The organism is Leisingera sp. NJS201 (genome assembly GCF_004535885.1).
GTDB lineage: Bacteria > Pseudomonadota > Alphaproteobacteria > Rhodobacterales > Rhodobacteraceae > Leisingera.
Genome location: NZ_CP038234.1, coordinates 4,117,373 through 4,174,273 on the forward strand (window position 1 = coordinate 4,117,373; position 56,901 = coordinate 4,174,273).

At 59.2% G+C, this 56,901-nt stretch carries 46 protein-coding genes, 1 tRNA gene and 7 pseudogenes (2 of these 54 only partly in view); 31 read left to right on the forward strand and 23 right to left on the reverse strand.

Going from position 1 to position 56,901, the window contains the following annotated elements; genetic code table 11:
* A protein-coding gene (gene hemH, locus ETW23_RS20375) for a ferrochelatase (protein ID WP_134831086.1) crosses the window boundary here: on the reverse strand, nt 1-1,025 show its 5' portion. Its footprint begins 37 nt before the window's first position; 1,025 of the gene's 1,062 nt are visible here — the first part of the coding sequence; its start codon is at nt 1,023-1,025; its stop codon lies off the left edge, out of view.
* A 105-nt stretch (nt 1,026-1,130) separates the two neighbouring features.
* Nucleotides 1,131-1,952, reverse strand: coding sequence for a methyltransferase domain-containing protein (locus ETW23_RS20380; RefSeq protein WP_134831087.1), 822 nt, complete (start codon nt 1,950-1,952; stop codon nt 1,131-1,133).
* Between the two features lie 13 nt (nt 1,953-1,965).
* On the opposite strand from ETW23_RS20380, the gene ETW23_RS20385 reads away from it, so the two are divergent.
* The 4 genes and pseudogenes from ETW23_RS20385 (at nt 1,966) to ETW23_RS20400 (ending at nt 4,319) form a co-directional block, all read left to right on the forward strand.
* Nucleotides 1,966-2,694: a ComF family protein gene (locus ETW23_RS20385; protein WP_134831088.1), complete on the forward strand. Its 729-nt coding sequence runs from the start codon at nt 1,966-1,968 to the stop codon at nt 2,692-2,694.
* An 82-nt stretch (nt 2,695-2,776) separates the two neighbouring features.
* Entirely contained in the window at nt 2,777-3,034 is a 258-nt protein-coding gene (grxC, locus tag ETW23_RS20390) for a glutaredoxin 3 (protein WP_129372625.1), read from the forward strand.
* A gap of 15 nt (nt 3,035-3,049) precedes the next feature.
* Nucleotides 3,050-3,879 (forward strand): annotated as a pseudogene (locus ETW23_RS20395) (carbon-nitrogen hydrolase family protein).
* A complete protein-coding gene (locus tag ETW23_RS20400) occupies nt 3,879-4,319 on the forward strand; it encodes a MarR family winged helix-turn-helix transcriptional regulator (RefSeq protein WP_129372623.1) in 441 nt (146 codons plus the stop codon). Before ETW23_RS20395 ends, ETW23_RS20400 begins: the two are co-directional and overlap by 1 nt.
* A 303-nt stretch (nt 4,320-4,622) precedes the next feature.
* On the opposite strand, the gene ubiG is transcribed toward ETW23_RS20400, so the two are convergent.
* Entirely contained in the window at nt 4,623-5,369 is a 747-nt protein-coding gene (ubiG, locus tag ETW23_RS20405; protein WP_134831089.1) for a bifunctional 2-polyprenyl-6-hydroxyphenol methylase/3-demethylubiquinol 3-O-methyltransferase UbiG, read from the reverse strand.
* A 50-nt stretch (nt 5,370-5,419) separates the two neighbouring features.
* Between ubiG and pip the strand changes: the two genes are divergently transcribed.
* Complete coding sequence (pip, locus tag ETW23_RS20410) at nt 5,420-6,400, forward strand: prolyl aminopeptidase (protein ID WP_134831090.1); 981 nt, start codon at nt 5,420-5,422, stop codon at nt 6,398-6,400.
* Entirely contained in the window at nt 6,397-7,242 is an 846-nt protein-coding gene (locus ETW23_RS20415; RefSeq protein ID WP_134831091.1) for an ABC transporter substrate-binding protein, read from the forward strand. The genes pip and ETW23_RS20415 overlap by 4 nt, the downstream gene beginning before the upstream one ends.
* Before the next feature lie 24 nt (nt 7,243-7,266).
* Here ETW23_RS20415 and ETW23_RS20420 read toward each other — a convergent pair whose 3' ends face one another.
* Nucleotides 7,267-8,205 (reverse strand): c-type cytochrome, encoded by a 939-nt coding sequence (locus ETW23_RS20420; RefSeq protein ID WP_129372619.1) that lies wholly within the window; start codon nt 8,203-8,205, stop codon nt 7,267-7,269.
* A 131-nt stretch (nt 8,206-8,336) separates the two neighbouring features.
* Here ETW23_RS20420 and ETW23_RS20425 point away from each other — a divergent pair, with 131 nt between their 5' ends.
* From ETW23_RS20425 to infB, 6 genes are all read left to right on the forward strand, one after another.
* Nucleotides 8,337-8,813: an RNA polymerase sigma factor gene (locus tag ETW23_RS20425; RefSeq protein ID WP_129372618.1), complete on the forward strand. Its 477-nt coding sequence runs from the start codon at nt 8,337-8,339 to the stop codon at nt 8,811-8,813.
* Nucleotides 8,810-9,559, forward strand: coding sequence for an anti-sigma factor (locus ETW23_RS20430; RefSeq protein WP_129372617.1), 750 nt, complete (start codon nt 8,810-8,812; stop codon nt 9,557-9,559). Before ETW23_RS20425 ends, ETW23_RS20430 begins: the two co-directional genes overlap by 4 nt.
* A gap of 190 nt (nt 9,560-9,749) precedes the next feature.
* Complete coding sequence (gene rimP / locus ETW23_RS20435) at nt 9,750-10,340, forward strand: ribosome maturation factor RimP (protein WP_134831092.1); 591 nt, start codon at nt 9,750-9,752, stop codon at nt 10,338-10,340.
* Entirely contained in the window at nt 10,340-11,956 is a 1,617-nt protein-coding gene (gene nusA / locus ETW23_RS20440) for a transcription termination factor NusA (RefSeq protein WP_129372615.1), read from the forward strand. The genes rimP and nusA overlap by 1 nt, the downstream gene beginning before the upstream one ends.
* 26 nt (nt 11,957-11,982) lie before the next feature.
* Nucleotides 11,983-12,603 (forward strand): RNA-binding protein, encoded by a 621-nt coding sequence (locus ETW23_RS20445; protein ID WP_129372614.1) that lies wholly within the window; start codon nt 11,983-11,985, stop codon nt 12,601-12,603.
* Nucleotides 12,604-12,611: 8 nt separating this feature from the next.
* Nucleotides 12,612-15,104 (forward strand): translation initiation factor IF-2, encoded by a 2,493-nt coding sequence (gene infB, locus ETW23_RS20450; protein ID WP_134831093.1) that lies wholly within the window; start codon nt 12,612-12,614, stop codon nt 15,102-15,104.
* A gap of 642 nt (nt 15,105-15,746) precedes the next feature.
* Here infB and mutT read toward each other — a convergent pair.
* From mutT to ETW23_RS20465, 3 genes and pseudogenes are all read right to left on the reverse strand, one after another.
* Entirely contained in the window at nt 15,747-16,145 is a 399-nt protein-coding gene (gene mutT / locus ETW23_RS20455; RefSeq protein WP_129372612.1) for an 8-oxo-dGTP diphosphatase MutT, read from the reverse strand.
* Nucleotides 16,142-17,368, reverse strand: coding sequence for a bifunctional glutamate N-acetyltransferase/amino-acid acetyltransferase ArgJ (gene argJ, locus ETW23_RS20460; RefSeq protein ID WP_134831094.1), 1,227 nt, complete (start codon nt 17,366-17,368; stop codon nt 16,142-16,144). The genes mutT and argJ overlap by 4 nt, the downstream gene beginning before the upstream one ends.
* 2 nt (nt 17,369-17,370) lie before the next feature.
* Nucleotides 17,371-18,221 (reverse strand): annotated as a pseudogene (locus ETW23_RS20465) (peptidylprolyl isomerase).
* A 177-nt stretch (nt 18,222-18,398) separates the two neighbouring features.
* Between ETW23_RS20465 and secA the strand changes: the two are divergent.
* The 3 genes from secA to ETW23_RS20480 all read left to right on the forward strand — a co-directional run bounded on the left by secA (nt 18,399) and on the right by ETW23_RS20480 (nt 23,892).
* Nucleotides 18,399-21,101: a preprotein translocase subunit SecA gene (secA, locus tag ETW23_RS20470; protein WP_134831095.1), complete on the forward strand. Its 2,703-nt coding sequence runs from the start codon at nt 18,399-18,401 to the stop codon at nt 21,099-21,101.
* 310 nt (nt 21,102-21,411) lie between these two features.
* Nucleotides 21,412-22,314, forward strand: a complete 903-nt coding sequence (locus ETW23_RS20475; protein ID WP_134831096.1) for a hypothetical protein — start codon at nt 21,412-21,414, stop codon at nt 22,312-22,314.
* A gap of 24 nt (nt 22,315-22,338) precedes the next feature.
* On the forward strand, nt 22,339-23,892 hold the full coding sequence (locus tag ETW23_RS20480; RefSeq protein WP_134831097.1) for a phosphate ABC transporter substrate-binding/OmpA family protein: 1,554 nt from the start codon (nt 22,339-22,341) through the stop codon (nt 23,890-23,892).
* 101 nt (nt 23,893-23,993) lie between these two features.
* Here ETW23_RS20480 and radC read toward each other — a convergent pair whose 3' ends face one another.
* From radC to dnaK, 3 genes are all read right to left on the reverse strand, one after another.
* Complete coding sequence (gene radC, locus ETW23_RS20485) at nt 23,994-24,758, reverse strand: DNA repair protein RadC (RefSeq protein WP_134831098.1); 765 nt, start codon at nt 24,756-24,758, stop codon at nt 23,994-23,996.
* Nucleotides 24,759-25,023: 265 nt separating this feature from the next.
* The gene (dnaJ, locus tag ETW23_RS20490) at nt 25,024-26,184 is read right to left on the reverse strand and encodes a molecular chaperone DnaJ (protein ID WP_027257040.1); all 1,161 of its coding nucleotides are present in this window, start codon (nt 26,182-26,184) and stop codon (nt 25,024-25,026) included.
* A gap of 78 nt (nt 26,185-26,262) precedes the next feature.
* Entirely contained in the window at nt 26,263-28,185 is a 1,923-nt protein-coding gene (dnaK, locus tag ETW23_RS20495; protein ID WP_129372605.1) for a molecular chaperone DnaK, read from the reverse strand.
* Nucleotides 28,186-28,398: 213 nt separating this feature from the next.
* Between dnaK and ETW23_RS20500 the strand changes: the two are divergent.
* Nucleotides 28,399-29,000, forward strand: a pseudogene (locus tag ETW23_RS20500) (alpha-ketoglutarate-dependent dioxygenase AlkB).
* Between the two features lie 75 nt (nt 29,001-29,075).
* Here ETW23_RS20500 and ETW23_RS20505 read toward each other — a convergent pair.
* Nucleotides 29,076-29,897 (reverse strand): ABC transporter permease, encoded by an 822-nt coding sequence (locus ETW23_RS20505; protein ID WP_129372603.1) that lies wholly within the window; start codon nt 29,895-29,897, stop codon nt 29,076-29,078.
* Nucleotides 29,898-30,009: 112 nt separating this feature from the next.
* Between ETW23_RS20505 and cysQ the strand changes: the two genes are divergently transcribed.
* From cysQ to ETW23_RS20545, 8 genes and pseudogenes are all read left to right on the forward strand, one after another.
* A complete protein-coding gene (cysQ, locus tag ETW23_RS20510) occupies nt 30,010-30,807 on the forward strand; it encodes a 3'(2'),5'-bisphosphate nucleotidase CysQ (protein WP_134831099.1) in 798 nt (265 codons plus the stop codon).
* Complete coding sequence (locus ETW23_RS20515) at nt 30,807-31,607, forward strand: 3-deoxy-manno-octulosonate cytidylyltransferase (protein WP_134831100.1); 801 nt, start codon at nt 30,807-30,809, stop codon at nt 31,605-31,607. The genes cysQ and ETW23_RS20515 overlap by 1 nt, the downstream gene beginning before the upstream one ends.
* 177 nt (nt 31,608-31,784) lie before the next feature.
* On the forward strand, nt 31,785-32,678 hold the full coding sequence (galU, locus tag ETW23_RS20520; protein WP_024092080.1) for a UTP--glucose-1-phosphate uridylyltransferase GalU: 894 nt from the start codon (nt 31,785-31,787) through the stop codon (nt 32,676-32,678).
* 45 nt (nt 32,679-32,723) lie between these two features.
* Complete coding sequence (galE, locus tag ETW23_RS20525) at nt 32,724-33,707, forward strand: UDP-glucose 4-epimerase GalE (protein WP_134831101.1); 984 nt, start codon at nt 32,724-32,726, stop codon at nt 33,705-33,707.
* A gap of 7 nt (nt 33,708-33,714) precedes the next feature.
* Entirely contained in the window at nt 33,715-34,755 is a 1,041-nt protein-coding gene (locus ETW23_RS20530) for a glycosyltransferase family 2 protein (protein WP_134831102.1), read from the forward strand.
* A 193-nt stretch (nt 34,756-34,948) separates the two neighbouring features.
* Nucleotides 34,949-35,933: pseudogene (locus ETW23_RS20535) on the forward strand (glycosyltransferase family 2 protein).
* A pseudogene (locus ETW23_RS20540) lies at nt 35,930-37,629 on the forward strand (beta-1,6-N-acetylglucosaminyltransferase). Before ETW23_RS20535 ends, ETW23_RS20540 begins: the two co-directional pseudogenes overlap by 4 nt.
* A 6-nt stretch (nt 37,630-37,635) precedes the next feature.
* The gene (locus ETW23_RS20545) at nt 37,636-39,072 is read left to right on the forward strand and encodes a sulfotransferase family 2 domain-containing protein (protein WP_134831103.1); all 1,437 of its coding nucleotides are present in this window, start codon (nt 37,636-37,638) and stop codon (nt 39,070-39,072) included.
* A gap of 230 nt (nt 39,073-39,302) precedes the next feature.
* Here the strand turns inward: ETW23_RS20545 and ETW23_RS20550 are convergent, their stop codons facing one another.
* The 9 genes and pseudogenes from ETW23_RS20550 to ETW23_RS20595 form a co-directional block, all read right to left on the reverse strand.
* Nucleotides 39,303-39,767, reverse strand: a complete 465-nt coding sequence (locus ETW23_RS20550) for a PTS sugar transporter subunit IIA (RefSeq protein ID WP_129372596.1) — start codon at nt 39,765-39,767, stop codon at nt 39,303-39,305.
* A gap of 56 nt (nt 39,768-39,823) precedes the next feature.
* Nucleotides 39,824-40,384 carry a ribosome-associated translation inhibitor RaiA gene (raiA, locus tag ETW23_RS20555; RefSeq protein ID WP_129372595.1) on the reverse strand — a complete coding sequence of 187 codons (561 nt, stop codon included), beginning with the start codon at nt 40,382-40,384 and terminating at the stop codon, nt 39,824-39,826.
* A gap of 270 nt (nt 40,385-40,654) precedes the next feature.
* The gene (gene lptB / locus ETW23_RS20560) at nt 40,655-41,413 is read right to left on the reverse strand and encodes an LPS export ABC transporter ATP-binding protein (protein WP_129372594.1); all 759 of its coding nucleotides are present in this window, start codon (nt 41,411-41,413) and stop codon (nt 40,655-40,657) included.
* Nucleotides 41,413-41,925, reverse strand: coding sequence for a lipopolysaccharide transport periplasmic protein LptA (gene lptA / locus ETW23_RS20565; RefSeq protein WP_129372593.1), 513 nt, complete (start codon nt 41,923-41,925; stop codon nt 41,413-41,415). Before lptA ends, lptB begins: the two co-directional genes overlap by 1 nt.
* Before the next feature lie 3 nt (nt 41,926-41,928).
* Nucleotides 41,929-42,528 carry a hypothetical protein gene (locus tag ETW23_RS20570; protein WP_134831104.1) on the reverse strand — a complete coding sequence of 200 codons (600 nt, stop codon included), beginning with the start codon at nt 42,526-42,528 and terminating at the stop codon, nt 41,929-41,931.
* Between the two features lie 23 nt (nt 42,529-42,551).
* Nucleotides 42,552-43,520 carry an SIS domain-containing protein gene (locus ETW23_RS20575; protein WP_134831105.1) on the reverse strand — a complete coding sequence of 323 codons (969 nt, stop codon included), beginning with the start codon at nt 43,518-43,520 and terminating at the stop codon, nt 42,552-42,554.
* Nucleotides 43,517-44,131, reverse strand: a complete 615-nt coding sequence (locus ETW23_RS20580; RefSeq protein WP_129372590.1) for a ribonuclease D — start codon at nt 44,129-44,131, stop codon at nt 43,517-43,519. Before ETW23_RS20580 ends, ETW23_RS20575 begins: the two co-directional genes overlap by 4 nt.
* A 489-nt stretch (nt 44,132-44,620) precedes the next feature.
* Nucleotides 44,621-44,851, reverse strand: a pseudogene (locus ETW23_RS26285) (DDE-type integrase/transposase/recombinase); the annotation flags it as partial.
* Nucleotides 44,852-45,346: 495 nt separating this feature from the next.
* Nucleotides 45,347-45,433: transfer RNA gene (locus ETW23_RS20595), tRNA-Leu, on the reverse strand.
* A gap of 217 nt (nt 45,434-45,650) precedes the next feature.
* Between ETW23_RS20595 and hemN the strand changes: the two genes are divergently transcribed.
* Nucleotides 45,651-47,006, forward strand: a complete 1,356-nt coding sequence (gene hemN / locus ETW23_RS20600) for an oxygen-independent coproporphyrinogen III oxidase (protein ID WP_134831107.1) — start codon at nt 45,651-45,653, stop codon at nt 47,004-47,006.
* Between the two features lie 326 nt (nt 47,007-47,332).
* Here hemN and ETW23_RS20605 read toward each other — a convergent pair whose 3' ends face one another.
* Together ETW23_RS20605 and nirK are read right to left on the reverse strand one after the other, a co-directional pair.
* Nucleotides 47,333-48,124, reverse strand: a complete 792-nt coding sequence (locus ETW23_RS20605; protein ID WP_134831108.1) for an SUMF1/EgtB/PvdO family nonheme iron enzyme — start codon at nt 48,122-48,124, stop codon at nt 47,333-47,335.
* 77 nt (nt 48,125-48,201) lie between these two features.
* A complete protein-coding gene (gene nirK, locus ETW23_RS20610) occupies nt 48,202-49,326 on the reverse strand; it encodes a copper-containing nitrite reductase (RefSeq protein ID WP_129372706.1) in 1,125 nt (374 codons plus the stop codon).
* 305 nt (nt 49,327-49,631) lie between these two features.
* Between nirK and ETW23_RS20615 the strand changes: the two genes are divergently transcribed.
* The 6 genes and pseudogenes from ETW23_RS20615 to ETW23_RS20640 all read left to right on the forward strand — a co-directional run.
* On the forward strand, nt 49,632-50,468 hold the full coding sequence (locus ETW23_RS20615; RefSeq protein ID WP_134831109.1) for a flagellar motor protein MotB: 837 nt from the start codon (nt 49,632-49,634) through the stop codon (nt 50,466-50,468).
* A gap of 124 nt (nt 50,469-50,592) precedes the next feature.
* Entirely contained in the window at nt 50,593-51,900 is a 1,308-nt protein-coding gene (locus tag ETW23_RS20620) for a flagellar hook protein FlgE (protein WP_129372708.1), read from the forward strand.
* A gap of 46 nt (nt 51,901-51,946) precedes the next feature.
* On the forward strand, nt 51,947-53,395 hold the full coding sequence (gene flgK, locus ETW23_RS20625; protein ID WP_134831110.1) for a flagellar hook-associated protein FlgK: 1,449 nt from the start codon (nt 51,947-51,949) through the stop codon (nt 53,393-53,395).
* Nucleotides 53,396-53,398: 3 nt separating this feature from the next.
* Nucleotides 53,399-54,403, forward strand: a complete 1,005-nt coding sequence (locus ETW23_RS20630; RefSeq protein WP_134831111.1) for a flagellin — start codon at nt 53,399-53,401, stop codon at nt 54,401-54,403.
* Nucleotides 54,403-55,509, forward strand: coding sequence for a flagellar basal body P-ring protein FlgI (locus ETW23_RS20635; RefSeq protein ID WP_129372711.1), 1,107 nt, complete (start codon nt 54,403-54,405; stop codon nt 55,507-55,509). The genes ETW23_RS20630 and ETW23_RS20635 overlap by 1 nt, the downstream gene beginning before the upstream one ends.
* Nucleotides 55,510-55,815: 306 nt before the next feature.
* Nucleotides 55,816-56,338 (forward strand): annotated as a pseudogene (locus tag ETW23_RS20640) (transposase); the annotation flags it as partial.
* On the opposite strand, the gene fliP reads toward ETW23_RS20640, so the two are convergent.
* On the reverse strand, nt 56,338-56,901 hold the 3' portion of the coding sequence (fliP, locus tag ETW23_RS20645) for a flagellar type III secretion system pore protein FliP (protein WP_129372546.1). The gene runs 180 nt beyond the window's last position; the window shows 564 of its 744 coding nt (coding positions 181-744); its start codon lies off the right edge, out of view; the stop codon is at nt 56,338-56,340. The pseudogene ETW23_RS20640 and the gene fliP sit on opposite strands and share 1 nt — an antisense overlap.

Below are 56,901 nucleotides of genomic sequence, written 5' to 3' on the forward strand. Positions count from 1 at the left end.
CCGGCCAGTGCCGCAACGTGATCGTCATCATCGTTGAGGCAAGGGATATAAAGGAAGTCCTCGCCGCCCGCGTGCTCAAAACTCTCGCGGATCTCTTCGTTGATCTCTTCCAGCGTCTCGATGCAGTCGGCCGAGAAGGCCGGCGCGATCACCGCGATGTTCTTTTTGCCTTCCTTGGCAAGCGTTGCGACGTGATCCACCGTGTAAGGTTTCAGCCATTCCTCGGGTCCAAACACAGATTGGAAAGTGGTTGTGATCCGGGTGTCGTCCCAGCCCAGCCGCTCCTTCAGCAGCCGCGTCGTTTTCTGGCACTGGCAGTGATAGGGATCGCCTTGCATTAAGTAGCGTTTCGGCATGCCATGATAGGAGACCACCAGGATATCCGGGCGCTTTTCAGCTTTGGCATAGGCCTCTTCCACCGATCGCGCCAAAGCGTCGATATAGGCGGGCTGGTCAAAATAGGGTTCGATCGTGCGGGCGGCGGGCTGCCAGGGCTCATCCATCAGGGCGCGGAAGAACTGGTCGTTGGCAGTGCCGGAGGTAGCGCCGGCGTATTGCGGATACAGCGGCACAAACAGGATTTTCCGGCAGCCGGCCGCAACCATTTCCCGCACCTTGGATTTGGTCGAGGGATTGCCATAGCGCATGCAGAAATCGACCATCACCTGATCGCCATAGCGTGCCTTCATCGCAGTCGCCATCTTGGTTGTCTGGTCCTTGGTTATGGTCATCAAAGGGCTTTCACCCTTGTCGTGGTTCCAGATCGATTTGTAAGCGGTGCCCGAAGAGAACGGACGTTTGGTCAGGATGATCAACTGCAAGAGCGGCTGCCACTTCCACGATGGATAGTCGATCACCCGCTTGTCAGACAGGAATTCGTTCAAGTAGCGGCGCATCGGCCAGTACGAATAATCATCCGGCGTGCCGAGGTTGGCCAGCAGGATGCCGACTTTCTCTGCTGGGATCTTTGGGTGATCGGCAGGGGCGTGGGCAGGGCATTTGACGGTCCGGGCGGCGTCCAGCATGGGCAGGTCCTGTGGGGCTTGGAATTCAGTTGTCGGCGGGAAGTTACTGTCTTTGCGCGCAGAAGGCCAATTGGATCGCATTGGCCCAGCCATAACGGAAATTTATCAGGGCTTGAGCTTGGATTCCGGCACTTTCAACGCATCGGCCAGGCGCATCCGGGCAGAGCCGGGGCGCAAGGGTTTTTGCTGGCTGTCCGACGGCGACCAGCCGGTAAGGCAGACCAGCTCAAATGTCGCTGGCAGCCGGCCGTCAGCAGTTGCGAAATGCTCGCGGTAGATGTGGTCGGCCAGCTGGAACAGGGTTCGCGGAGCCGGGTGCTTCAGGCGCTGGGCGAGGGCGTTGGTCTCTCCCATACCGCGCAGATCGTGGATCAGGTGGGTCAGATCACGGTATTCGGCAGTCAGCGGTACCAGGTCCGCTACCGGCAGGGCAAAACCGGCCCGCTGCAGCAAACCGCCCAGATCCCGGATCTCTCCCATCGGGGCAACGCGGGGGGACAGTCCGCCCATCACAACGGTTTCGGCTTCTGCTATGGCGGCGCGCAGTTCGTGCAGGGTTTGGCCGCCCAGCAGGATGACCAGCAGCAGCCCGTCTTCCTTCAGGGCACGTCGGCATTGGATCAGCTGGCCAACCGGATCGTTGGCCCAATGCAGGCACATGGCATGGATCACCACATCATGCGCGCCTTGTTCCAGAGCCAGGACATCCGTGTCGGCCACAATCTTCGCGTCCGGCTGAAACCCTTCCCAGACCTCCGGAAAGGGGCAGACAATAGCGGGCGTGGTAAAGGTTCTGTTAACCAGGCTCAGGCGATCCTCGGCCTCATCCCGCGCCATTTGGTGCAGGAACAACGCATCCGCGCGCCGGCGTGCGCGGCGGGCTGCCAGGGTGCGGCGGTCGAATAGCTGTGCTGGTGCTTGTGTCATGAGGGCTATTTAGATGCTGCTGACCAGGATTCAAACCGCTGTTTCGCTGATCTATCCGCCGCAATGCATGGGCTGCGGGGGTCTGGTTGGCAGCGACTTTGGCCTGTGCGGTTCTTGCTGGGCCGATATGCATTTTATCAGCGGCACGGTCTGCGAGGGCTGCGGCGCTCCGCTGCCGGGGGAGGCGGACGGCTTTCGGCTGGAATGCGACAGCTGCCTGCGCCATCCGCGGCCTTGGAGCCAAGGGCGATCTGCGCTGCTGTATGAGGGGCGGGGCCGCAAGCTGATTCTGGCTTTGAAGCACGGGGACCGGACGGAAATTGCACATATGGCCGCTGGATGGCTGGAGCGGGCCGTGCAGCCGATGCTGGCGGAGAATCCCCTGATATGCCCGGTGCCGCTGCATTGGACCCGGCTGCTGAAGCGAAAGTATAATCAATCCGCTTTGCTTGCTGAAGCAGTGGCGGCCCGGATTGGCCTGGAGCATTGCCCGGATCTGCTGCGCAGGTTCCGGCGGACCCCTGCACTGGAAGGCAAGACACGCGACCAGCGATTTCAGCATTTGGGTGCAGCAATTGCACCCCACCCGGGCCGGGAGGGGCGGATCAAAGGGCGCACGGTTCTGATCGTGGATGACGTGATGACCTCCGGCGCCACTCTCAGCGCTTGCACTGATGCCTGCCTGCAGGCCGGTGCGGCGGAGGTACGGGTGGCGGTGCTGGCCCGGGTCACGCAAGCGTGAGGCTGCCCGCCGGCCTCTGGCAATTGTTGCATTGAATCCCCAATTCCTCCACAACCTTCGAAACCAGACTATGGGGTCCTGAATGAAAACCGTTGAAATCTACACCTCGCCTCTGTGCGGATATTGCCACGCCGCCAAGCGTCTGCTGAATCAGAAGGGTGTTACCTTTTCGGAAATCAACGTGCTGGCGCAGCCGGACCGCAAGGCAGAGATGATCCAGCGCGCCAATGGCGGCCGCACGGTACCGCAGATCTTTATCGGCGAAACCCATGTCGGCGGCTGTGACGATCTTTTTGCGCTGGAACAGGCGGGCAAACTGGACCCGCTGCTGGCAGCCTGAACCCGGAGAGATAAAATGCGCACAGCTCTGCTTCAGATGACATCCACCGACATCCCGGCTGAAAACCTGGAGACCGTGAAGGCGATGATGGCAGAGGCTGTGCGCGGCGGGCGGGCTTTGTGCTGACGCCCGAAGTTACCAATTGCCTCTCCGGCAGCCGGACCCATCAGACCGGTGTCCTGTGTCACGAAGAGGATGACCCGACGCTGGCCGCCCTGCGTGACGAGGCGGCAAAACATGGCATCTGGCTGCTGCTGGGGTCGCTGGGCATCAAGACCCACGACAATGACGGGCGCTTTGCCAACCGGCAGTTCCTGATCAGCCCGCAGGGTGAAATCAAGGCGCGCTACGACAAGATCCACATGTTCGATGTCGAGGTCACACCCGAGGAAACCTACCGCGAGTCCGACGGCTACCGCCCGGGCACCCAGGCGGTTGTGGCGGAGACGCCATTTGCCAATATCGGCATGACCATCTGTTATGACGTGCGCTTTCCGCATTTGCACCGGGCGCTGGCCAAAGGCGGGGCGCAGATCATCACTGCGCCGGCGGCGTTTTCTTATGTCACCGGCGCCGCACACTGGCATTCGCTGCTGCGCGCCCGTGCAATTGAAACCGGCTGCTTTGTGCTGGCGCCTGCGCAGACTGGCAAACACCCGGCCTCCCGCGGGCCCAGCCGCAAAACCTTTGGCCATTCTCTGGCCGTATCCCCCTGGGGCGAGGTGTTGGCCGATGCCGGTCAGGAACCGGGCGTGACTTACGTTGATCTCGACCTCGAATCAGTGGCAGAAGCGCGCAAACGCGTGCCTTCCCTGACCCACGACCGGGAGTTTGACGGACCCTGATGGATGAGACACATTCCCTGGCGGTATCGCTGTTCAGCGAGATTCTGATGGCTGACCAGCTGGCCCGGTCACGTCTCAGCAAAGTGCTGCCCAAAGGGATGGAGCTGTCGCATTTCTCGGTGCTGAACCACCTGGCCCGGGCTGGACTGGAACGCTCGCCCGCGCAGCTGGCCAAGGCGTTTCACGTAACCCGCGGCGCTATGACCAACACGCTGGGCAAGCTGGAAGTTGCCGGATACATCCATGTCCGCCCGGATTGGGACGATGCGCGGCGCAAGATGGTGGCGATCAGCCCGGCCGGCAAACAGGCCCGGGATGCGGCATTGGCCGGGATCATTCCGGTGATTTCAGAAGTTGTGGGGGAATTGGGCAGCGATCGGGTCCGGGCGACCTTGCCCATTCTGCGCGAGCTGCGCGGCAAACTGGAAGAGAGCGGCTGAGGGGCCGGACCCAAACAGTCACCTGCTCGGGTTAAAAAGGGACGCCTGCAAGCAGGCGCCCCTCTTCCCCATCAGTCCCCATCATGCCGTGAACGGCGATCGTTTAACCATTGGGCAGACCCCCCAGTCACAATGGCAAGCAGATACTTGGTTCTTAGCTTGCGCCCAATCGCGGCTTGAAAAAAATACTCCAACCCCGCTTGTTAAAGATAGCAAGCGGGACGCGGTGGCCAAAGAGTGCAAAAGGATTACGACCTATCCTTTAGGATAGGCGGCAGAAAAAACTGGTCGGCGAGGGCACTCTTAGCCAGGTTTTTTGCTGGCGGTCACATAGTTTACCGACAGATCCCGTTCGGATATCGACCAGTTCCAGGTGATCGGGTTGAACACGAACCCCTTCCGGTCAACAGGCTTCAGACCGGCATTGCGCAGCAGTTCGTAGAGTTCATCCGGGGTTACGAACTTGGACCACTCATGAGTGCCGCGCGGCAGCCAGCGCATGATCACCTCAGCTCCGACAATCGCCATTGCAAAGCTCTTTGGGTTGCGGTTGATGGTTGAGCATATTTCCAGACCGCCGGGCTTCAGCAGTGTACGGGTAGCAGTAAGGTAGCTCAGCGGATCGGCCACATGCTCGACCACTTCCATGTTCAGCACGACGTCGAATTGTTCACCGGCAGCAGCCAGTGCCTCGGCGGTGGTGTGGCGGTAGTCGATCTCCAAGTCCGATTGTTCGGCATGAATGCGGGCAACCGGCAGGTTGCCTTCTGCCGCATCGGCGCCCACAACTGTTGCACCCAACCGCGCCATCGGCTCGCTCAGCAGTCCGCCGCCGCAGCCGATATCCAGCAGCCGCAGCCCTTTGAAAGGGCACTGTGACGTCAGGTCGCGGCCAAATTCCCCGGCGATCTGACGGGTAATATAGTCCAACCGGCACGGGTTCAGCATGTGTAAAGGCTTGAACTTGCCGTTCGGATCCCACCACTCCGCCGCCATCGCTTCGAATTTAGCAATTTCCGCAGGGTCGACCGTGGATTGAGGCGCTTGCATTCCTGTCTCCGTGTGCTCTTTTGTAGTCTGACGTTTCACTAAGGTCAGTAATGGATAGATACCCGGACCAAAAGCGCGCTGTGCATTATCTTTATCCGCCGGTCGAGCCTTTTGACCAGCGCATGATCGACGCAGGCCAGGGCCACAATATATATGCAGAACAAAGCGGCAATCCCAATGGCATTCCCGTGATTGTGTGCCATGGCGGCCCCGGCGGCGGCAGCAGCCCGGCGATGCGGCGGTATTTCGATCCGCATGTGTATCGAATCATCCTGTTCGATCAACGCGGCTGCGGCCGCTCGCGCCCCTATGCGTCATGCGAGAGCAACACCACCTGGCATCTGGTTGCCGATATGGAGCTGATCCGCCGCCAGCTGGGCATTGAGTCCTGGATCCTGTTCGGCGGCAGCTGGGGAGCGACACTGGCGTTGATTTACGCCCAGACCCACCCCGGCCGGGTCCAGCAGATTATCCTGCGCGGTGTGTTCCTGATGACCAATGCTGAGCTGGATTGGTTCTATGGCGGCGGTGCCGGCAAGTTCTGGCCCGAAACCTGGGCCAAATTCGTTTCGCTGATCCCCGATGCAGAGCGCAGCGACATGATCGCCGCCTATCACAAGCGGCTGTTTTCCGGCGATCTGGATGAAGAAGTGCGTTATGGCCGGGCCTGGTCAGCCTGGGAAAACGCGTTGGCGTCGGTGCATTCCAACGGCCAGAGCGGCGAAAGCCCCGGCGATTATGCACGTGCCTTTGCCCGGTTGGAGAATCACTATTTCATCAATAGCGGTTTCCTCGATTACGACGGCCAGATCCTCGCCAATATGGACCGGATCTCTCATATCCCCGGCGTTATCGTGCAGGGGCGTTATGATATGATCTGCCCGCCGTCTTCGGCTTGGCGCCTGAATGAGCTGTGGCCAAATGCGGAGTTGAAGATGGTGCGCAATGCCGGCCATGCTTTGTCGGAGCCGGGAATCAGCGCTGAGCTGGTTCGGGCGATGGACCGGATTGCAGGAGAGCTTGTGCCATGACGCGCATTGACCGCCGCGCGCTGTTCACCTCGGGTGCTGCCGCAGCCCTGCTGGCGGCGGCTGGCGGGGCCGTAAATGCATCGCCCAAAGCCGGTGGCGCGCTGCGTCTTGCGGTTCCCCGCGACGGCGGGCTTTTGGAACAAGCCGCACGTTACGCGGTCTATGACACGCTGACAGAAATTGCCCCTGATGGTTTGCTGCGCGGGGAATTGGCTGCAGGCTGGCATTCGACGCCGGACGCCAAAACCTGGACCTTTGATTTGCGTGCGGGCGTGGATTTTCATGACGGCTCACTGCTCACAGCAGAGGATGCAGCCGCGTCGCTTTTGGTGCAGGGCATTAGCGGGGCTGAAGTGCGCGCGGTCACTGCGTTGGGCAACCTGCAATTGCTGGTGGAATTGTCGCAGCCCAATCCGCATTTGCCCTACCTTTTGGCTGGTGCCGATCTGATGATTGCACCCGCTGGTGAACTGCCGGCACCGCTGTCCGCTGCGATTGGCACGGGGTGCTACAAGGTGGAACGAGCCCGGGAAGGCCGCCATTTCCGCGCGTCCCGAGTTGCAAAACACTACAAATCCGGCATCGCGGGCTGGGTAGAAACGGTAGAGATTATTGTGATTCCTGATGCCGCAGTCCGTGCCGAAGCGCTGCGGGACGGGTACGTTGATGTCGCGGCATTGCCGGAACCGCGCGGACTGCTGAAGCGCGGGGAATTCCTGTATCATCCATCTTCCAGCAATATGGCTTTGGCCGCCCGGCACAATGTCGGCATTCCGCGGAAAGTAGGTCAGCGCACACCGCTTGACGATGGCCGCATTGCCGAGCGCTGGTGGATGGCCTGAACGGCCATCCCCGGTTCTGACGCTTCAGCTTTCCTGACGGATGTAGGCAATAACGTTCTGGATATCGTCATCTTTCTTTAAACCTTTGAATCCCATGCGGTTGCCGGGCACCACACTCTTGGGATCTGAAAGAAAGGCCGCTAGCTGTGCCTCGCTCCAGGTCAGGTTGGCATCCTGAAAGGCGCCTGAGTATTTAAAGCCATCGGCGGCGGCGGAGCCAGCATCGATGATACCGTGCAGGCTGGGGCCGGTGCCGTTTTTACCTTCTTCAAAGCTGTGGCAGGCCTGGCACTTGCGGAATACTTTCTTGCCTTTGGCCGGATCGCCTGACAGCGCCACCTCAGTCTCCTGTGCTGCAGGGGACGCCTGGGCGGTGTCGCTTCCAGCTTCAAACACAAACCGGGCGGTAACCGGGACGGTGCGGGTAATGCCGGAGAGTTTCGCAAGCTCTTGCAGGATATCAACGCCTTTGGTCAGACCCGCGTCCTCGACACCCAGAAACAGCAGATCATTGGTGGTGACCATGACCTTCCGGTCTGACAGGCGGGCCACAAACATTTCCGTTTCCACAGGAATATCGCGCCCCAGCAGGCTCAGCTTGCCTTCCACATCCGAAACCATTGTACCGCCTGCTGGCAGCGCCTCCAGCGCGGCGATGTCGACCTTGGCCGTCAGCGTCGCCAGAGCCTCGCCATTGAACACATGTTCAATCATCCGTTCATTGCGGATATCAATAAAGGTCTCCACCGATGGCAGCGAAATTGCCACAGTGACAGTGCCGTCATTGCTTACGCTGCCGGTCAGCTCTTCAAAGCTGTGCACCTCGCCCACTGTGTCTTTTTTAACTGAGCCAAAGGCGAGCTTGGAGCTTGCGCCGTCCAGCACCCAGTCTGCCGACAGCGCGGCTTGACCCGCAAAAACCAGCGCTGCAACAGAAACGCCACGAAACAGTGAGTTGAGCATCCTATGTCCTTCCTATTATCAATGTTCTTGCGGCACGGCGTCTTGACCGGCCTTGAGATTAAAACACGGCAGGAGCGCGGATTATTCGCTGGTTTGGCAAAAAGACGGCTGAGGAAGAAGTCCGGGAGGGGATAAGCCCCCTCTATCCCCGGTTGTGGCGCTTTTGCTTGATGCAGACCGGGCGGCGTGACCGGGCGGACGATCTGGCGCAAATGACTTGTCTGCGGGCGTTGGAAAAACACGCAGGATATCAGCCCGGCACGCATCTGGACCGCTGGATGTTCCGGATCGCGCACCGGCTGTGGCTGAACGAGCTGCGGGCAACGGCCGTGCGCACCGGCGGCGGGTTGGTGGCGCTGGAAGAAACCGAGATTCCGGATCAGCGCGTAAACACGGAAACGAATATTTTTGCCCGTCAGGTGTTTTCAAAGGTAGGGGAGCTGCCTGAAAGCCAAAGGGTCACGGTTCTGCTCGTCTATGTCGAAGGCTTTGCCTACAAGGAGGCAGCGGAAATCCTGAATATCCCCATCGGCACGGTGATGAGCAGACTGGCGGCCGCCCGCAAGAAGATTGCGGGTGAGTTGGCGGAAACGGAGACGGGAACATGAATGAAGCGCAAGCGGCATTCACCGATGAAGAGCTGACATCCTACCTGGATGGCGAGGCGGATAACGCCCTGCGCAGCCGGGTCGAGCTTGCGCTGAGCACGGATGCGGCTTTGGCGCAGCGTCTGCAGACATTGGATATGCCGGTGGCTGCATTGCGGGATGTCTTTTCTGCCGCGGCGCTGGGCGCCCCGCAGATGCCGGAGGGGCTGATTCCCGCATCCCGCCCCGCCCGTGCGCCGCTGCGGCTGATTGCCGGAATGGCGATGGCTTTTGGCCTTGGTGTTCTTTCCACCTACATGCTGCAGCCCGGACCCCAGCCGCAAACGGCGCCGGGATGGAAGGCGGTCGTGGCATCTTATCAGTCGCTCTATATCACCGACACTGTCGCGAACGGCAGTCAGCCGACCGAAGTGACAGCCGAAGTGCTGGACGGTTTCAGCAGCGGCCAGGGCGTGGACTTGTCTCCTGCTCAAACTGTCGAAGGGCTGGAATTCAAACGCGCCCAGTTGCTGGGCTTCAAAGGCAAGCCTCTATTGCAAATGGCTTATCTGGGCCCGGACGGCGTGCCGGTGGCCTTCTGTATCATTCGGTCCTCTGGGGCCGATAAGGCGATGCAAAGCGAGGTTTTGGCTGGCATGGCCGCTGCCTCATGGGTCAGTGATGGCATCGGTTATCTGGTGATTGGCGGTCAGGATCAGGGCTTTGTGGATGGCGTTGCTGCGGATCTTCAAGGCAAGCTGGGGTAGCGGTCCGGCGGTCAGAAACTCCGCGCGCTGCACGACCCTCTTGCAGTTTCGCCAGAACCGTCCTATATGCCTTTGACAACAGCGGCGCGTTGAACCTCTGGTTTAAGGCTCCACCGGGATTTTCAACGGGCCGCGCGCCCGTTTTTTTGTGCCCGCAGGCCAGTGCCTGCAAGCCCCAAGTGGAGGTCTGATGACCAACGACCTGATTGCCAAAGCTGCCATCGACCGGCGTCTGGCCGAGATCATCATCCCGGTGATTGAGGATCTGGGTTATGAGCTGGTGCGGATCCGGCTGATGTCTGGTAAGGCGACCACATTGCAAATCATGGCTGACAAGCCGGATGGCGGCATCGAGGTGGATGATTGCGCCGTGATCTCGAATGCGGTCAGCGCGGCACTGGACGTCGAGGATCCGATCCTTGACGCCTATGCGCTGGAAGTGTCGAGCCCCGGCATCGACCGGCCGCTGACCCGGCTGAAAGATTTTGATATGTTCGAGGGCTATGAGGCCAAGCTCGAAACCGACGAGCTGGTCGGCGGCCGCCGCCGTTTTAAGGGCGAGCTGGCGGGCACCGAGGAAGACGAAGTCCTGATCAACATCGAAGATCAGGGCGAAACCATGACCATTGGTTTGAAATTTGACTGGCTGAGCGACGCCAAGCTGGTTCTGACCGATGATCTGATCAAGGAAATGCTGCGCCAGCGCAAAGAGGCCGGCACGCTCAACGAAGACGCATTCGACGAAATCGAGACCGAAGAGTCCGAAGAGGAGAACAAGTAATGGCTATCACCTCTGCAAACCAGCTGGAGCTGTTGCAAACCGCCGAGGCCGTGGCGCGCGAAAAGATGATCGACCCCGGTCTGGTCATCGAGGCGATGGAAGAGAGTCTCGCCCGTGCGGCCAAAAGCCGCTACGGCGCCGAAATGGACATTCGCGTATCGATTGACCGCAAGACCGGCCGGGCGAAATTCACCCGCGTGCGCACTGTCGTGGCGGATGAAGAGCTGGAAAACTATCAGGCTGAGCTGACCGTCGAACAGGCCCGCCAGTACATGGCGAATCCTGAAGTAGGCCAGACCTATGTCGAGGAAGTGCCGCCGGTTGAAATGGGCCGGATCGCCGCCCAGTCGGCCAAGCAGGTGATTCTGCAGAAGGTCCGCGAAGCAGAGCGTGACCGCCAGTTCGAAGAATTCAAAGACCGCGCCGGCACCATCATCAATGGTCTGGTCAAGCGCGAGGAATACGGCAACGTCATCGTCGATGTGGGCGCTGGCGAGGCCATCCTGCGCCGCAATGAAAAAATCGGCCGCGAAAGCTATCGCCCGAACGACCGTGTGCGCTGCTACATCAAGGACGTGCGCCGCGAGCCGCGCGGCCCGCAGATTTTCCTGTCGCGCACCGCGCCGGAATTCATGGCCGAACTGTTCAAGATGGAAGTGCCGGAAATCTATGACGGCATCATTGATATCAAGGCGGTTGCCCGTGATCCCGGTTCGCGCGCCAAGATTGCTGTTATCTCCTATGACGGCTCGATCGACCCGGTCGGTGCCTGTGTTGGTATGCGCGGCTCCCGCGTGCAGGCTGTGGTGAACGAGCTGCAGGGCGAAAAGATCGACATCATCCCGTGGAACGAAGACCAGCCGACTTTCCTGGTGAACGCGCTTCAGCCTGCCGAAGTAACCAAGGTTGTGCTGGATGAAGAAGCCGGCAAAATCGAAGTTGTGGTGCCTGAAGAGCAGCTGAGCCTGGCCATTGGCCGCCGCGGCCAGAACGTCCGCCTGGCATCGCAGCTGACCAACCTCGACATCGATATCATGACCGAGGAAGAAGAATCGGCTCGCCGCCAGAAGGAATTCGAGGCGCGCACCAAACTGTTCATGGAAACCCTGGATCTGGACGAGTTCTTTGCCCAGCTGCTGGTTTCCGAAGGCTTTACCAATCTCGAAGAAGTCGCCTATGTCGAACTCGACGAGCTGCTGGTCATCGACGGTGTTGACGAAGGCACCGCCGGGGAATTGCAGGCCCGTGCCCGCGATTACCTGGAGGCCAAGGCCAAGGCGGCCTTGGATGCGGCTCGCGAATTGGGCGCCGAAGACAGCCTGATTCAGTTCGAGGGCCTGACCCCGCAGATGGTAGAGGCACTGGCCAAGGACGACGTAAAGTCGCTGGAAGATTTCGCCACTTGTGCGGACTGGGAACTGGCCGGCGGCTGGACCAACGATGGCGGCGAACGGGTCAAGGACGATGGTATCCTGGAACCTTTCGGTATGACGCTGGAACAGGCGCAGGACATGGTTATGACTGCCCGCATCATGCTGGGCTGGGTTGATCCGGCTGAACTGGAAGAAGACGCGGCAGAAGACGAAGACACTGGCGAAGAGGAAGGCGAAGCCTGAATTCAGGCTTTGCAGAGGAGAACTGCATGACACGCGGCGGCGCCACAAAAGACCGGACCGACGACAGCGAGCGTAAATGCATCGCAACCGGCGAGATCCAGCCCAAACAGGGCCTCATCCGTTTTGTGATGGGTCCTGACGGGCAAGTTGTGCCTGATGTGATGGGCAAGCTGCCCGGCCGTGGTGTCTATGTGGCCTCCAGCCGGGCCGCATTGGATACCGCGGTCAAGAAGAAGCTGTTTGCCCGCGGCTTCAAGGCCCAGGTCCAGGTGCCGGAGGAATTGGTTCAGGAAGTTGAGCGGCAGGTTGTCCGCCGGCTTATTGAACTGATCAGCCTGGCGCGTAAATCGGGTGATGCGGTGTCCGGTTTTGAGCGGGTGAAAGACTGGCTTTACAAAGAGGATGCCCGGGTGCTGATCCAGGCGTCCGACGGGTCTGGCCGCGGAAAGTCGAAGCTGAGCACCCCCTACAAGGGCAAATTCATCGGCTGCCTCACGGCGGACGAGCTGGGAATGGCATTTGGGCGCCAAACTGCAATACATGCCGCCCTCGCCTCTGGCGGACTCAGCAAACGTGTTGTAGATGAGGCGCAACGACTGCAAGGTTTGCGCGAAATGGTGGGCGGCGACGGCCGCACGGAAGGATAAGAAGCTTTATGAGCGATAGTGACGGCAAAAAGACACTGGGTCTGCGTGGGGGTTCCCGTCCGGGGAACGTGAAACAGAGTTTCAGCCATGGACGGACCAAGAATGTCGTAGTGGAAACCAAGCGCAAGCGCGTTGTGGTTCCCAAGCCGGGTGCGGCCAAGGGCGGCGGCGGCGCTGCGCCTTCCACATCCGGATCGCGCCGGCCTGCCGGCATCAGTGACGCTGAGATGGAGCGCCGCCTGAAGGCGCTGCAGGCTGCCAAAGCGCGCGAGGTCGAAGAAGCGGCCGCCCGGGCGGCGGACGAAAAAGCGCGCGAAGAAGAGCGCAACCGCCGCCGCGCCGAAGCGGAAGCCAAAGAGCGCGAGCAGCGGGAAGCCGAAGAACGCGCCAAGGCCAAGCAAGAAGAAGAAGAGCGCAAGAAGCGTGAAGCTGAAGTGGCAAAAGAACGCGCCGCTGCTGCTGCCGCTGCTCCTGCTCCTGCGGCGGATACGCCCAGAGCGGCCCGCCCGGCGCCGAACAAACCCGCGCCTGCTGCCGCACCGCGTAAAGCAGACCGTGAACGCGAACAGCGTCAGAACCGCGGCAAGGGCCAGGATGATGGCCGCCGTTCGGGTAAGCTGACATTGGGGCAGGCCACTGGCGGCGGCGGCAATCGCCACCGGTCGATGGCGTCGATGAAGCGCAAGCAAGAGCGTGCCCGGCAAAAAGCCATGGGCGGCCAGGTCGAGCGTGAAAAGGTCATCCGCGACGTTCAGCTGCCAGAGGCGATTGTGGTTTCGGAACTGGCCAACCGGATGGCGGAGCGCGTTGGCGAAGTTGTCAAATCGCTGATGAACATGGGCATGATGGTCACGCAGAACCAGACCATCGACGCCGATACCGCGGAACTGATCATCGAGGAATTCGGCCATAAAGTGGTCCGGGTGTCCGCCTCTGACGTCGAAGACGTGATCAAAGAGATTGAGGACAAGGACGACGATCTGAAACCGCGTCCGCCGGTCATCACGATCATGGGCCACGTTGACCACGGCAAAACTTCGCTGCTTGATGCGATCCGGGATGCCCGTGTTGTGGCTGGCGAAGCCGGCGGCATCACCCAGCACATCGGCGCGTATCAGGTGAAAACCGAAAGCGGCACCGTGCTGAGCTTCCTGGATACGCCTGGCCATGCGGCCTTTACCTCGATGCGCTCGCGCGGTGCTCAGGTGACGGATATCGTGGTTCTGGTGGTTGCCGCGGATGACGCGGTGATGCCGCAGACCATCGAAGCCATCAACCACGCCAAAGCGGCGCAGGTTCCGATGATCGTGGCGATCAACAAGATCGACAAACCGGCGGCAGACCCGACAAAGGTCCGCACCGACTTGCTGCAGCACGAAGTGGTTGTGGAAGCGATGTCCGGCGACGTGCAGGACGTTGAAGTTTCCGCGGTAACCGGCCAGGGCTTGGACGAGCTGCTGGAAGCCATTGCACTGCAATCGGAAATTCTGGAACTGAAGGCCAACCCCGACCGCGCTGCCCAGGGTGCCGTGATCGAGGCACAGCTGGATGTGGGCCGCGGCCCTGTGGCAACCGTTCTGGTTCAGACCGGGACTCTGCGCCAGGGCGACATCTTTGTTGTGGGTGAGCAATACGGCAAGGTGCGTGCGTTGATCAACGACAAGGGCGAGCGCGTCCAGGAAGCCGGTCCCTCGGTTCCTGTCGAGGTTCTTGGCCTCAACGGCACCCCGGAAGCAGGCGACGTGCTGAACGTGACAGACACCGAAGCACAGGCCCGCGAGATCGCTGAATACCGTGAGCAGGCCGCCAAGGATAAGCGCGCCGCTGCCGGTGCTGCGACCACGCTGGAACAGCTTATGCAGAAGGCCAAGGACGACGAAAATGTCTCCGAGCTGCCGATCCTGGTCAAAGCTGACGTGCAAGGCTCTGCCGAAGCCATCGTTCAGGCGATGGAAAAGATCGGCAACGACGAGGTGCGCGTGCGCGTGCTGCATTCGGGCGTCGGTGCGATCACCGAAACTGATGTCGGCCTCGCCGAAGCCTCCGGTGCGCCGATCATGGGCTTCAACGTCCGTGCCAATGCTTCGGCCCGCAACACCGCCAACCAGAAAAGCGTTGAGATCCGCTACTACTCGGTGATCTACGACTTGGTGGATGACGTGAAAGCGGCGGCCTCGGGCCTGCTGTCTGCCGAGATCCGCGAGAACTTCATCGGTTATGCGCAGATCAAGGAAGTCTTCAAGGTTACCGGTGTTGGCAAGGTTGCCGGCTGTCTGGTCACCGAAGGCATTGCCCGCCGTTCGGCAGGTGTCCGCCTGCTGCGCGACAACGTGGTAATCCACGAAGGCACGCTGAAGACACTGAAGCGTTTCAAAGACGAAGTGTCAGAAGTTCAGTCCGGTCAGGAATGCGGTATGGCGTTTGAAAACTACGATGATGTCCGTCCGAACGACGTGATTGAGATCTTCGAACGCGAAGAAGTCACCCGGACCCTTGACTGATCGTTGCTAAATCCAAATTGAAAAGCAGGCCCTGGCACCATTGCCGGGGCCTGTTTCTTTAGGCGGTTCCATTGTCATGTTCCGCAGGGGCCGAAGCGCAATTGAAGGCTATACCCTATCGTTGATGCTGAATGCGCCGTCCACGCAGGTCCATTCTGCATGTGCGGAGGGTGCAAAGACAGTTGACGAATTGGCGGAACGACAGAGTGGAAATGAGACAGACCAGTCCGCAAAGCAAAATTTTGTCAATTTGCTTTGGCCTTGCGGGCCCAAAAACGGGGCAGCATTGTCTGCAACCCCATTTCTTGCCTTACATGCGTGATGAGTGATAGCTCAGGCAACAGGCGGCACCGGGCGGCCTTCATATGTTCTTTTACCAACCCGCACCGCGATTTTCCCGTCAGGGAGTGTCTTTATGAAAATGCCCTGAATCAGCGAAAAACTGCCAACTGCGATTGTCCTTAGCATGGTCTTCTCCTGCCCAATTGAAACTTCGGGTAGTCAAATTCTTCGTACCTGATGCTTATGGAGAATGATTAAAAAAGGGTTCACGGGCGCCAGGCCAGGGAGCTAAAGCCCCGGTAAAACGGCAAAATTCACCCTTGGGAAACATGAAACCGCTGCGTTGCGGCTCCATGTATTTTACAGCCAGTCGCGCAGAATCGGGATCAGCGGGATATCGGCCGGCGGCATCGGATAGTCGCGCAAATCCTGCGGCCGCACCCATTTCAGGGTTTGACCTTCATTGGCCTGCGGGACGCCGTCCCACTTACGGCAGGCAAAAAGCGGCATCAGCAGGTGGAAATCCTCGTAGGAGTGGCTGGCGAAGGTCAGCGGCGCCAGGCAGGACGCCCAGGTGTCGATGCCTAGTTCCTCCTGTAACTCACGGATCAATGCTGCCTCGGGTGTTTCGCCTGGTTCGATCTTGCCGCCAGGAAACTCCCACAGGCCGGCCATGGATTTACCTTCGGGGCGCTGCGCCAGCAGCACGCGCCCGTCCACGTCGATAAGCGCAACAGCGGAAACAAGGATCACCTTCATGACCGGTAATCTGCGTTGATCGAGATATACTGATGGGTCAGATCGCAGGTCCAAACCGTGGCTTTGCCGGCACCCAGTCCCAAGCCAACTTTGATGGTGATCTCTTGTTTTTTCATCTCTGCTGCGCCCAGATCTTCCTTGTAGTCTTGTGCGACCCAGCCTTTTTCGGCCACCAGCACATTGCCAAATGAGATTGACAGCAGGTCCCGGTCGGCAGCCGCGCCGGATTTGCCGATCGCCATTACCACGCGGCCCCAGTTCGGGTCCTCGCCCGCAATCGCGGTTTTCACCAGCGGCGAGTTGGCGATAGCTAGGCCATGCACCTTTGCATCCGCATCCGAAGCCGCGCCGGTCACCTGGATTTCCACAAATTTGGTCGCGCCCTCGCCATCGCGCACCACCTGGTGTGACAGGTTTAGCATGACCCGATCCAGGCCTGCTGCAAACTCCGCGTTTCCAGTCGCGTCGACGCCTGAAGCGCCGGTGGCGCACAGCATCAGGCTGTCGGACGTAGAGGTGTCGCTGTCCACGGTGATGCAATTGAAAGTCCGGTTGCAGATCTCAGCGAGCTGTTCCTGCAGGTCGGCTTGCCCGACCTTCGCATCGGTGAAGATGTAGACCAGCATGGTTGCCATATCCGGCGCAATCATGCCTGAACCCTTTGCGATGCCGGCGATCTTGACTGTCTTGCCGCCGATCCCCACCGTGGCGCTGGCGCCTTTGGCAAAGGTGTCGGTGGTCATGATCGCCTGGGCGGCGCCTTCCAGCGTGCCTTCATCCAAGGCATCGTTCAGTTCGCTGACCTTCGCGACAATCCGGTCATGCGGCAGCGGCTCGCCGATGACACCGGTGGAGGCAGTAAAAACACGCCTGGAAGGCAGGCCGGTTGCCTGTGCAACTGCAGTGGTGATCTCCGCAACCGAGCTTTGCCCGAAATGACCGGTGAAGGCATTGGAATTGCCTGAGTTCACCAGGATTGCCGCACCGGCATCAGCACTGCCGCCCAGCTTGGCTTGGCAGTCCAGAACCGGGGCAGAACGGGTCTTGGAGCGGGTGAAAACCCCTGCAACCGCAGTGCCCGGGTCCATCACTGCCAGCATCACATCGGTCCGGCCCTGATACTTGACCCCGGCCGCGGCTGATGCAAAGCGCACGCCCTTGATCACCGGAAGATCGGGGAAGCTGGCAGGTGCCAGCGGCGAGACGGGCATTGGGGCGGCCATGATCAGTTCCTAACCAGGCTAAGGTCTTTGAGAATTGCCGGATTCAGATCCTCAATCTCAGACCGTTCGATTTCGGCGGACGCGGTCAGTTCATTCACGCTCTCTTCCACTGCCTTTTGGCGCAATTCCTCGGCCAGCTGTGCCCGCACTTCTTCAAACTCGGGGCTTCGGTCTTGCGGCGCTCACGCAGCAGAATCACATGCCAGCCGAACTGGGTTTTCACGGGTCCTGAAATTTCGCCCGAATGAAGCTTCAGAACGGCATCTTCGAACTCCGGCACCATTCGGCCTGTGGTGAACCAGCCCAGATCGCCGCCGCTGGGACCGGAGGGGCCGGTGGATTTTTCCTTGGCAAGCGTGGCAAAATCGGCGCCGGCGTCCAGCTCCTTTTTGACGTCCTGTGCGTCTTCTTCACTTTCGACGAGGATATGGGCGGCATGAAACTCATCTCCGCCGTCACCGGAAGAGTATTTTCCGTCATAGGCGGCACGCAGCGCATCTTCGCTGCTGGCCTTTTCCATGATCATATCGATCACGTTGGCGGCCAGCATGGCGCGCTCTTCGTTTTCAACGGACAATTGCACGTAACGAGGCACTTCGCCGTGCAGCTGCTGTTTCAGCGCGGTTTGCTGAACCAGCTGATCCAGGATGGCATTGTAGAGCACGTCATCAGGCAGCTGTTTGTACTGGTCGGGCAGGTTTTCGCGGGCCATGACCATATGGCCGATTGTGATATCTTCGCCATTGACCGAGGCAACAACCGTGTTGGCATGTGGCGCAGCAACTGCGGCCAGCGGCAACGCAGTACAGGCTGCCACCGCCATGCCGCGCAGAAAAGTGAGACCTTTACGCATTGAAACCTTCCTATTCCTAGGCCGCATAGGGGCCTGCCGTTGACACTCTATACCCTGCCGCTTACATCGCCTTGAGGCCATTGGCAGGACCGTCTTTCCACCATTGTTTATGGGTTGCGGACACGGCGGGCAAGCCTGCCCGATGCAAAGGCCGGACATAGGATCGCTGGAGAAAACATGCTGGGTTTCGGAACACTCGCCAAAAAGGTTTTCGGCACGCCGAATGACCGTAAGATCAAGGCGACACGGCCGCTGATTGCACAGATCAACGCGCTGGAGGATATGTTCGCGAAGCTCAGCGATGACGGGCTGAAGGACAAGACTGAGGAGCTGCGCAAGCGCGCATTGGGCGGTGAAAGCCTGGACGCGCTGCTGCCCGAAGCCTTTGCCAACGTGCGTGAAGCGGCCAAACGGGCTCTGGGTCTGCGGGCTTTTGATACCCAGCTGATGGGCGGTATTTTCCTGCATCAGGGTAACATTTCCGAGATGAAGACCGGCGAGGGCAAGACCCTGGTGGCGACCTTCCCGGCCTATCTGAATGCGCTGACCGGCAAGGGCGTGCATGTGGTAACGGTGAACGAATACCTGGCCACGCGGGATAGTGAATGGATGGGCAAGGTGTTTGCGCAGCTGGGCATGACCACCGGCGTGATCTGGTCGGGGCAAGCCGACGCCGAGAAGATGGCCGCCTATGACAGCGACGTCACCTATACCACCAACAACGAACTGGGTTTCGACTATCTGCGCGACAACATGAAACCGTCGCTGGACCAGGTGTTTCAGAAGCAGCACAACTTTGCCATCGTCGATGAGGTCGACTCGATCCTGATCGACGAGGCCCGTACCCCGCTGATCATCTCCGGCCCGGCCGAGGACAGGTCCGAACTCTATTCAACTATCGACAAAGTGATCCCGCTGTTGTCGGAAGAACATTATGAAATCGACGAGAAAACCCGTGGTGTGACCTTTACTGAGGACGGCAATGAATACCTGGAGCAGACACTGCGCGAGCACGGTCTGCTGGAAGAGGATGCCTCGCTCTACGATCCGGAAAGCACTACGGTTGTCCACCACGTGAACCAGGCCCTGCGTGCGCACAAGCTGTTCCAGCGGGACAAGGATTATATCGTCCGCAATGGCGAAGTTGTTCTGATCGATGAGTTCACTGGCCGTATGATGCCGGGCCGCCGCCTGTCCGAAGGATTGCACCAGGCCATCGAGGCCAAGGAAGAGGTCAATATCGAGCCGGAGAATACCACACTGGCCTCGGTGACCTTCCAAAATTACTTCCGGCTTTACGACAAGCTCTCGGGCATGACCGGCACTGCGATGACCGAGGCTGATGAGTTCGCCGAGATCTACAGCCTGGGTGTGGTTGAAGTGCCGACCAACCGCCCGATTGCGCGGGTGGATGAGGACGATCAGGTGTACCGCACCGCCCGTGAGAAATATGAGGCGATGATCAAGGAAGCCAAGGTAGCGCATGAAAAGGGTCAGCCGGTTCTGCTTGGCACGACCTCGATCGAGAAATCCGAACTGCTGAGCCAGATGCTGCAGCAGGACGGCATCCCGCACAACGTTTTGAACGCCCGCCACCATGAGCAGGAAGCGCAGATCGTTGCTGATGCCGGCCGCTATGGCGCGGTGACCATTGCCACCAACATGGCCGGCCGCGGCACCGATATTCAGCTCGGCGGCAACGTCGAGATGAAAGTGCTGGAAGTGCTGGAGCAGAACCCCGAGGCTGATCCAGCAGAACTGCGCGCGGCCGAAGAAGCCAAACACGCCGAGGAAAAGCAAAAGGTGCTGGACGCAGGCGGGTTGTTTGTGATGGCTTCCGAACGCCACGAAAGCCGCCGCATCGACAACCAGCTGCGCGGCCGTTCGGGCCGTCAGGGCGATCCGGGCCGGACCCGGTTTTATCTCAGCCTTGAAGACGATCTGATGCGCATTTTCGGCTCGGAACGGCTGGACAAACTGCTGTCATCGCTGGGCATGAAGGAAGGCGAGGCGATCATTCACCCCTGGGTGAATAAATCGCTGGAACGCGCGCAGGCCAAGGTCGAAGGCCGCAACTTCGACATGCGCAAAAACGTTCTGAAGTTCGACGATGTGATGAACGATCAGCGGAAAGTGATCTTCAATCAACGCCGCGAAATTATGGCCGCCGAGGATCTGTCCGAAATTGTCGATGATATGCGTCACGAGGTGATCGACGATCTGCTCGACACCCACATGCCGCCCAAAACCTACGCCGATCAGTGGGACACAGCAGGCCTGCAGGAGCAGGTCCGCGAGATGCTGAGCATTGACGCGCCGGTGGCGGAATGGGCCGCCGAAGAAGGCGTCGATGACGAGCAGATCCGGGAACGTCTGGTTCAGGCTTCTGACAAGATGATGGCGGAAAAAGCCGCGGCCTTTGGTCCGGAAAACATGCGCAACATCGAAAAGCAGGTTCTGCTGCAGACCATAGACAAGAACTGGCGTGAGCATCTGCTGACACTGGAGCATCTGCGCTCGGTGGTGGGTTTCCGCGGCTATGCGCAGCGTGATCCGCTCAATGAATACAAGAACGAAAGCTTTCAGCTGTTCGAAAACATGCTCGATTCCTTGCGTGAAGAAGTGTCCCAGCAGCTTGGCCGCGTGCGCCCGATGACTGAGGAGGAGCAGCAGCAGATGCTGAAGGAAATGGCTGCCCGCCAGGCCGCAATGCAGCAAATGGCAGTTCCGCAGCCAACCGCAGCCGAAGCTCCGGCAGAAGACCCGGCACCGGGTTTCGTGGAGGATGATCCGGCGACCTGGGGCAACCCCTCACGCAATGACAGATGCCCTTGCGGGTCGGGTAAGAAGTTCAAGCACTGCCACGGCAGCCTGGCCTGAAACCTGAAGAAGACATGTAGGTTCCATTTTGAACCTGCGTCCGGCGACGGGCGGGAGATCTCCCGCCCGTCGCTGGTCTTTTGGCAAAGACCGCTTCCGTTGGGCGTGGCGCCGCGCTGTGCGCAGCGCGCTCGGCTGCCAAGGGCTTTTGGAGCTGCCAAGGCACGGGGCGCATAATCGGATTTGTTTCCGGGCAGGCAACAAAGATGGCGTGATTGCCGTATTTGCCGGAATCTCTCCTGCTGGCGGCCACAAACTGGCCGGCATTTGCAGACATGCTTCCTTTACCAAACTCGTTCTGGAGGATCTCATGCTAAGCAAACAGGTGATGCTGACAAGTGCGACGACGCTGGCTTGTGCTTTGGGCATCGGATTTTATATGCAGGCGTCTGGCCCGGGCTTGGTGGTCAACGCCGCTATCCGGACTGCTGCGGCTGATCCTGAAATTCCAGCGGAACCCGAAGCTGCTCAGCTGCAGATCGAAAAGATCACCCTGACATCGGCGCCGCCTGCTGCAATTGCGTTGAAAGCGGCCAGCGAGCCAGCAGAACCCGACTACAGACCGTCCTGCCGGATGACGGCCATGGCTGAAGCTGCCCCGATGGCGATGGTTAATCTCATTGTTGAAGCATCCTGCAGGCCAAACGAGCGCTTAACTGTGCATCACAGCGGCATGACCTTTACGGCTGCGCTGGATCACTCAGGCCGGCTCAGCACACTGGTTCCGGCTTTGACCCGAACAGCGGTTTTCATCGCAGAGACTTCAGGTGGCAGCGGAGCTGTCGCCGTCGCGGAGGTAGACGGCGTTGAAACTGTTGAGCGGATTGTTCTTCAATGGACCGGTAACAGCGGTTTCGAAATCCATGCCCGCGAGTTCGGCGCCGCCTATGGCAGCGCTGGCCATGTCTGGCACGGCGCGGCCGGGGCCGGGCAGGTCGTGCGCTTGGGCGATGACAACCAATTGGCACCGCGTATTGCCGAGGTTTACAGCCTGCCAAGTGACACAAGCGAGTCCGGTACCGTGTCCCTGACTGCTGAGGCCGAAGTGACGGCCGCCAATTGCGGCAGGGATGTTTCCGCCCAGGCACTGCAATTGCGCGGTGGACAGCTCACCAGCCGGGATTTGGTGATGGCAATGCCGGATTGCGATGCAATGGGCAGCTTTCTGGTGTTGAATAATCTGGTAGAAGACTTGAAAATCGCATCCAACTGATTTGCGGTAACTTCAGGTATCCATATGACCTTCTTTCGTGCGGCCATTTGCGCCGCACTTTTTCTGGCAGTCTTTGCGCGCGGTCTTGCTGCTCAGGACGTCACCCTGTCTTCCCCGGATGGCGCAGTTGAAATCACTGGCACGCTGCTGGGATTCGACGGCGAGTTTTATCGGGTCCAGACCCAGTTCGGCGAACTCACCGTCGATGGATCAGGCGTTGCGTGCGATGGGCCAGGCTGCCCCAGTCTGTCCGGATTTGTTTCGGAAATCACTTTGGCCGGTTCTTCCGCCATGTCAGAAGTTCTGATGCCTGCGCTGATTGAAGGCTTCGCCCTGCGAAATGGCTATCAGACTCACTTGGAGGCATTGCCCGACGGGAATTTCAGTCATGTCCTGCTGCGCGGGCAAAAGCCGGCCGCACGTTTCACTTTCCTGGCCAGTAATACCGATGGAGGATTTGCGGCTCTTATCGCGGATGAGGCGGATGTGGCGATGGCATTGCGGGAAATCCGGCCGCTTGAACAAAAGGCCGCCCGTGCCGCAGGACTGGGTGATCTGACCGGCCCGGGCCGCAGCCGTGTTCTCGCGTTGGACGCCTTTGTGCCGGTCGTGGCGCCCAGCAACCCGGTGCGCGAGATTTCCTTGCTTCAACTGGCAGGAATATATTCCGGTCAGATCACTAACTGGCAAACGGTTGGCGGTCCTGATGCCCCGATTTCGCTGCATATGCCGGTTTCCGGCTCCGGCCTCGCCCAGGCGGTGGAGGATCGTCTGATGGTGCCTTTTGGGGCTGGGTTCACAACACGAATCCGCCGCCATGACCGCAGCAGCACACTTGCCCGCCGGGTTCTCGTCGATCCCTTTGCGATTGGCATCGCCAGCTTTGCCGAGAAAGGCGCGGCGCGGATGCTGACATTGACCGGCCCTTGCGGGTTCTCTCTGCAGGCCAGCCGCCGGGCAGTAAAGACTGAAGACTATCCGCTGACGGTTCCCATGTTTCTTTACCTGCCGGCCCGCCGCCTGCCCAAGATTGCGCGGGATTTCCTGGCTTATGTGCGGGGACCTGCGGCGCAGGCAGTTATTCGCCGGGCAGGATTTGTCGATCAGGCGCCAGAACGGATCCCGGTCAGCCGCCAGGGCCGCCGCCTGGCAAATGCGATTCTGGCTTCAAAGGAAAAATCCGGACTGGAGGAACTTCAGCGGCTGGTGACCCTGCTGGGCGGCATGCGGCGGTTGACCATCTCGTTCCGGTTCGAACCTGGGTCGGCGCGCCCTGATGCGCAGTCCCGCAGCAACGTCGAGCAGCTGGCCCGCGCGCTGGAGGCAGGAGAGTTTGACGGAAAAGAAGTTGTTTTTGCTGGGTTTTCTGATGGTGTCGGGCCATCTGAAGGCAATCGGCGGATTGCTCTGAAGCGGGCTGGCGCGGTTCGGGATGCGGTGATCAAAGCAGCAGAGACGGCAGATGCAACCCGGGTGCAGATCAGCACACATGGCTTTGGCGAGGCCCTGCCGATGGCCTGTGATGACAGCGAATGGGGGCGGCAGATCAACCGCCGGGTTGAGGTCTGGGTGCGCTGAGTACCGGGGCGGAGGGCGGGCTCCCGCGCATTTGACATGGCATCAGAGATGCCTTGTAAATCCTTGGGCCGGGCACCGCGCTGGCGCGCGCTGCGGCAGCGCTAGAGAAGCCCGCGGGCGCGAAAGCTTAACTCGGTGGATTTACCGATGATCAGGTGGTCGTGCAGGGTGATGCCAAGGGCAGTCAGGGCGGCCTGAACCTGGTTGGTCATACTGAGGTCGCTGTCCGAAGGTGTGGGGTCGCCGGACGGGTGATTATGAACTAAAATCAAAGCACTGGCGTTGATCTCAAGGGCCCGCTTGGCGACCTCCCGGGGGTAAACCGGGACATGGTCGACGGTGCCTCGCGCCTGTTCTTCGTCGGCGATCAGCACGTTCTTGCGATCAAGGAACAGGATACGGAATTGCTCAGTTTCGCGGTGCGCCATGGTGGTATGGCAGTAGTCCAGCAATGCGTCCCAACTGGAAATCACCTGCCGCTGCATCACGCGGGCGCGGGCCATGCGGTGGGCTGCGGCCTCCAGTACCTTAAGGTCGGTGATCACCGCATCGCCAATGCCCCTGATCTGGGCCAGCCGTTCCGGAGAGGCCGTTACAACCCGGTTGAAATCTCCAAAACTATCAAGAAGCAGCCGGGCCAGAGGCTTTACGTCGCGGCGCGGAATGGAGCGGAACAGGACCAGTTCCAGAAGCTCGTAGTCCGGCATTGCGGCGGCACCGCCCTGCAGGAAACGCTCGCGCAGGCGGGCGCGGTGGTCCTTGATGTAGGAGGGCAGGCGGCCTTGGGGCAGGGGGGCCGCAGGGATTTCGTCGCCGCCGGGAAACAGCGGCAGCGAAACTTCCTCGAATACGGGATCCTTGGCCATGGCGCTATGGTGGTGCCATCATGGTTGAGGAAGTGTTAATGAGCGCCGTAGAGGAGCGGCAGCGGGGGGGTGACAGGCGTGCACCCCCTGTACACTCCCTTATGCACCGCCGCGGTGCGGCATGGGTTGTGAGAGAGGAAGGGACGGGGCAAAAAGAAAAGCGCCCCGAGTGGGGGCGCTTTTGATTGAGCCGGTTTAGGCAAACGCCCGGGGCTCCGCCCGTTCGGCCCTGAAACGCTCCCCCGGAGCGTTTCCAGGACGAGCCTCACCCCTTCATGCCGTCCCAGAAGCTTTTCACCGAAGAGAAGAAGCTGCGGGACTCGGGGTTGGTGTTGTCCTCGGACATTTCCTCGAACTCGCGCAGAAGCTCTTTCTGGCGGGCAGTGAGGTTGACCGGAGTTTCCACCGCCAGTTCAATGAACATGTCGCCGGTGGCACCGCCGCGCAGAGCCGGCATACCTTTGCTGCGCAGACGCATCTGACGGCCGGACTGGCTGCCTTCGGGGATCTGGACCCGGCCGCGGCCGCCGTCGATGGTCGGCACCTCGATGGAGCCGCCAAGGGCTGCCTTGGCCATGCTGACCGGCACCCGGCAGTACAGGTTGTTGCCGTCGCGCTCGAACAGGGCGTGCGGAGCAACCTCGACAAAGATGTAGAGATCACCGGGAGGGCCGCCGCGCAGGCCTGCTTCGCCTTCGCCTGCCAGGCGGATGCGGGTGCCTGTTTCAACTCCCGCCGGGATGTTCACCGACAGCGAGCGGTCCTTTTCCACCCGGCCGTGGCCGTGGCAGGATTTGCACGGGTTTTTGATGATCTGACCCAGGCCCGAACAGGTCGGGCAGGTGCGTTCAACGGTGAAGAAGCCCTGCTGCGCGCGGACCTTGCCCATGCCAGAACAGGTCGGGCAGGTTGTGGGTTCCACGCCGCCTTCGGCGCCTGTTCCCTCGCAGGAGGTACAGGAGACCGAGGTCGGAACCTTGATGGTCTTGTGCAAGCCGCCAAAAGCGTCTTCCAGCGAGACCCGCAGATTATAACGCAGGTCAGCACCGCGGGAAGCCCGCTGCCGTCCGCCGCCGCCACCGCGCTGGCCGCCCATGAAATCGCCGAACAGGTCGTCGAAGACATCGGAAAAGGCGGAGGAGAAGTCGCCGCCGCCAAAGCCTTGGCCCTGACCGCCGCGCTGGCCGCCGCCCATGCCGTTTTCAAACGCAGCATGGCCAAAGCGGTCATAGGCGGCCTTTTTTTCGGCGTCCTTCAGGACGTCATAAGCCTCGTTGGCTTCCTTGAACTGCGATTCGGCGTCCGGATTGTCGGAATTCCGGTCGGGGTGCAGTTCTTTGGCCTTCTTGCGAAAGCCCTTTTTGATTTCGTCTGCGGTGGCGCCCTTGGCCACGCCCAGAACGTCGTAATAGTCGCGTTTTGACATCGGATAACCCCATCTGCCTCAACGAAAATGGGCCGGTCCGGGGTCCGGACCGGCCCGCTATGGCCTGCGTATCAGGCGTTAGCGTTTGTCGTTGTCCAGGTCTTCGAATTCCGCGTCAACGATGTCGTCATCCGCAGGGCTTGCGGTCTCATCCGCGGCGGCCGGCTCGTCTTCGCTGTCCGCTTCGGCCTGTGCTTTGTAGATCGCTTCACCCAGCTTCATAGCGGACTCGGTGACGTTCTGAATGCCCGCTTTGATTTTCTCGGCAGTCGATTTCTCGTTCTCCAGATCATCCTTCAGCGCGGCGATGGCCAGTTCGATCACCTCGACGGTCGACGGATCGACCTTATCAGTGTGCTCTTCCACGGCTTTTTCGGTCGAGTGGATCAGGCTTTCGGCCTGATTCCGGGCTTCGATCAGCTCGCGGCGTTCCTTGTCCGCTTCGGCGTTCTCTTCGGCGTCCTTAACCATTTTTTCGATATCGTCGTCCGAGAGGCCGCCCGATGCCTGGATGGTGATCTGCTGTTCCTTGCCGGTCGCCTTGTCCTTGGCGCCAACCGACACGATGCCGTTGGCGTCGATGTCAAAGGTCACTTCGATCTGCGGCAGGCCGCGGGGCGCCGGCGGGATTTCCTCGAGGTTGAACTGGCCGAGCATCTTGTTGTCGGCGGCCATTTCACGCTCACCCTGGAAGCAGCGGATAGTCACGGCGTTCTGGTTGTCTTCCGCGGTCGAGAACACCTGGGACTTCTTGGTCGGGATGGTGGTGTTACGGTCGATCAGTCGGGTGAAGACGCCGCCCAGGGTTTCAATACCCAGGGACAGCGGGGTCACGTCGAGCAGCACCACGTCCTTGACGTCGCCCTGAAGAACGCCGGCCTGGATGGCGGCGCCCATGGCAACCACTTCATCCGGGTTCACACCCTTGTGCGGCTCTTTGCCGAAGAATTTGGTGACTTCTTCAATGACGCGCGGCATGCGGGTCATGCCGCCAACCAGAACCACTTCGTCAATGTCGGAAGCGGACAGGCCAGCGTCCTTGAGGGCCGCCTTGCAGGGATCCATCGAACGCTTGATCAGGTCGGAGACCAGGCTTTCCAGCTTGGCACGGGTCAGTTTCATCACCATGTGCAGCGGCTGGCCCGAAGACGGGTCCATCGAGATGAACGGCTGGTTGATCTCGGTCTGCGAGGTGGAGGAGAGTTCGATCTTGGCTTTCTCTGCGGCCTCTTTCAGGCGCTGAAGGGCCATTTTGTCCTTGGACAGATCGACACCGTTTTCCTTTTTGAACTGGTCCGCCAGGTAGTTGACGATACGCATGTCAAAGTCTTCGCCGCCCAGGAAGGTGTCGCCGTTGGTCGACTTCACTTCGAACAGGCCGTCGTCGATTTCCAGGATAGTCACGTCGAAGGTGCCGCCGCCGAGGTCATAAACCGCGATGGTCTGGGTTTCTTCCTTGTCGAGGCCGTAGGCCAGCGCAGCCGCGGTCGGCTCGTTGATGATGCGCAGCACCTCGAGGCCAGCAATCTTACCGGCGTCTTTAGTGGCCTGACGCTGTGCGTCGTTGAAATAGGCCGGGACAGTGATGACCGCCTGGGTGACTTCCTCGCCCAGGTAGGATTCCGCGGTCTCTTTCATCTTACCCAGGGTAAAGGCAGAGATCTGCGACGGGGAGTATTTCTCACCCTTGGCTTCGACCCATGCGTCGCCGTTGCCGCCGTTGACGATGGAAAACGGCACCATCTTTTTGTCTTTGGCGACTGCGGCGTCGTCGAACCGGCGGCCGATCAGGCGCTTAACGCCAAACACGGTGTTGTCGGGGTTGGTGACGGCCTGGCGTTTGGCCGGCTGGCCGACCAGGCGTTCGTTGTCGGTAAAGGCAACAATAGACGGGGTTGTGCGTGCGCCCTCGGCGTTTTCAATCACGCGGGGCTGGGAGCCATCCATGATGGCCACGCAGGAGTTGGTGGTACCCAGGTCAATGCCGATAACTTTGCTCATTTGCGATCCCTTTTTACTACTCAAGGCGATTACCCGAGGCCTGAACCCGTTGCGGCATCCTGGCCCGATGGAAGTTGCGGTTTGGTCTGCACCTTGCCGCGTCCCGGCGTATATAGGGAGCAGAAAACGCCCCTGCAAGCGCTCAGGCACGCTGAGATGCGTGAATCAATGCGCTTTTTTGCAAGGGTCATGGTTAAGGATGGATGAACGGCAATGACCTTGCTGCGTGTGCGCGGATTTGATGTCTACAAGGGGTTTCTTGAACCGGCTCGGCAAGCAGCGTTGATAGACGCGTTGCGGCCGGTGCTGAAGGCGGCACCGCTGTTCTCACCCAAGGTGCCGGGGGCGGGCAGATGTCGGTGCGGATGACATCGGCGGGGCAATTCGGCTGGTATTCTGACGCCTCCGGATACCGCTATGCTGAGCAGCACCCCTCAGGGCGGAACTGGCCTGAAATCCCGGAGGCAATATTGGAGATTTGGCGGCAATTGACCGGGCAGGAGCGGGCACCGGAATGCTGCTTGCTGAATTACTATGGAGAGGGTGCGCGGATGGGGCTGCATCAGGACAAGGATGAGGCGGATTTCTCTTACCCCGTGGTATCCATCAGCTTGGGCGATGACGCGCTGTTCCGGATTGGCAACCTCAGCCGTGGCGGCAAGACGGAATCGGTCTGGCTCAACTCAGGCGATGCGGTGGTGATGGGCGGTGATGCGCGGCTGACATATCACGGGGTAGACCGGATCCGGTTTAAGTCCTCGCGGCTGCTGCCCAAGGGCGGCCGGATCAATCTGACGCTCAGAGTGGTTGCGTGACGCCGGCAGGGCGCAAAAGTTTTAAGGAAAACTTTTGCCAAGACTTTTTGAAAAGTCTTGGTCCGGGTTTTGCGGCTACCGCCGTGCGCTCCAGCTGATGGAAACCTGGCGCCGGGTGTAGAATTCGCCCATCAGGCCGATCACGATCAGCACCAGCGCTACCCAAGCAGCATACTGCCAGGAACTGAAATGCGGGTTATAGTTGATAAAGACAAAGCCGCGGGCCTGGTCGATACAGTGAAACAGGGGGTTCCAGTCGAACATGGCAAGCATGAAACTGGGCAGCGTGTTGGCCAGGAACATCTTGCCCGACGCGATCATATTAGCGCGTTGGTAGATCATCGTCAGAATACTCACCAGCCCAGGTGCCCAGGGTTTCAGCACCAGGAACACCAGCCCGACGGCGGCGCCGGTGGTCCAGGCCAGCAAAATCATGCCAAAGGCGGGTATTGGCTCTTCGATATGCACGGGCGTGAATGCGACGTGGTAGACAAACAGGATGATGAACAGTGACAGCACTTGGATATACAGCGCGCCGATTGCGGCAGATAGAATGGCCACCATCGTGTTCATCGGCGCATGCTGCATCATCGGGCTGCTGGGCCCCTCAGCACCGGCAACGGCACCGACTGTCTTGGTGTGAACCATGAACAGAAACACACCGGACATAACATAAAGCAGAAAGTCGCCGCGAATTGCTGAGCCGCGCAGGCCCAGCAGCGCGAACATGGCAAAAAACGCCCCGACGAAGAGGACGGCTTGCATGATGTTCAGCGCAAGTGCCGCAAAGGCATTATTGTGTTTGGAACGGACGCTGCGCACGACCGAATGGAATACCACCTCGCTAAGCGTGAGGAGCCCGGACAACGAGGATTGCTGCGTGCGCTGCTGAAACATGAGGCCTGTATTCTCTGCTCGAATTTGATGCGGCTGCTTGCCGTTCCGCTATCTGCGCATCATAAGGGGCAAGAGGCAAATTTTCAATTAAACCCATGTTAGGGAGATCTGCGTGACGTATGAAGACCTGGTGCCCGTGATCCGCCGCCTGGCAATTGAGGCCGGCGCAAAGATCATGGAAATCTACAATTCCGACGATTTCAACGTGAAGGTTAAATCCGACGAAAGCCCGGTAACAGCTGCGGATGAGGCTGCTGATGCGTTGATCTCGGCCGGGCTGCGGGCGGCCTTCCCGGATATGATGCTGGTCACCGAAGAACAGTCTGACTCGCACAAAGAGCGCGGCGATACCTTTCTGATCGTCGACCCGCTGGACGGCACCAAGGAATTCATCCACCGCCGCGGCGATTTCACTGTGAACATTGCGCTGGTGGAAAAAGGCGTGCCGACCCGCGGCGTGGTCTATGCACCGGCCAAAGAACGGATGTTCTTTACCCTGGCGGATGGCAGCGCGGTTGAGGAAACCGGCGCGTTCGATCCAGAAACTATCGGTGCAACAGCGCCGATCCGGGTCGCCGGCAGCGACAACGCTGCGCTGATGGTGGTGGCGTCGAAGTCACACCGCGATCAGGCAACCGACGATTACATCGGCAAGTACAAAGTGAAGGATAGCAAAAGCGCCGGCTCTTCGCTGAAGTTCTGCCTGGTGGCCACTGGTGAGGCGGATCTGTATCCGCGTGTCGGCCGCACTATGGAATGGGACACAGCTGCCGGTCACGCGGTGCTTGCCGGCGCTGGCGGCAAAGTGGTGCGTTTTGACGATCACTCCCCGCTTGTTTACGGCAAGGAAGGTTATGCGAACCCGTTCTTCATTGCCTATGCACCGGCTGTGGAGCTGAAGAAAGCCTGATGTCTGTCCTGATCGTCATCCCCGCCCGCTACGCCTCGACCCGCTACCCCGGCAAGCCGCTGGTGCCGCTGACCGGTGCCACCGGTGAGGCCCGCACGCTGGTGGAACGCTCCTGGCGGGCGGCCTGTTCGGTGCAAGGCGTGGACAGGGTGGTGGTGGCAACCGATGATGATCGCATCAGGCAGGCAGCCGAAGGCTTTGGTGCCGAAGTGGTGATGACTTCGGAGGCCTGCGGCAATGGCACTGAACGCTGCGCCGAGGCGCATGCAGCGCTGGGCAGCGGTTATGAGATTGTGGTGAACCTGCAGGGCGACGCTCCGCTGACACCGCACTGGTTTGTCGAAGATCTGGTGGCGGGGCTGCGCGCAGCGCCCGGCATGGGGCTGGCTACACCGGTGCTGCGCTGCAATGGCGAGACGCTGAACAGTCTTCTGGCCGATCGCAAGGCCGGCCGGGTTGGCGGCACCACCGCAGTATTTGCCGAAGACCGCAGTGCGCTCTATTTCACTAAAGAAGTGGTTCCGTACTGCGCGCAGACCTTTGGTGATGGCGAAAACACGCCGGTCTTTCACCATGTCGGCGTCTATGCCTACCGCCCGGACGCCTTGGCGGCGTATTCTGGCTGGACGGCGGGGCCGCTGGAGAAACTGGAAGGGCTGGAACAGCTGCGCTTCCTGGAGAACGGCCGCAAAGTTTTGTGTGTCGAAGTCGAAGCCCGAGGGCGCGAGTTTTGGGAGCTGAATAACCCGGAAGATGTGCCGCGGCTGGAGACGATGATGAAGAAGATGGGTCACGAGTAGGCGAAGAATGGTAAAAGGTACTGACACAGGCATAAGCACACTGATGGGATGCAGCCCGGGGCCGCTGGCAGCCGCATCGCGAATTGTTGGGGACAGCCAGGTCTAGCGGAGCTTTATCTCTCCTCACTTGCGGGGAGGGCGGTATCCGGCCTGGAATTTTAGTATTGAGAGAGCGCCATGCGTAAAAAGGTAACTAAGGCAATTTTTCCCGTTGCAGGTATGGGAACACGTTTCCTTCCCGCAACCAAATCCGTTCCGAAAGAAATCATGACACTGGTCGACCGGCCACTGGTGCAATACGCCATCGACGAGGCGCGCGCGGCCGGGATCAAGGAGTTCATCTTTGTCACGTCGCGCGGCAAAGGTGCACTGGAAGATTATTTTGACCATTCACCGGTTCTGGAGCAGGAACTGCGTAAAAAGGGCAAACAGGATCTGCTGGATTTGCTGCAAGGCACCAATATGGAATCCGGTGCCATCGCCTATATCCGCCAGCACAAGGCGCTGGGCCTGGGCCATGCGGTCTGGTGCGCCCGCCGGCTGATCGCCAATGAACCCTTTGCGGTGATCCTGCCGGATGATGTGATCGCGGCGGAAAAACCCTGCTTGCAGCAGATGGTCGAAGCCTACGAGGAAACCGGCGGCAATATGGTGGCTGCGATGGAGGTTCCGCCTGAAAAGACGTCCTCTTACGGTGTGCTTGACGTGAAGGACGACATGGGCCAGGTGGTTGCGGCCAATGGGATGGTAGAAAAGCCAAGTGCAGGCGAGGCGCCTTCAAACCTGGCTGTGATCGGCCGCTATATCCTGTCGCCTTCTGTATTGAAAAACCTCAACAAGATGAAGTCGGGTGCGGGCGGCGAGATCCAGCTGACCGATGCCATTGCCGAGGACATAGCGCAGGATGTGCCGGTTTACGGCTACCGGTTCCGCGGCCAGCGGTTTGATTGCGGTTCCAAGGCAGGCTTTTTGCAGGCCACAGTGGCCTTTGCGCTGGCGCGTGAAGAGTTGCGGGATGATCTGATGAACTACATTTCCGAAATCGCGCAGGTTGGCAAAGCCGCGCAATAACGACTCTGGCCGCCTCCCGGGGCGGCCCTGCATGGGGCAGAGACAGTGACACATATCCTGGTGACCGGCGGTGCCGGCTATATTGGTTCGCATGCTTGCAAGGCGCTGAAAGCGGCGGGTTACACCCCGGTAACCTACGACAACCTGGTGACCGGCTGGCAGAACGCGGTGAAGTTCGGCCCGTTTGAGCAGGGCGACTTGAATGACCGGGCGCGGCTGGATGAGGTCTTTGCCAAGTACCGACCGGCTGCTGTGATGCATTTTGCGGCGCTCAGCCAGGTTGGCGAAGCGATGAGCGAGCCGGGCCGCTACTGGGCCAACAACACCGGCGGGTCGCTGAACCTGATCGAGGCCGCAGTGGCTGCGGGCTGTCTGGACTTCGTGTTCTCCTCGACCTGTGCGACCTATGGCGAGCATGACAATGTGGTGCTGGACGAGAACACGCCGCAGCTGCCACTGAATGCCTATGGCGCTTCCAAGCGCGCGGTGGAGGATATCCTCAAAGATTTTGGAGCTTCGAACGGGTTGCGTTCGGTGATTTTCCGCTATTTTAACGTAGCGGGTGCTGATCCAGAGGCTGAAGTGGGCGAGTTCCACCGTCCCGAAACCCATCTGGTGCCGCTGGTGCTGGATGCTGTTGCAGGCAAGCGCGATGCGCTGACCATTTTCGGCACCGATTACGATACCCCGGACGGCACCTGCATCCGCGACTATGTTCATGTCTGCGATCTGGTGGATGCGCATGTGCTGGGCCTGAAGTGGCTGGAAGACGGCAAGGGAAGCCAGGTGTTCAACCTTGGCACCGGTTCTGGCTTTTCTGTGCGCGAAGTGATGGACAAGGCCGAGGCGGTGACCGGTCAAAAGGTGCCGTGCAACACGGGTGAGCGCCGGGCGGGAGACTGCACCAAGCTGGTGTCGGGCTCGACCCGGGCGGTCACCGATCTGGGTTGGGAGCCGCGCCGCTCAACCCTGGAGATGATGATCGCCGATGCCTGGGAGTGGCATAAGACAGGTTATTACGAGGCCTAAGTATAACATGATGCGCTCCGCTGCTGCTGACATGCCGCCCCTGGGCCTTGCTGGGGCCTACAGGATGCGGTGGAAACGGCGGCGGATGCTGTGGCGGGCATTGCGTGCCCGGCGTCAGATGAGCAAAATGGCTGACCGTACAGACCAGATCCCCGCAAACGGGGTTCTGGTCTTTATCGTTTTACGTAACGAGATCAGCCGTCTGCCTTTTTTCCTGGAGTCTTACCGGCGGCTGGGTGCCGCGCATTTCCTGGTTGTCGACAATGGCAGCGATGACGGCAGCGCCGAACTGCTGGCAGATCAGCCGGATGTCTCTGTGTGGCAGACTGCTGCCAGCTACCGGGAAGCGCGCTTTGGCCTGGACTGGCTGGGCTGGCTGCTGATCCGCTACGGCCATGGCCGCTGGTGCCTGACAGTCGATGCGGATGAGCTGTTGGTCTATTCCGGTATGGAAGAACACGGGCTGGACGACCTGACGCAAAACCTGGAACAGCAAGGGCGTCAGGGCTTTGGCGCACTGATGCTTGATCTCTACCCCAAGGGACCGCTGGGCGGGCAAAGCTATGCACCGGAACAGGATCCGTGTGAAATTCTGCAATGGTTTGATGCCGGGCCGTACCGGGCCGTTCGGCAGCAGCCGATGGGCAACCTCTGGGTACAGGGCGGCGCCCGCGAGAGAGTGTTTTTCCAAGAGCAGCCGGAACGGTCCCCGACGCTGAACAAGCTGCCGCTGATCCGCTGGAACCGCCGCTATGCCTATATGAACTCAACCCATTCGCTGCTGCCGCCGCAAATGAACGCGCTCTATAACGGGCCAGGAGGGACGGAGCCCTCAGGGATACTGCTGCATACCAAGTTCCTGCCCGAGATTGTTTCCAAGTCAGCAACAGAAAAGCAGCGGCAGCAGCACTTTCACACTCCGCTGCAGTTTGACGGCTACTACGATGGGATCTCGGGAACTCCGGATTTGTGGTATTCTGGATCGGTTCGGTACCAAGATCCGGAACAGCTGGCAGCGCTTGGGTTGATGACACCGATCAACTGGTGAATTGCCGAACGGCCACTGAACTGTTGCAGCCTGGCCGTGCGGATGCGTAACTGTTTCTAAATTCGTTGTTAATACAATACTCCCGTGACATATTGCGCGGAAACTTGAGGCAGGTCCTGTTAGGCCTGAACGGGTGAGCGCGCTCCCTGGATATTGGTTTGGAGTGAACGTGGGGCTTTGGGATTCTTACCGGATGCGGTTGCGGCGCAAGCGGCGTCTGGTCCGTGCGGTGCGCAAATCCAGTGAGCTGACCGCTGTGCAGGACAACACCAAAGCTATCCGGCCGGGGATATCCTGCTGGTCTGCACCATGCGCAACGAGCAGATCCGACTGCCCTATTTCTTGCAGTATTACCGCGGCATGGGGATCAACCATTTCCTGTTTGTCGACAATGGTTCCACCGACGGCAGTGCCGACTATCTGCGCGGCATGGGCGATGTTTCGCTGTGGCACACCACGGCGAGCTACAAGCGTTCAGGTTTCGGCATCGATTGGATGAACGGCCTGAAACGCAAATATGCGCATGGGCATTGGGTTCTGGTGGTCGATCCGGATGAGTTTTTTATCTACCCGTTTTGCGACACCCGGCCGATCCGCGCTTTGACTGACTGGTTGGACAATTCCGCGATCCGCAGTTTTTCGGCTATGCTGATTGATGTCTATCCCAAGGGCAGGATTGGCGAGGTGCCGTATCAGCCGGGGCAGAATCCTTTGGAGATTGCCCATTGGTTTGACAGCGGCAACTATACAATCAGACGCAACCCGGAATACGGCAATTTGTGGATTCAGGGCGGGCCGCGGTCGCGGGTGTTTTTTGCAGACCAGCCCCAACGGGCGCCGGCGCTGAACAAGATACCGCTCGTCAAATGGCACCGCCGCTATGCCTATGCCAGCTCTACCCACGCGCTGCTGCCGCGGGATTGAACCAGGTCTATGAGGCTGATGGCGGTGAAAAGGCCAGCGGCGCGCTGCTGCATACCAAATTCCTCGATATCTTTACCGTAAAGGCGCAGGAGGAGCTCGTCCGCGGGCAGCATTATGCCGGCTCCACCGAGTATAAGGCCTATGCAGGCAAACTGGTGGAGCAGCCGGAGCTGTGGTGCAAATGGAGCGAGAAGTACATCAACTGGCGCCAGCTTGAAATTTTGGGAATGATGTCCAAAGGAAACTGGGCATGAGCGCGGTTGGGGTTGTCATGCTTGTGCATACCGCACTGGATCGGGCTGCGCAGGTGGTGCGGCACTGGACCGCCAGCGGTTGCCCGGTGGTGCTGCATGTGGACCGCAACGTCGGGCATCAGGCGTTCACCCGTTTCAAAGATGTGCTGGCGGATGATCCGCTGGTCCGGTTTTCCGCCCGCCACCGGTGCGAATGGGGCACTTGGGGAATAGTTGCGGCGTCGCAATCGGCGTCCGAGGTGATGCTGGCGGAGTTTCCGTTAGTGCGCCATGTCTATCTGGCCTCCGGGTCGTGCCTGCCGCTCCGGCCTGTGCAGGAGCTGATCGATTACCTGGCTGCCCGCCCGCGCACCGATTTCATCGAAAGCGCCACCACTGCGGATGTGCCGTGGATTGTCGGCGGGCTCAGCCACGAGCGGTTCACCCTGCGGTTCCCGTTTTCCTGGAAGAAACACCGCTATCTGTTCGACCGCTACGTGGATTTGCAGCGCAAGTTGCGCATCAGGCGCCGGATTCCCCCGGGCTGGTACCGCATATGGGGAGCCAGTGGTGGTGCCTGACCCGGCAAACCCTGTCGGCGATCCTGGAGGATCCTGAACGTCCGGTTTATGATAACTATTTCCGCAAGGTCTGGATTCCGGATGAGAGCTATTTCCAGACTTTGGTGCGGCAGTATTCCAGCAATATCGAAAGCCGCTCGCTGACGCTGTCGAAATTCGATTTCCAGGGTAAGCCGCATATCTTCTACGACGATCATTTGCAGCTTCTGCGCCGGTCAGACTGCTTTGTTGCCCGCAAGATCTGGCCACATGCAGAACGTCTGTATCAGGCGTTTCTGACCGACCCTGCCGGCGCGATGAAGCGGACCGAACCGAACCCGGGTAAAATCGACCGGATTTTTGCCAAGGCGGTAGAGCGGCGCACCCGCGGCAGACCCGGTTTATACATGCAAAGCCGGTTTCCCGGCCAAGGCTCGGAGAATGGCATCACTTCCAGCCCCTATTCAGTGTTTCAGGGCTTTACCGAACTGTTCGACGATTTTGAAACCTGGCTGGCTCGAACCACTGGGGCGCGTGTTCATGGGCATATATTTGCACCGGATGGGGCGGCGTTTTCCGAAGGGCAGAGATTGGTCAATGGGTGCCTCAACGGCCATGCCAGGGTCCGTGACTACAACCCAGAGAGCTTTCTCACCAGCCTGATTTGGAACACCCGCGGCGAACGGCAGTGTTTTCAGTTCGGGCCAGGGGACAACCAGGCAGTGAACTGGCTGCTGGCACGGGATGCAAATGTGCAAATTTCTGTCATCAGCGGTGCCTGGGCAGTGCCGCTGTTCAAATCCAACCGCAACTTCACAGAACTCCGGCAGGAAGCGGCAAAGCTGCAGCAGACCGAGGCTGAGCAATTGCAGATCCTGCGCTCGCAATGGACCAAGGCACGGGTCCGGATCTGGAGCATGGCGGAGTTCGTAGAGGCGCCAATGGAACCATTGCAGACGATCATTGACGAAATCGGTCCTCTTGCGGCGCGCCATCTGAGCGAGGCTCCCAAGATGACGGACCTTGAGGGCTTTGGACAGTTTTTGCAGAACCTGAAAAACCAGGGCATGCACCCCTACTTGATGGGGGATTTCCCGGTTGAGCAAAGCCCTGTCAGCCTCTCCAAGCCGCAACGCAAACCCTATCTGGTACGATAAATTCTGATGTCTGATTCCTCCTTCGACTATTTTGTTGTCTTTGCTGAAATGCGGACGGGCTCCAATTTTCTGGAGACCAATCTGAATGCTTTTGACGGGCTTGCCTGCCACGGCGAAGCCTTCAATCCGCATTTCATCGGCTATCCGAACAAGAGCGATATTCTGGGGGTGACTCAGGCTATGCGGGAGGCGGATCCAGCCCGGCTGATCCAGCAGATCAAGGCTGACCCAAGCGCGCTGGGCGGTTGCCGCTATTTCCATGACCATGATCCGCGGGTGCTGGACCTGATGCTGGAGGATCCGCGCTGTGCCAAGATCATCCTGACCCGCAACCCGCTGGACAGTTATGTGTCCTGGAAGATTGCCAAGGCAACCGGGCAGTGGAAGCTGACCGATGTAAAGCGCCGCAAGGACGCCAAAGCGCGGTTTGATGCAGCGGAATTTTCCGCCCATGTAGAAGCGTTGCAAGATTTCCAGGTCACGCTGCTGAACCGGCTGCAGTCGCTGGGTCAGACGGCGTTCTATGTGGCCTATGAGGATCTGCAAAGCGTTGAGGTGATGAACGGGCTGGCACGCTGGCTGGGAATGTCCCAGCGGCTTGAGGCGCTGGATGAGAGCCTCAAGCGGCAGAACCCGGCGCCGGTTCTGGCTAAGGTGGCAAACCCTGACGCAATGCAAGAGGCGCTGTCGGGCATGGACCGCTTCAACTTGACCCGCACCCCGAATTTCGAGCCGCGCCGCGGCCCGGCGGTGCCTGGGTATGTGGCGGGGGTGGTGACGCCGCTGTTATACTTGCCGCTCAAGGGCGGGCCGGAGCGCGAAGTCGTGCAATGGATGGCCGGGCTGGATCAGGTGGCGCCAGACGGGTTGATCCAGGGCATGAACCAGAAACAGCTGCGCCAGTGGAAACGCGGCAATAAGGGGTTCCGCAGCTTTACCGTGCTGCGCCACCCTGCGGCGCGGGCCCATGCGGTGTTCTGCCACCGGATCCTGAATGCCGGCGAGGGCAGCTTCCGGGCCATCCGCAATACGTTGCGGCGGCAGTTCGGGCTGGTTTTGCCGGAGGAAGGGCCGGACGACGGGTATACCCGAGCGCAGCACCGGGACGCTTTTGCCGGTTTTCTGAGTTTTGTCCGGGCCAATCTGTCCGGGCAGACGTCGATCCGGGCGGACGCGGAATGGGTCAGCCAAAGCCAGGTGCTGGCCGGGTTTGCTGAACTCGGGCCTCCGGATTTTCTGATCCGCGAGACGGAGATGAGTGAGGATCTGCCTGCACTGGCTCGCAGGCAGGGTCGGATGGAGCCGGGACCGGTGCCGGCCGCTGCGCCGCAGGTGCCCTTTGCATTGGATGATATTTACGACGCGGATCTGGAGGCGCTGATTGCATCCGTTTACCAGCGCGACTATCTGGCGTTTGGCTTTGGTCCCTGGCGCGCAGGCTGATACGGCAGCATGAATGCAGGCGCGATGTTACCGTGTCCGCCGCAGATTTGGCTGAGGTAAACCTCCGGGGCGGTCTTGGGCCTTGCCGGACTGAAAAAGCTCCGCCGGATGGCGGCTGATGACGGACGAGAGAGCTTGCGGGAAAGACGCGGCGCAATAGCAATTCCTGGCCGCAAGCGAGTGCGTAGAAAAACCGGGAAATTCAGATACGGGCAGACGTAGCCCGGGGATCAGGCCGCTTGGACGGACTGATCTTCTGTCAGGATGGTATAAAGCGTTGCCGGGTCGTGGTTGGCGCGCAGTTTGGTGCAGAAGCTTTGTTCGCGCAGGGTGCGTGACACCAGCGCCAGCGCTTTCAGATGCTCGACGCCGGCATCTTCCGGAGCAAACAGGGCAAAGGCAATATCCACTGGCTGGCGGTCCACCGCTCCGAAGTCCAGCGGCTTCTCCAGGATCAGGAAGATGCCGCGGACTTCGCTTACAGTGTCCAGCCTGGCATGCGGCAGGGCGACGCCATGGCCAACCCCGGTAGGGCCTAGGCTTTCGCGGTCCAGCAAAGCCTCGACCGTCGCCTGGGCGTCCAGCCCGTATGCAAATTGAGCAATGTCTGCAATTTCCTGGAACAAGCGCTTCTTGCTTGAGGCCGCACCGATCACCCGGACGGCCTCTGGCTTGAGGATGCTGGAAATCTGCATATGTCTGCTCCGTTCCGGCGCCCCGTTGTGGAGGGGCGCCGATGCCTTAGATGTGATTACGGATCGATCCAGCCGATGTTGCCGTCTTCGCGGCGGTAGACCACATTCAACCCGTCTTTGCCTTCTTTGCGGAAGACTAGAACCGGTGCACCTGCAATTTCCATCTGCATTACCGCTTCCCCGACAGACAGGGACGGTATGCGAGTCTCCATTTCGGCGACGATGATCGGCTGCAGCGAGTCCGGTTCGGTTGTTTCCGCTTCCTCAGAGGCGAGGATATACGAATTGGCGCCCAAATGTTCAACCGGTTCGCTGCGATCCTTGTGGTGGTCTTTCAGGCGGCGCTTGTAACGGCGCAGCTGTTTTTCCATTTTTTCGCAGCAAGAGTCGAATGCGGCGTAGATTTCGGTTTCGTGCGCCTTGGCCTGAGCGCTCAGCCCGGTCGACAGATGGACGGTGGCTTCACACACATATTCATGCGCCGAACGGGAAAAGACCACTGTCGCGTCGGTTGGCCGTTCTGCATATTTCTGAACGGCCGAACCCAGCTCGTTCTGCACATGGGTTTGCAGAGCTTCGCCGATGTCGATCTGTTTACCGCTTATTTTGTAACGCATGTGATCTCCTTTACGAATTATTGCGGCCCAAACCCGCCGCCAAGGCAATCCTTGGCGCTGTCACGTCAGGTCCGGAACCGGGGGGCAGGCCAGGCATCCGGTTGCATCCGTCCGGGCCTTGTCGCCAAGGCTGCTAAGCGGATTGCATCGGTCTGCGCGTATGCCATGGGTCAATTCGACGGCAAGACAGCGGGAGAGTCAATGGATAACCCGGAAAAAGAAACACGGGTTTCAGGCATATTCCCGGTTGTCCGGCTTTGACCGCGGAAGTCAGGAAATGCGGAAGTTGTCGCCGAGGTAAACCCGGCGGACGTTTTCGTTTTCAACCACTTCCTCGGGGCTGCCGGACATCAGCACCTGGCCGTCATGCAGGATATAGGCCCGGTCCACGATCTCCAGGGTCTCGCGCACGTTGTGGTCGGTGATCAGCACGCCGATACCGCGTTTCTTGAGGTCGGAAACCAAGTGGCGGATATCGCCGACCGAGATCGGGTCAACGCCGGCAAAGGGTTCGTCAAGCAGCAGGTATTTCGGATCTGCGGCAAGGCAGCGGGCAATCTCAACCCGGCGCCGTTCACCGCCTGACAGCGCCAACGCGGGTGCGCGGCGCAGGTGTTCGATCGAGAAATCGGACAGCAGTTCTTCCAGCCGCTCGCGGCGTTTGTGTTCGTGTTTCTGCGAGATATCCAGAACGGCAGAGATGTTGTCCTCCACCGACAGGCCGCGGAAGATCGACATTTCCTGTGGCAGATAGCCGATGCCAAGGCGAGCGCGCCGGTACATCGGCAGGCCGGTCACGTTCTGGCCGTCGATGCTGACGGTGCCCGCTTCGGGGAAAACCAGACCTGCAATGGCGTAGAAACTGGTGGTTTTGCCAGACCCGTTGGGACCCAGCAGGGCCACCACCTCGCCGCGGTTCAGCGACATTGACACGTCGCGGATCACCACCCGTTTGCGGTAGGATTTGCGCAGTTTTTCAATGCGCAGCCCGGAAGAGCCTTCGGTGACGGTCAGACCAGGTTTCGCCATCAGTTGCTGCCGCCATTCGGGTTCAGGATAGTCTTTACCCGGCCGGCCATTTTGGCAGTGCCGGAAGTCAGGTTCACCTCAAGCCGGTTGGAAGCCAGGGTACCGCTTTTCTGGTTCAGGAGCACATTGCCGGTCATCACGATAGTGCCTTGGTCAATGGTGTATTCGGCGCGCTGTGCCTCGGCGGCGTCCGGACCGCTGACCAGTACCACATTGCCGGTGGCTTCCAGCCGTTCAATGCCCGCTTGGGCGTCTGTTTCGTCTGCGGTTTTGTAGATCACCAGAACCTTGTCTGCAGACAGCCGCATGATGCCCTGAATAATGAGCACATTGCCGGTAAACTCTGCCGAGCCGTTTGCCTGGTTGACCGCAAGGTTGTCGGCGGTGACTTCAACCGGTTGGCTGGGGTCGGACTTGACCGCGCCAAAGGCAACGGAGGCCGTCTGCGCCGCCACGAGGCTGGGAAATACCGCGAGCGGCAGGCAAAAAATCAATGCGCGCAAATAGGACACAGGTTATCTTTCCGGTTTCTGGGGTTCATATAGCAGCTTCACCCCGTTTTTGAACAGCATATGGACCGGTCCGCCCTCGGTTTTCACTCCGATCCACATATTACCGGCGGTCAGCTCGCCGATCGGGCCAGTCGCACGGACTGCGCCGGGACTGTCGGCTTCAAGCCCGCTAAGCGCTGTGTTCAGTTCTTCGGTCTCGACAATCAGCCCGTCTGCGGAGGTGATAATCACATTACCGGAAAAGCGCGCCATGTCCCGGCCAGGGTGTATCGCACCGCTTTCCGATTTAAGCGTGATCCTGCCGCCCTCAGCCAGATCGAATTCAGCGGAAAGATCGCTGGCAACTGCGGGCGTGCCGTCACCGCCGGGACGGGCGAGCGCAGCAGTGACCATAATTTCATCGCCCTGTGCGGTGGTGCCGGAAAAGTAAGGTGCAGTGACTTGCTGGCCTTTCATCCGGTCTTCGATTTCCTTTTGAGCAAAGGGGATCACCGCGTCGGTGTTCACCCCGCGGGAGATCAGGAACATTGTGGACATCAGAACCAATGCGGCCAGCGGCAGCAGTACCTTAAGATAGGCAACGGCTCTGGAGTAGCTGTCCATGCTTTTTCTCCTCCGGGCTTGCGTCAGCCCAGGCCTGCGCGCAGGCAATCGTGGATGTGCAACAAGCCCTCGGCCTTGCCGCCATTGTCCGGATCAACCACGAACAGGCAGGTGATTTTGCGCTGGTTCATCACGGCGACAGCCTCCTGGGCCATTGCGCCGGGGGCGATTGAGGCGGGGCTTGCGGTCATGACTTCGGCGGAAGATTTGTCCAGCAGGCCGTCCATGTGGCGGCGCAAATCGCCGTCTGTTATGATTCCGGTCAAGGATCCGTCTGCGGCAACCACACCTGCCACTCCAAATCCCTTCTGGCTGATTTCGATCAGCGCTTCTGACATCGGCGTGTTCTCAGTGACAAGCGGCAGGGCATCGCCAGCGTGCATCAGGTCGCGCACCTTGCTGAGCTGCGCCCCCAGTTTGCCGCCAGGGTGGAAGTCGCGGAAGTTCTCCGGGCGGAAATCCCGGTATTTCATCAGTGCTATCGCCAGCGCATCGCCCATTGCCAGTGTCAGCGTGGTGGAAATTGAAGGCACCATGCCAAATCCGCAGGCCTCGCCCAGCGAGGGGATTTGCAGGTGCACATCCGCTTGCTTCATCAGGGCGCTGTCCATCTTGCTCGACAGCCCAATGAGGGGAATGCCGAAACGGCGGGTGAAAACCAGCAGATTGGCCAACTCCGGCGCCTCGCCTGAGTTGGAGATCGCCAGCACCACATCGCCTTCGGAGAGCATTCCCAGATCACCATGGCTGGCCTCGGCGGGGTGCACGAAATAGGCCGGCGTGCCGGTCGAGGCCAGGGTGGCGGCGATCTTGTGGCCGATATGGCCGGATTTACCGATGCCGCTGACGATGATGCGGCCCTTGGCCTGCAGGATCAGCTGCACCGCTTCGGCAAAGCGTTCGTCCAGGCTGTCGGCGAGGGTGTCCAGCGCCCTGGCTTCATCGGTGATCACCTGCCGTGCGGTGACGAGGAGTTTTTCTGTATCAGTCATGAGTGCGCAAAGATGTCGATTTCGGGCCAGCCGGCCAGATCCAGCTTGGCACGCATGGGGAGGAAGTCAAAGCAGGCCTGCGCCATTCCGGTTCGGCCCTCGCGGGCCAGGCGCTTGTCCAGCGCCTTGCGCAGCTTGTGCAGGTGGAGCACGTCGGAGGCGGCATACTCAAGCTGTGCTTCGGTCAGTTCCTCTGCGCCCCAGTCGCTCATCTGCTGCTGTTTGGATATGTCGATGGCCAAGAGTTCCTGGGTCAGGTTCTTCAACCCGTGCCGGTCGGTGTACGTGCGGACCAGGCGGCTGGCGATCTTGGTGCAATAGACAGGGGCCGCGAGGGCGCCGAATGCGTGGTGCATGGCGGCAATATCGAAGCGGCCGAAGTGGAACAGTTTCAGCACATTTGCATCTTCCAGCATCCGGCACAGGTTGGGCGCCTCGGTCTGGCCCTTTTCGACCTGCACGATATGGGCATTGCCGTCGCCGCCGGACATTTGAATCACGCAAAGCCGGTCACGATGCGGGTTCAACCCCATTGTCTCGCAGTCAATTGCGACGACGGAACCGAGATCCAGCCCGTCGGGCAGGTCGTTCTTGTAAAGGTGGTTGGCCACTGGTGTTCCCCTGTGTTCAAATCGCCCCGAAGGGTGCCGTACTGGGGAAATAGGTGGTTTGCCGTGCAAACTCAACGGTCGCTGTCATTCGGGAGCGGAGGCTGACTGGACCGCAAATGCCGAGACAAGGCAGCCAGCCGCCGCAGATGGCGCGCGAGGGTCAGAAAAGGAAGCCTCCATTATGCAGGTCGCTGTACTGCACATCGATTGACAGAATGGAATTGCCGCCACCGGTCTGGATGACCACGGCGTCGCCGGTTCGGGTTGCCGCCACACGGGCTTTGCAGATCGAACTCAACGAAGGGGCCGGAAAAGATCAATTCGCTCGCTGTTACCGTCGGCGCCTTTAACGGTATCCTTGCCGCCTTTGGTTACAATGACATTATCAGATGTTGCCCTTGTTTTTGGGCCAGATTTCAGCCTGGTTAAGCTAAATAATTGGTTTCACGTCAGGCGGCAGCATTCAGGTTCTGAGGCGGCGTATCTTAGGCCGCGCCCATCCACCTGGATCTTCACCTTAGCGGCCCTCAGCACGCTGGTGAAATCTGAGTTGGGGAACCAGTAACCCTGATCAGAGTTGAATATCCCGGGCGGGCAGCGCCGGGCCAGTGCTTCCTTCAAGGCCTCGATGCAGAACCCGGCGTTCATCGTACCGGATAACCGCCAGATCAGTACTTTGCGGCTGTGCCATCCCATTGCCGCGGCCGGGTAAAGGCCTCCGCCGGCATCGGACAGTTTGTTGTCCCGTATGCCGATGTCGCGACCGGTGGTAATGTTGCTGACGTCCAGAGTATCGCCGCCGCCCTTGTCGCAGATTGCGAAAGCGATAGGCAGAGCGGCGATATCTGGGTTTGCCCCATTGGTTCAGCTGTCAAATAGGCCACCCAAATCACCATCGAGATTTGAGCCTGTTCCCAATGTGGTATTGCTGGCGGTGGCGCTGTTGCTGCCTGGTGCGTCCTAAAGCTCCTGCATTGCAATAGTGTTCACCCTCATTGCTGAGATGACATAGGCCTTACGGGCATCATCTGTCGTGCTTTCGTCGTCAAATGTAATTTGTGCCGAACCTATTGTTTCTGAAATTTGATGTCCGAAACTGCTTAAAAAAATGTGTCCGATAGTGTTGCTCGGAAAACACTATCAAGCCCGGCGGTTGGTGCGGCGGCCTGATATCGTAAAACTCCGAGAGTTTTAGATGTTTATGATTTTGGGGAATGGTGCCCAGGAGAGGACTCGAACCTCCACGTCCTTACGAACACTAGCACCTGAAGCTAGCGCGTCTACCAATTCCGCCACCTGGGCAGGTGTCGTGAGACCGGCGTATAAGGCGGTTTTCCAGGGGCGTCAAACGGAAAATGCACGTGGACGCCGGATTTCTGAAGGAATCACAGATAAATGTTTTTTACGTTTTAAATCAGCATGTTGAAGAAACGACTCCGGCGCCGCAACAGACGTCAAAACAACGTCTGATTTGATCCTGCGCAAAGTGGAGGCGATTGAAAAGGGGCATACCAAAGTCATGAAACAGATTGACCGCCTCCAAGCCCTTGGGCTGTTCGACAGCCGGGTGCCCCGCTACACATCCTACCCAACCGCGCCGGTGTTTACTGCAGCCGTCGGCGCCGCGGATCAGGCCCGCGAATTGCAGGCGCTGGATCCGGATGTGCCGGTTTCCGTTTATTTGCATATACCGTTTTGCGAGCGTCTGTGCTGGTTTTGCGCCTGCCGCACACAAGGTACTCAGACGCTGAGCCCGGTGGAAAGCTACATTGGCACGCTGGAGCAAGAGCTGAAACAGGTGGCGCCTTTGCTGCCAAAAGGGTTGCGGATGGGGCGGATGCATTGGGGCGGCGGAACGCCGACCATTCTGCCGCCCGTTTTGATCCACCGGCTGGCGCAAGCGGTGAAGGCAGTGTTTCCGCAAACCGAAGACTGGGAGTTCTCAGTGGAGATCGACCCCACAATGGTCGACCGCGACAAAATAGCAGCGCTGGCGGCAGAGGGCATGAACCGCGCCAGCATCGGCATTCAGGATTTTGATCCGCTGGTGCAGCAGGCAATTGGCCGCGAACAGCCGTTTGACGTGACCAAGGCCTGTGTCGAGGATCTGCGCGCGGCGGGGATCACCTCGTTGAACGCTGATCTGGTCTATGGCCTGCCGCATCAGACCCAGGCACGGATGGCGGACACGGTGGAAAAAGTGCTGAGTCTGACTCCCGACCGGCTGGCGTTATTTGGGTATGCGCATGTGCCTTGGGTTGCAAAGCGGCAGAAGCTGATCAAGGAGGAGACGCTGCCGGACGATCTGGCGCGGTACCATCTGGCCGGCCTGGCAGCTGAAAAATTCACCGCGGCGGGTTTTGCCGCCATTGGCATCGACCATTTTGCCAAACCCGGCGACGGGCTGGAGGCAGCAGCCCGCACCGGGCATCTGCGCCGCAATTTTCAAGGTTACACCGATGACACCTGCCCGACGCTGATTGGATTCGGCGCATCGTCGATTTCCCGTTTTGCCGGCGGCTATATCCAGAACGCAGCTGCCACGCCTGCTTATGTGCAAAGGGTCGAGGCAGGGCATTTGACTGGCGCCCGTGGCCATGTGATGAGCGATGAAGACTTGCTCCGCGGCCGTGCTATCGAGATGCTGATGTGCGAGTTCCGGCTGAACCGGGCAGAGCTGAAGCAGCGTTTCGGAAGCCTTGCAGCGATGCTGGATGCGGATCTGGCACAGATCGCGGCGCGGTTCGGCGATCTGGTGCACTTGGATGATGCGGCACTGACGATCCTGCCCCAAGGCCGGCCGCTGACCCGGATCATCGCAAGCTGCTTTGATGCGCATGTGCCTGAAGGGGTGCGCTACAGCCGGGCCTCTTGATCCAAAAGCCGGGCGCTCCCGCCTGTTCCGGGGCCTCTTTCCAGAGGCCCCTCACAGTTGGGCGTGGCGCTGTGCTGAGGCACAGCGCGGCCTTCCCTATCAATGCAATTCGATTGCCGGCACCGGGGCTATGCGCGGCGCCTGGGCGCGGGTTCAATTTAGGCGGGAATTGAACATCAAAACAGGAAAATCCGTTCAAAGCAGATTGGTCCTTGAACGGTTTCGCAACAGAAGGCGCAGCGCAGCTGCCGGGCCCAAGGCTATCAAGGTGCTCCGGTGCATCCGGAGCACCTGCGGGCGCGGGAGACCTCCCTTCTGCTCAGCAGTCAGCCGTCCTTGACCAGCCGGAACCCCAGGTAATCTGGTGGCAATCCGACCGCGCAGCCGCCCACACTGGCGTCGCGTATGAAGTCGATCACTACGGCCCGGTGCCGGCCGCCGGTAATGCGTGCGCTGCAATATGGATCGCCATATGCGAGGCTGCCATCTTTGCGCAACTCGCCGTTCTGCATGCAGCCGGCAGTCCATTCCCAGATGTTGCCGCCCAGACCGCTGAGGCCGTGGCTGTTGGTTCCGGGTTCGGTTTTGGGATCCTGCGCCGGTCCTGGCAGGCCGCGCAGTGTCACCCCGCGGGCGTATTGGCGCAGCCAGCGCTGGGCCGGGTCGGTGCTATCCGTCTCAACCGAAGCGTCGCCAAAGATTTCAGCTGCAGCCAGTTGCCATTCCGCCTCATCCGGCAACCGCCACGGCTGGCCGGTCTTCTTTGAATACCATTGCGCGTAGGCGGTGGCGTCATGCCAGCTGACGTGTGTTTGCGGCCGGCTGCCATCTGCCGGGTTTGCATCTGCCCGCTTGCAGCCGCCGTCCGCCACGCAGGCGGCATATTCAGCATGGGAGACCTGATGTTTCATGATCTCGAATGCTGCCACTTGCCGCATCTGTTCCGGCGGCACCACGCTTTTGCCACCTTGGTGAAAATTGCCGATCGGCCGGTAACGGATTGTGGCAGCGGCAATGACGGCGGTTTCGGCCTGCGTCGCCGGTTCCGGGGCGTATAGCCAAAGACCGGGAATGCTGATCGCGGCGGCCAGCGCAGCAGTGATGAGTTCGAATTTCATGGGTATGCTCCCAAGAAAACAAAAAATGGGCGGCCGCGTAAGGCAGCCGCCCTTGAGAGGTCACACCAGTCCCAAGCTTAGGAGCCGGAGTATTCGGTCGGGGCGACCACCTGTTCCATCAGGTCGTTATTCCATTCGCCTTCGACCACCACGTGCGCGGTTGCGCCAAGGTTCACCGCCTCGATCAAGTTGTGGTTCACATAGGCGTAGACGCCCGGTTGCAGGAATTCATAGAGCGCAGCCCCGGCGGAGCCGCCGCGGATGAACCAGGTTTCCAGGTCGCGGTCCGGTACGTTGTTGAACTTGCCGGCCTCCCAGACCAGGTCGCCGTGGCCGCCGATCAGGTGCGGGCGGCTGTCGCGGTTGGCTTGGCTGTGGATGAACAGCACTTTCTCGCCCTGTTTGGCCTTCAGCGCGGTTTCACCGGTCAGTGCACCAACTGCGCCGTTGAACACCACGTGGCTGGGGATAAGCCCGTTCATGACTTCAAGGGTATCAGGGTAGCTTTCGCCTACATCCTCGTACCGCAGGTAGTCGCCATTTTCGTCCTTCGGAATGTAGAACTCGTTTTCGCCAATATAGTAGACGCGGTCGTATCTGACTGGATCGCCATTGTGGTCTGAAAGCCCGTTTCGCGGCAGAACCATGATTGAGCCGGCCATGCCTGCCACGACGTGCCATGGGATCATCGGACCGCCCGGCGCACAGTGATAGACAAAGGTGCCGGGGCGGGTGGCCTTAAAGCGCAGAACGGTCTTCTCACCCGGGTTGACCAGGGTGAGCGCGCCGCCGCCCAAGGCGCCGGTGGCCGCATGGAAGTCGATATTATGCTGCAGCATGTTTTCCGGCGGGTTGATCAGGGTAAGCTCTACATAGTCGCCTTCATGGACAACCATCAGCGGCCCCGGAATGGAGCCATTGAAGGTCATGCCTTGCAGATAGGCGCCCTGATCGACTTCAATCTCCTTCTCGACGATCTTCATCTCGAATTCGACAATGCGCGGCGCACCCGGAGCAACCTGCTCGTGCTCATGCACGAAGGGCGGGGCAACCAGTTCGCGCTTGATGCGCTGCAGGCTGGACAGGTCCGCCGGTGCAGCGGCCTCGTGGACAGTGGTGCCTTCAGCCTTGGCGGCTTTGGCGAGTACGGGCAGCGCTGCTACACCGGCTGCTCCCATCAATGCGGCTCTGCGGGTCAGCATAGTGTTCTCCTTTTTGTGTCTCATGTGCCGTGTTGAGGAGACTCTAGCGCTGGGCGCGCTTGGACTGGTTGCTCTTGATCAACCTTTGATAAGATTGTTCGATGCCAAGATAAGTGGATTTTAAGATGCAGCAATTCCTGCCGGGGCTTTGCCATAGTGTTGCGGGCAACTTCCGCAAATGAACCGCTTGGCCTGGGCGGAAATTGCCGTGCGGAGGCACAGAACTGCCGGCAAGTTTAATTGTTAAGCCCAGTTTAACGCGCCGCCTGTTATCCCGGGGATGGGTGAAAATAGTGGTGGTGGATATGAGCGCACAAAGCAATGTGGCGCCCATTATCATCAAGAAGAAAAAATCAGGTGGTGGCGATGGCCATCACGGTGGCGCGTGGAAAGTGGCTTATGCCGACTTCGTGACCGCGATGATGGCCTTCTTTATGCTGATGTGGCTGCTGAACGCGACGACGGAAAAACAACGCAAGGGTCTGGCGGATTACTTCTCGCCGTCAATTCCGCTAAGCCGGGTCTCCGGCGGCGGCAATGGTGCGTTTCAGGGTGACAGCATGTTCACCGAGGAAATTCAGCCGCAATCGGGCACCGGGGCAACGGACATTAACCCGATGGATGCCCAGCAGGCGCAGGGGGATACCGGAGTCGAGACCGACGAGAAGCGTGAGGAAGAAGACTCCAAGTTCCGCGCTATCGAAGAACAATTGTCTGGACGTGGCGGCGAGAGCATGGTGACGGTTGCGATGGCCCGCCACATTGTGACCCGGGTCACTGACGAAGGGCTGATCATCGAACTTTTTGCCACAGATGACATGCCGCTGTTCAAAGAGGATGCGGCTGAGCCTACGCCGTTGTTCCGCGATCTGGTCAGGATGATTGCCCGGGTGTCGGAAAATGTTACCAGCAATGTAGCCATCGGTGGCCACATCCGGTCCCATCCGGTTGTGCTGGCAAAGAATCCGGTTTGGGAGCTGTCCCATGACAGAGCCGACAAAACACGGACGCTGCTCGAATCAGGCGGACTGGCAGCAGGCCGGATTCACCGGGTGACCGGCCATGCCGACCGCAAGCTGGCGGTCGGAAACCCGATGGCAGCCCGTAATGACCGGATCGAAATCATCCTTTTACGCGAATAAGCCACTGAAAACATTGCGACAGGCGGCTAGCAGATAAGTCATATTTTATCTGTTAGCCGCCCGTTAATCGCTCCTGCGCTAGCTGTTGCATCCAGAATGATTAGATGCAGCAGAAAGGCGCGCTATGACCATTTCTTCGTCGCTGAACGCGGGTGTTTCAGGATTGAGCGCCAACGCCAGCCGGTTGGCTTCCATTTCCGATAACATCGCCAATTCCTCGACCCGCGGGTACAAACGGGTTGAAACTGATTTCCATTCCATGGTCCTGTCGAATTCAGGAGGCACCTATTCGGCTGGTGGTGTCCGCACCACCAATGTCCGCCTGATTGATGAGCGCGGCCCGCTGGTATCGACCAACAATGCCACTGATCTCGCCGTGCGCGGAAGAGGCATGCTGCCTGTGGCCTCGATTACTGAAGTGGAGGCTGGCGGCGACCCGTTAATGATGCTGACCACGACCGGGTCTTTCCGTACAGATTCCAATGGATACTTGACGACAGAATCGGGCCTGGTGCTGATGGGCTGGCCGGCGCTGGCTGATGGTACAGTGCCGGATGCGGCACGCGATACATCTGATGCGTTGGAACCGATCCATGTCGACCTGAACCGGCTATCTGCGGAACCAACAACAGAAATCAGCCTGACTGCCAACCTGCCCGCAGATGAGACAGATGTTGGAGCGTCTGGCGATCCCGTAGAACAGGTTGTTTTGTATTATGACAACATGGGCAACGCCGAAGAACTAACCATTACCTACACGCCCAATGTTGCGACACTGCCGGCAACGTCTGGCACCAATGAATGGACGATGGAGATTGTTGATTCGGCAACAGGGGCGGCCAATATCGGGGAATACACGCTGACTTTCGATGACAGCAGTACCACGGGCGGTTCTCTTGCGAGCGTGGCAACTGTTACCGGCGGTGCATACGATGGCGCCGCAGGGTCAGTGACAATTAACGTTGCGGGCGGGCCGGTCGAAATTAACATTGGCACCATCGGCGGCAACACCGGTATGAGCCAGCTCGGTGATGAATTCGTTCCAGGCACCACTGAAAAAGACGGCAATCCCGTTGGTTCCTTTGTCTCGGTTGAGATCAACGAGAGCGGTGAAGTCATAGCAGAATATGACTCTGGCGATACCAAGGTGATCTACAAGGTTCCTTTGGCAGATGTTTCCAACGTCAACGGTATGCGGGCATTGGATTCGCAAACTTACATGCCGACTGATGAGTCCGGGGATTTCTATCTTTGGGATGCCGGTGACGGGCCGACGGGTGAAATTCTGGGTTATGCCCAGGAAGAATCCGCTGTGGATGTGGCGACCGAACTGACGGATATGATCCAGACCCAGCGCGCCTATTCGTCCAACGCCAAGGTCATCCAGACGGTTGACGAAATGCTGCAGGAAACCACCAACATCAAGCGCTAATGCGCTTGATGCCCCCTGACATTGGCTTCACGAAAGCAGGCTGAACATGTCTATTTACTCCGCCCTGAACAGCGCGATGAGCGGGTTGACCGCGGCCAGCCGGTCCTCGCAAGTGGTTTCGGAAAACCTGGCCAACGCTTTGACACCTGGTTACTCGCGCCGGGTGTTGGATCTGAACAGCCCTGGAGCGGGTGTTCCCGGCGTCCGGGTCGGGCATGTTCAGCGCATCAACGACCCGGTTCTGATCACTAACCGCAGAGTTGCTGAGGCAGACTACGGCGCGTCCAGGATCCAGTCTGATTTCTACGGCCGAATGTCCGACCTGGTTGGCACAGTTGATGACGAAATGTCACTGGCTTCGCACCTATCGGATTTCGAGTCTTCAATTATTGAGGCAGTCTCTCGCCCGGATTCACAGCCCAGGCTGAATGATTTGGCTGTGAAGGCGAATTCGCTGGCCGACTCGATTTCCCGCACGGCTGAAGGGTTGCGGGATCTGAGGATCAACGCGGACAATGCGATCGGCTCTCAGGTTGAAACCGTGAACCAGGCGCTGAAGGAAATCGAAAAACTGAATGCCCGTATTATGGTCGTCGAAGCCGGTGGCATGGATGCAGTGGCGATGCATGACCAGCGGGATCAACTGGTTGATCAGGTTAACGAAATCATTCCAGTCAATGTTGTCCGACGCGGTAATGGCCAATTGACGCTCTACTCAACCGGCGGGGTTATGTTGTTGGATGGCAAAGCGTCGGAGCTGAGCTTTACTCCGTCGCGGGATATCCTTCCGCACATGACACTGGGCAATGCATTGATTTCCGGCCTTGAGGTCAACGGCAAGGTGATTGACACCAGCCCGGACGGGCCACTTCGGGGTGGCATGCTTACAGCCCAGTTCGAAATCCGGGATGTAACAGCTGTGGAAGCGCAAGAGGATCTTGACACAATGGCCGCTGATCTGATCGAGCGGTTTCAGGATCCTGCACTGGATGCCACCATTGGCGTCGCCGACGCCGGCATCTTCACGGATGATGGCGGTTTCCATGACCCGGCAAACTTCGTCGGTATCTCTAACCGCATTGAATTGAATGATCTGGTGGCTTTGGACGGCACCGGAGAAACATGGCGGTTCCGCGACGGCCTATATGCAGCGGGTCAAGGTGATCCAGGTGATTCCAGCTTGCTGCAGGCTTACTCCGACACGTTGAACACCACCCGGACGGTATCTTCTGTCGGGCTAGGCACAGCGAACATGACAGCCTCGACGCTGAGTGCAAACCTGTTGTCGCGGTTCGCCCAGGACAATGAAACAGCGTCACGCGCATCGACCTTTGCGGCGGCCAGTTTCAACGAATTGAGCCAAGCGGAACTGGGGCTTGGCGTTGATACGGATGCTGAATTGCAGAACCTGTTGCTGGTGGAAAAGTACTACCAGGCCAATGCCCGGGTGATCAGCGTTGTCGACGAACTTATGGATACACTATTGAGGATCTGACGCATGATTTTGAATTCCTATGGTGATATGGCGCAGCACCTCTTTCTCCGCAGCCGCAATGCGGAATTGCAGCAGAATATAACCACGCTCTCCGAAGAGTTTGCTACCGGAAAATCGTCCAACCTGACCGAGCGGCTGGGCGGTGACTATACCTATCTGGCGGATCTCGAAAGCACCCTGAACCGGCTCGACAGCTATACTGTCACCAATAGAGAAGTGCAGCTGTTTGCCACCACAACACAAAGCAGCCTCGACAAGGTTCAGAGCCAGGTGCAAGCTATGCGGAATGACATCCTGACGCTGTCGTCCGCTATTGACGTGGACAATGCTCAGCAATTCGGAAGTCAAGCCAAGCAAAGAATATCCAGTGCAATTAATCTTTTGAATGCCTCCGTTGGCGGGCGGGCAGTCTTTGCGGGCACTGCAACGGATACCAAGCCGCTCAATGACACCGGCACCCTTATGAGTTCCATCCTCACTGAGGTCTCCGGATTGACGACAAGCAATGACATTATTCAAGCCGTGAAGGACTGGTTTGATGATCCAGCTGGATTCGACACTGTGATGTACAGCGGTTCCACCACATCGCTGCAGCCTGTCACCGTGGGCGAGGGTGAACAGGTTACACTGGGCATCCGTGCGGATGACGACAACCTAAAGCACGCGTTGCAAAGTTACGTCATTACAGCTTTGGCAGATGAACCCAGTCTCGGTTTGACGGACGATGTGAAAATTGACCTGGTCCGCCAGGCCAGCAGCGAACTTACGGATAGCGTGGACAATCTGATCCAGCTGCAAGCGGATGTCGGTTTTATCGAAGGCCAGCTTGAAGCGGTGAACACCCGCAATGAAGCTTCGAAAACCAGTTTGAGCATTGTTAAAAACAACCTGGTCTCAGCTGATCCCTATGAAACCTATACACGGCTGGAAGAAGCGCAAACACAGCTTGAAGGTCTTTATACAATCACTTCGCGCAGCTCGCAGCTCTCATTGTTGAACTATCTCTGATGCTGGTATTTCTTCGCCTCTTTTTCACTTGCCTGTTCCTGCTGCCCGCAGTGGCGCAGGCAAATACCATCCGTCTCAAAGACCTGGTTGAATTTGATGGCGTCCGCGGCAACGATCTGGTCGGTTACGGCCTGGTCGTCGGCTTGGACGGCACCGGTGACGGGCTGCGGAATTCGCCGTTCACCGAAGAAATCATGTCCAACATACTGGAGCGGCTAGGTGTCAATGTGACCGGTGAGCAGTTCCGGCCAAAAAACGTTGCTGCTGTCTTTGTAACCGCCACACTGCCGCCTTTTGCCCGGGTTGGAAGCACCATTGATGTAACAGTGTCAGCTATCGGTGATTCCAAGAGCCTCTTGGGCGGCACCCTGATCATGACACCGCTCAATGCTGCGGACGGGCAGATTTATGCCGTCTCCCAAGGTACAATCCTGGCGGGTGGAGCGGTGGCCGAAGGTAACGCGGCCACGGTAACCCAAGGGGTGCCAACGGCCGGTGTGATCCCTTCGGGCGCCCGGGTCGAACGTGAGATCGGCTTTGATCTGTCTTCTCTTAGCTCCATGCGTCTGGCCCTGCGGGAGCCGGATTTCACTACTGCTGGCCGGATTGAACGGGCGATCAACGATGAGTTTGGCCGCAACGTTGCCCTGATGCGGGATTCCGGAACTGTCGAGATCGATATCAAGCGAACAAATACCCGTTCGACGGCTCACGCCGTGGGCCGGATCGAGAATATCCTGGTTGAACCTCAGCGCAAGGCGCGGGTTGTGGTGGATCAGCGTTCCGGTACGATTGTGATGGGCAGCGACGTGCGGATTTCCCGTGTTGCTGTGGCTCAAGGAAACCTCACTTTGCGGATCGAAGAGACGCCGCTGGTGGTGCAGCCCAATCCCTTCGCAAATGGCGAATCGGTTGTTGTTCCGCGCACAGGTGCAGCTATTGAGGAAGAAGAGGGCGTCCAACTTGCCGAAGTGCCGGAGACGACTTCGCTGTCCGAAGTCGTGGCAGGTTTGAATGCCTTGGGCGTGTCGCCGCGGGACATGATCGATATCCTCAAAAGCCTGAAAGCGGCCGGCGCATTGCATGCAGAATTTGTCGTCCGTTAGGCCAGTAAAAGCAGACTAGTGAAGAGCCCTGGCTTTGCTTGCAAAAGCCAGGGCCTTTTTTGTGTATCGCGACATGCCGGCAGGACGTAGAATATTAAATCAGCCCCCATAACTGCCGTGCCTGATGCGGCGACGGAATCCGATGTCTTGCCTGGATTTTGAGAATGACACAGGCGGTGTTAGCGATGCGGGACAGCGCCTCGCCACAGGCAGCTTCGAAAGCGCTCAGTCCATCGGTAATCCACCCTGAAATCAACGGTGTTCAATAGTGGAATTCTCCCGGCAAGATCTCTGAGGAGATTTTGAATGAAGAACGGACGATTTAGCGACTCACAGATCTGGGCTTCCTGAAGCAGGCGAAGGGCGGTGTACCGGTGTCTGAACTGTGCCGTGGACATGGGATGAGCAGTGCAAGTTTCTGCAAGTGACGGGCCAAATTCGGCGGCATGGACGCGTCTTTGATCGCTGAGATGAAAGACATGGCGGAACAGAGCCGGCGTCTTAAGAAGATGTGTGCCGAGGTGAGTATGCAGAACGAGTTGCTGAAGGAAGCTTGTGAAAAAAAGCGTTAAGGCAGTCTCATAGGCGAGAGGCGGCCGCGAATGCGGCCGCATAACATGGGGTCTGTATCGCACAGGCCTGCCGGGCGTTTCAAGTCAGCGAGACCCTCTATCGCTACAGCCCTGTCCTGAGTGACGAGTACGAAGAGATTGCCGATTGGCTGAAACTGAAACGCCTGATCGCAAACAAACGCAGTTGGGGCTTTGGTCTGTGCTTTTTGTATCTGCGCGATGTGCAGGGCTACCTTTTCCAGACCATTGGCAGGGTTCAGGGGTAGTAGCTGCGTACCAGAGCGGTGGCGATCAGGCTCCAGCCATCTGCGACTACAAAAAATGCCAGTTTGAAGGGCAGGGACACGATAGCAGGCGGCACCATCATCATCCCCATGGACATCAGGACTGCAGCAACAACAAGATCAATGACCAGAAATGGCAGGAAGACGAGAAACCCGATTTGAAAAGCGCGCGAAATTTCCGACAGCAGGAAGCTAGGGACCAGCGCCGATAACGGAGCTTCGGCCACGGGATCCATGCCCTGGGTTTCCGGCCTGAGATCCGCAATTGCATAAAATGTGTCCGGATCCAACCGGTTCGCCATGAAGGCACGGAAGGGCTCCAAGCTGCGGGTGATGGCCACGCCCGGTTCCAGCCTTTCTTCCAGCAGCGGATTGATGCCAGTGGTCCAGGCCTCGGTAAAGACGGGTTCCATCACAAAATAGGTCAGAAACAGCGCCAGACTGATGATCAGCATGTTGGGCGGTGCTTGCTGCAGCCCGATGCCTTGACGCAGAATCGATAGAACTGTCACCAGGAATGGAAAACAGGTGATCAT

What these genes read in the sequence shown, in the direction of transcription:
- ETW23_RS20380 (WP_134831087.1), bottom strand. Translation starts at nt 1,952, where the DNA reads ATGACACAAGCACCAGCACAGCTATTCGACCGCCGCACCCTGGCAGCC.
- ETW23_RS20385 (WP_134831088.1), top strand. Translation starts at nt 1,966, where the DNA reads ATGCTGCTGACCAGGATTCAAACCGCTGTTTCGCTGATCTATCCGCCG.
- grxC (WP_129372625.1), top strand. Translation starts at nt 2,777, where the DNA reads ATGAAAACCGTTGAAATCTACACCTCGCCTCTGTGCGGATATTGCCAC.
- ETW23_RS20400 (WP_129372623.1), top strand. Translation starts at nt 3,879, where the DNA reads ATGGATGAGACACATTCCCTGGCGGTATCGCTGTTCAGCGAGATTCTG.
- ubiG (WP_134831089.1), bottom strand. Translation starts at nt 5,369, where the DNA reads ATGCAAGCGCCTCAATCCACGGTCGACCCTGCGGAAATTGCTAAATTC.
- pip (WP_134831090.1), top strand. Translation starts at nt 5,420, where the DNA reads ATGGATAGATACCCGGACCAAAAGCGCGCTGTGCATTATCTTTATCCG.
- ETW23_RS20415 (WP_134831091.1), top strand. Translation starts at nt 6,397, where the DNA reads ATGACGCGCATTGACCGCCGCGCGCTGTTCACCTCGGGTGCTGCCGCA.
- ETW23_RS20420 (WP_129372619.1), bottom strand. Translation starts at nt 8,205, where the DNA reads ATGCTCAACTCACTGTTTCGTGGCGTTTCTGTTGCAGCGCTGGTTTTT.
- ETW23_RS20430 (WP_129372617.1), top strand. Translation starts at nt 8,810, where the DNA reads ATGAATGAAGCGCAAGCGGCATTCACCGATGAAGAGCTGACATCCTAC.
- rimP (WP_134831092.1), top strand. Translation starts at nt 9,750, where the DNA reads ATGACCAACGACCTGATTGCCAAAGCTGCCATCGACCGGCGTCTGGCC.
- nusA (WP_129372615.1), top strand. Translation starts at nt 10,340, where the DNA reads ATGGCTATCACCTCTGCAAACCAGCTGGAGCTGTTGCAAACCGCCGAG.
- ETW23_RS20445 (WP_129372614.1), top strand. Translation starts at nt 11,983, where the DNA reads ATGACACGCGGCGGCGCCACAAAAGACCGGACCGACGACAGCGAGCGT.
- infB (WP_134831093.1), top strand. Translation starts at nt 12,612, where the DNA reads ATGAGCGATAGTGACGGCAAAAAGACACTGGGTCTGCGTGGGGGTTCC.
- mutT (WP_129372612.1), bottom strand. Translation starts at nt 16,145, where the DNA reads ATGAAGGTGATCCTTGTTTCCGCTGTTGCGCTTATCGACGTGGACGGG.
- argJ (WP_134831094.1), bottom strand. Translation starts at nt 17,368, where the DNA reads ATGGCCGCCCCAATGCCCGTCTCGCCGCTGGCACCTGCCAGCTTCCCC.
- secA (WP_134831095.1), top strand. Translation starts at nt 18,399, where the DNA reads ATGCTGGGTTTCGGAACACTCGCCAAAAAGGTTTTCGGCACGCCGAAT.
- ETW23_RS20475 (WP_134831096.1), top strand. Translation starts at nt 21,412, where the DNA reads ATGCTAAGCAAACAGGTGATGCTGACAAGTGCGACGACGCTGGCTTGT.
- ETW23_RS20480 (WP_134831097.1), top strand. Translation starts at nt 22,339, where the DNA reads ATGACCTTCTTTCGTGCGGCCATTTGCGCCGCACTTTTTCTGGCAGTC.
- radC (WP_134831098.1), bottom strand. Translation starts at nt 24,758, where the DNA reads ATGGCCAAGGATCCCGTATTCGAGGAAGTTTCGCTGCCGCTGTTTCCC.
- dnaJ (WP_027257040.1), bottom strand. Translation starts at nt 26,184, where the DNA reads ATGTCAAAACGCGACTATTACGACGTTCTGGGCGTGGCCAAGGGCGCC.
- dnaK (WP_129372605.1), bottom strand. Translation starts at nt 28,185, where the DNA reads ATGAGCAAAGTTATCGGCATTGACCTGGGTACCACCAACTCCTGCGTG.
- ETW23_RS20505 (WP_129372603.1), bottom strand. Translation starts at nt 29,897, where the DNA reads ATGTTTCAGCAGCGCACGCAGCAATCCTCGTTGTCCGGGCTCCTCACG.
- ETW23_RS20515 (WP_134831100.1), top strand. Translation starts at nt 30,807, where the DNA reads ATGTCTGTCCTGATCGTCATCCCCGCCCGCTACGCCTCGACCCGCTAC.
- galU (WP_024092080.1), top strand. Translation starts at nt 31,785, where the DNA reads ATGCGTAAAAAGGTAACTAAGGCAATTTTTCCCGTTGCAGGTATGGGA.
- ETW23_RS20530 (WP_134831102.1), top strand. Translation starts at nt 33,715, where the DNA reads ATGATGCGCTCCGCTGCTGCTGACATGCCGCCCCTGGGCCTTGCTGGG.
- ETW23_RS20545 (WP_134831103.1), top strand. Translation starts at nt 37,636, where the DNA reads ATGTCTGATTCCTCCTTCGACTATTTTGTTGTCTTTGCTGAAATGCGG.
- ETW23_RS20550 (WP_129372596.1), bottom strand. Translation starts at nt 39,767, where the DNA reads ATGCAGATTTCCAGCATCCTCAAGCCAGAGGCCGTCCGGGTGATCGGT.
- raiA (WP_129372595.1), bottom strand. Translation starts at nt 40,384, where the DNA reads ATGCGTTACAAAATAAGCGGTAAACAGATCGACATCGGCGAAGCTCTG.
- lptB (WP_129372594.1), bottom strand. Translation starts at nt 41,413, where the DNA reads ATGGCGAAACCTGGTCTGACCGTCACCGAAGGCTCTTCCGGGCTGCGC.
- ETW23_RS20570 (WP_134831104.1), bottom strand. Translation starts at nt 42,528, where the DNA reads ATGGACAGCTACTCCAGAGCCGTTGCCTATCTTAAGGTACTGCTGCCG.
- ETW23_RS20575 (WP_134831105.1), bottom strand. Translation starts at nt 43,520, where the DNA reads ATGACTGATACAGAAAAACTCCTCGTCACCGCACGGCAGGTGATCACC.
- hemN (WP_134831107.1), top strand. Translation starts at nt 45,651, where the DNA reads ATGAAACAGATTGACCGCCTCCAAGCCCTTGGGCTGTTCGACAGCCGG.
- ETW23_RS20605 (WP_134831108.1), bottom strand. Translation starts at nt 48,124, where the DNA reads ATGAAATTCGAACTCATCACTGCTGCGCTGGCCGCCGCGATCAGCATT.
- nirK (WP_129372706.1), bottom strand. Translation starts at nt 49,326, where the DNA reads ATGCTGACCCGCAGAGCCGCATTGATGGGAGCAGCCGGTGTAGCAGCG.
- ETW23_RS20615 (WP_134831109.1), top strand. Translation starts at nt 49,632, where the DNA reads ATGAGCGCACAAAGCAATGTGGCGCCCATTATCATCAAGAAGAAAAAA.
- ETW23_RS20620 (WP_129372708.1), top strand. Translation starts at nt 50,593, where the DNA reads ATGACCATTTCTTCGTCGCTGAACGCGGGTGTTTCAGGATTGAGCGCC.
- flgK (WP_134831110.1), top strand. Translation starts at nt 51,947, where the DNA reads ATGTCTATTTACTCCGCCCTGAACAGCGCGATGAGCGGGTTGACCGCG.
- ETW23_RS20630 (WP_134831111.1), top strand. Translation starts at nt 53,399, where the DNA reads ATGATTTTGAATTCCTATGGTGATATGGCGCAGCACCTCTTTCTCCGC.
- ETW23_RS20635 (WP_129372711.1), top strand. Translation starts at nt 54,403, where the DNA reads ATGCTGGTATTTCTTCGCCTCTTTTTCACTTGCCTGTTCCTGCTGCCC.